51 protein-coding genes (2 of these 51 running past the window's edge) are annotated in these 57,671 nt (G+C 52.9%); 22 read left to right on the top strand and 29 right to left on the bottom strand.

Features of this window, described 5'->3' with window-relative positions:
- Positions 1-794, bottom strand: partial view of a helix-turn-helix transcriptional regulator gene (locus OB87_RS15295; protein WP_033570268.1) — the 5' portion only. The gene continues 43 nt to the left of window position 1, outside the view; only the first 794 of its 837 coding nucleotides appear in the window; its start codon is at positions 792-794; the stop codon falls past the left edge of the window.
- 183 nt (positions 795-977) lie between these two features.
- Between OB87_RS15295 and OB87_RS15290 the strand changes: the two genes are divergently transcribed.
- A complete protein-coding gene (locus OB87_RS15290) occupies positions 978-1,559 on the top strand; it encodes a YbhB/YbcL family Raf kinase inhibitor-like protein (RefSeq protein WP_033570267.1) in 582 nt (193 codons plus the stop codon).
- A gap of 139 nt (positions 1,560-1,698) precedes the next feature.
- Here OB87_RS15290 and OB87_RS19505 read toward each other — a convergent pair whose 3' ends face one another.
- From OB87_RS19505 to OB87_RS15230, 13 genes are all read right to left on the bottom strand, one after another.
- Positions 1,699-2,487: an aspartyl/asparaginyl beta-hydroxylase domain-containing protein gene (locus tag OB87_RS19505; protein ID WP_050515728.1), complete on the bottom strand. Its 789-nt coding sequence runs from the start codon at positions 2,485-2,487 to the stop codon at positions 1,699-1,701.
- Positions 2,488-2,501: 14 nt separating this feature from the next.
- On the bottom strand, positions 2,502-3,062 hold the full coding sequence (locus tag OB87_RS15280; RefSeq protein WP_033570266.1) for a GNAT family N-acetyltransferase: 561 nt from the start codon (positions 3,060-3,062) through the stop codon (positions 2,502-2,504).
- Between the two features lie 22 nt (positions 3,063-3,084).
- A complete protein-coding gene (locus OB87_RS15275; RefSeq protein ID WP_081977401.1) occupies positions 3,085-4,419 on the bottom strand; it encodes an MFS transporter in 1,335 nt (444 codons plus the stop codon).
- A gap of 6 nt (positions 4,420-4,425) precedes the next feature.
- Positions 4,426-5,091 (bottom strand): TfuA-like protein, encoded by a 666-nt coding sequence (locus OB87_RS19500; protein ID WP_050515727.1) that lies wholly within the window; start codon positions 5,089-5,091, stop codon positions 4,426-4,428.
- Positions 5,092-5,093: 2 nt separating this feature from the next.
- Positions 5,094-6,260, bottom strand: a complete 1,167-nt coding sequence (locus tag OB87_RS15265; RefSeq protein ID WP_033570264.1) for a YcaO-like family protein — start codon at positions 6,258-6,260, stop codon at positions 5,094-5,096.
- Complete coding sequence (locus OB87_RS19495) at positions 6,257-9,274, bottom strand: carbamoyltransferase C-terminal domain-containing protein (protein WP_050515726.1); 3,018 nt, start codon at positions 9,272-9,274, stop codon at positions 6,257-6,259. The genes OB87_RS15265 and OB87_RS19495 overlap by 4 nt, the downstream gene beginning before the upstream one ends.
- A gap of 41 nt (positions 9,275-9,315) precedes the next feature.
- On the bottom strand, positions 9,316-10,149 hold the full coding sequence (locus OB87_RS15255; protein WP_033570263.1) for a multinuclear nonheme iron-dependent oxidase: 834 nt from the start codon (positions 10,147-10,149) through the stop codon (positions 9,316-9,318).
- On the bottom strand, positions 10,146-10,730 hold the full coding sequence (locus OB87_RS15250; RefSeq protein WP_033570262.1) for a hypothetical protein: 585 nt from the start codon (positions 10,728-10,730) through the stop codon (positions 10,146-10,148). The genes OB87_RS15255 and OB87_RS15250 overlap by 4 nt, the downstream gene beginning before the upstream one ends.
- 2 nt (positions 10,731-10,732) lie before the next feature.
- Positions 10,733-10,993, bottom strand: a complete 261-nt coding sequence (locus OB87_RS15245; RefSeq protein ID WP_033570261.1) for a MoaD/ThiS family protein — start codon at positions 10,991-10,993, stop codon at positions 10,733-10,735.
- A 15-nt stretch (positions 10,994-11,008) separates the two neighbouring features.
- Positions 11,009-12,094, bottom strand: a complete 1,086-nt coding sequence (gene moeB, locus OB87_RS15240; RefSeq protein ID WP_161783619.1) for a molybdopterin-synthase adenylyltransferase MoeB — start codon at positions 12,092-12,094, stop codon at positions 11,009-11,011.
- Positions 12,095-12,190: 96 nt separating this feature from the next.
- A complete protein-coding gene (locus OB87_RS21100; protein WP_268745839.1) occupies positions 12,191-12,313 on the bottom strand; it encodes a hypothetical protein in 123 nt (40 codons plus the stop codon).
- Between the two features lie 590 nt (positions 12,314-12,903).
- Positions 12,904-13,830, bottom strand: a complete 927-nt coding sequence (locus tag OB87_RS15235; RefSeq protein WP_033570260.1) for an ornithine cyclodeaminase family protein — start codon at positions 13,828-13,830, stop codon at positions 12,904-12,906.
- Positions 13,831-13,840: 10 nt separating this feature from the next.
- Positions 13,841-14,986 carry a DSD1 family PLP-dependent enzyme gene (locus OB87_RS15230; RefSeq protein WP_033570259.1) on the bottom strand — a complete coding sequence of 382 codons (1,146 nt, stop codon included), beginning with the start codon at positions 14,984-14,986 and terminating at the stop codon, positions 13,841-13,843.
- Between the two features lie 100 nt (positions 14,987-15,086).
- On the opposite strand from OB87_RS15230, the gene OB87_RS15225 reads away from it, so the two are divergent.
- From OB87_RS15225 to OB87_RS15210, 4 genes are all read left to right on the top strand, one after another.
- A complete protein-coding gene (locus tag OB87_RS15225) occupies positions 15,087-15,998 on the top strand; it encodes a LysR family transcriptional regulator (RefSeq protein ID WP_033570258.1) in 912 nt (303 codons plus the stop codon).
- A 971-nt stretch (positions 15,999-16,969) separates the two neighbouring features.
- Positions 16,970-17,977 (top strand): L-tyrosine/L-tryptophan isonitrile synthase family protein, encoded by a 1,008-nt coding sequence (locus tag OB87_RS15220; protein WP_081977400.1) that lies wholly within the window; start codon positions 16,970-16,972, stop codon positions 17,975-17,977.
- 3 nt (positions 17,978-17,980) lie between these two features.
- On the top strand, positions 17,981-18,649 hold the full coding sequence (locus OB87_RS15215; protein ID WP_033570257.1) for an HAD family hydrolase: 669 nt from the start codon (positions 17,981-17,983) through the stop codon (positions 18,647-18,649).
- A 176-nt stretch (positions 18,650-18,825) separates the two neighbouring features.
- A complete protein-coding gene (locus OB87_RS15210) occupies positions 18,826-20,589 on the top strand; it encodes an L-tyrosine/L-tryptophan isonitrile synthase family protein (RefSeq protein WP_033570256.1) in 1,764 nt (587 codons plus the stop codon).
- Between the two features lie 62 nt (positions 20,590-20,651).
- On the opposite strand, the gene OB87_RS15205 is transcribed toward OB87_RS15210, so the two are convergent.
- A complete protein-coding gene (locus OB87_RS15205; RefSeq protein ID WP_033570255.1) occupies positions 20,652-21,872 on the bottom strand; it encodes an MFS transporter in 1,221 nt (406 codons plus the stop codon).
- 349 nt (positions 21,873-22,221) lie between these two features.
- On the opposite strand from OB87_RS15205, the gene OB87_RS15200 reads away from it, so the two are divergent.
- Entirely contained in the window at positions 22,222-22,563 is a 342-nt protein-coding gene (locus OB87_RS15200) for a zinc ribbon domain-containing protein YjdM (RefSeq protein WP_033570254.1), read from the top strand.
- Between the two features lie 63 nt (positions 22,564-22,626).
- Here the strand turns inward: OB87_RS15200 and OB87_RS15195 are convergent, their stop codons facing one another.
- The 4 genes from OB87_RS15195 to OB87_RS15180 are packed head-to-tail and all read right to left on the bottom strand — an operon-like array spanning position 22,627 to position 25,593.
- On the bottom strand, positions 22,627-23,352 hold the full coding sequence (locus OB87_RS15195) for a GGDEF domain-containing protein (protein ID WP_033570253.1): 726 nt from the start codon (positions 23,350-23,352) through the stop codon (positions 22,627-22,629).
- A gap of 4 nt (positions 23,353-23,356) precedes the next feature.
- Positions 23,357-23,776 carry a DUF1987 domain-containing protein gene (locus tag OB87_RS15190; protein WP_033570252.1) on the bottom strand — a complete coding sequence of 140 codons (420 nt, stop codon included), beginning with the start codon at positions 23,774-23,776 and terminating at the stop codon, positions 23,357-23,359.
- A gap of 2 nt (positions 23,777-23,778) precedes the next feature.
- Positions 23,779-24,330 carry a SiaB family protein kinase gene (locus tag OB87_RS15185; RefSeq protein WP_033570251.1) on the bottom strand — a complete coding sequence of 184 codons (552 nt, stop codon included), beginning with the start codon at positions 24,328-24,330 and terminating at the stop codon, positions 23,779-23,781.
- 27 nt (positions 24,331-24,357) lie between these two features.
- Positions 24,358-25,593, bottom strand: a complete 1,236-nt coding sequence (locus tag OB87_RS15180) for a SpoIIE family protein phosphatase (protein WP_033570250.1) — start codon at positions 25,591-25,593, stop codon at positions 24,358-24,360.
- 459 nt (positions 25,594-26,052) lie between these two features.
- Here OB87_RS15180 and OB87_RS15175 point away from each other — a divergent pair, with 459 nt between their 5' ends.
- Positions 26,053-26,649, top strand: coding sequence for a hypothetical protein (locus tag OB87_RS15175; RefSeq protein ID WP_033570249.1), 597 nt, complete (start codon positions 26,053-26,055; stop codon positions 26,647-26,649).
- 222 nt (positions 26,650-26,871) lie between these two features.
- Here OB87_RS15175 and OB87_RS21095 read toward each other — a convergent pair whose 3' ends face one another.
- Positions 26,872-26,997 (bottom strand): hypothetical protein, encoded by a 126-nt coding sequence (locus tag OB87_RS21095; protein WP_268745838.1) that lies wholly within the window; start codon positions 26,995-26,997, stop codon positions 26,872-26,874.
- 168 nt (positions 26,998-27,165) lie between these two features.
- Between OB87_RS21095 and OB87_RS15170 the strand changes: the two genes are divergently transcribed.
- Positions 27,166-27,696: a GNAT family N-acetyltransferase gene (locus tag OB87_RS15170; protein ID WP_033570248.1), complete on the top strand. Its 531-nt coding sequence runs from the start codon at positions 27,166-27,168 to the stop codon at positions 27,694-27,696.
- 238 nt (positions 27,697-27,934) lie between these two features.
- Here the strand turns inward: OB87_RS15170 and OB87_RS15165 are convergent, their stop codons facing one another.
- Positions 27,935-29,206 (bottom strand): MFS transporter, encoded by a 1,272-nt coding sequence (locus OB87_RS15165; protein WP_033570247.1) that lies wholly within the window; start codon positions 29,204-29,206, stop codon positions 27,935-27,937.
- Positions 29,207-29,214: 8 nt separating this feature from the next.
- Positions 29,215-30,642, bottom strand: a complete 1,428-nt coding sequence (locus OB87_RS15160) for a M20 family metallopeptidase (protein ID WP_033570246.1) — start codon at positions 30,640-30,642, stop codon at positions 29,215-29,217.
- A 173-nt stretch (positions 30,643-30,815) separates the two neighbouring features.
- On the opposite strand from OB87_RS15160, the gene OB87_RS15155 reads away from it, so the two are divergent.
- Positions 30,816-31,787, top strand: coding sequence for a LysR family transcriptional regulator (locus OB87_RS15155; protein WP_033570245.1), 972 nt, complete (start codon positions 30,816-30,818; stop codon positions 31,785-31,787).
- Here the strand turns inward: OB87_RS15155 and OB87_RS15150 are convergent.
- Together OB87_RS15150 and OB87_RS15145 are read right to left on the bottom strand one after the other, a co-directional pair.
- The gene (locus OB87_RS15150) at positions 31,765-32,421 is read right to left on the bottom strand and encodes an HAD family hydrolase (protein WP_033570244.1); all 657 of its coding nucleotides are present in this window, start codon (positions 32,419-32,421) and stop codon (positions 31,765-31,767) included. The genes OB87_RS15155 and OB87_RS15150 overlap by 23 nt on opposite strands.
- Before the next feature lie 108 nt (positions 32,422-32,529).
- Positions 32,530-33,729 carry an alpha/beta hydrolase gene (locus tag OB87_RS15145; protein WP_033570243.1) on the bottom strand — a complete coding sequence of 400 codons (1,200 nt, stop codon included), beginning with the start codon at positions 33,727-33,729 and terminating at the stop codon, positions 32,530-32,532.
- Between the two features lie 394 nt (positions 33,730-34,123).
- Between OB87_RS15145 and OB87_RS15140 the strand changes: the two genes are divergently transcribed.
- The 6 genes from OB87_RS15140 to OB87_RS15115 all read left to right on the top strand — a co-directional run bounded on the left by OB87_RS15140 (position 34,124) and on the right by OB87_RS15115 (position 41,785).
- A complete protein-coding gene (locus OB87_RS15140) occupies positions 34,124-35,224 on the top strand; it encodes a uroporphyrinogen decarboxylase/cobalamine-independent methonine synthase family protein (RefSeq protein WP_033570242.1) in 1,101 nt (366 codons plus the stop codon).
- A 100-nt stretch (positions 35,225-35,324) separates the two neighbouring features.
- On the top strand, positions 35,325-37,004 hold the full coding sequence (locus OB87_RS15135) for a multidrug ABC transporter permease/ATP-binding protein (protein WP_033570241.1): 1,680 nt from the start codon (positions 35,325-35,327) through the stop codon (positions 37,002-37,004).
- A gap of 180 nt (positions 37,005-37,184) precedes the next feature.
- Positions 37,185-38,231 (top strand): asparaginase, encoded by a 1,047-nt coding sequence (locus OB87_RS15130; protein ID WP_033570240.1) that lies wholly within the window; start codon positions 37,185-37,187, stop codon positions 38,229-38,231.
- A gap of 301 nt (positions 38,232-38,532) precedes the next feature.
- Positions 38,533-39,054: a shikimate kinase AroL gene (gene aroL / locus OB87_RS15125; protein WP_033570239.1), complete on the top strand. Its 522-nt coding sequence runs from the start codon at positions 38,533-38,535 to the stop codon at positions 39,052-39,054.
- 36 nt (positions 39,055-39,090) lie between these two features.
- Positions 39,091-39,375 carry a pyrimidine/purine nucleoside phosphorylase gene (ppnP, locus tag OB87_RS15120; RefSeq protein WP_033570238.1) on the top strand — a complete coding sequence of 95 codons (285 nt, stop codon included), beginning with the start codon at positions 39,091-39,093 and terminating at the stop codon, positions 39,373-39,375.
- Positions 39,376-39,994: 619 nt separating this feature from the next.
- Positions 39,995-41,785, top strand: coding sequence for a methyl-accepting chemotaxis protein (locus OB87_RS15115; protein ID WP_033570237.1), 1,791 nt, complete (start codon positions 39,995-39,997; stop codon positions 41,783-41,785).
- A 52-nt stretch (positions 41,786-41,837) separates the two neighbouring features.
- On the opposite strand, the gene rdgC is transcribed toward OB87_RS15115, so the two are convergent.
- Positions 41,838-42,749 carry a recombination-associated protein RdgC gene (gene rdgC, locus OB87_RS15110; protein ID WP_033570236.1) on the bottom strand — a complete coding sequence of 304 codons (912 nt, stop codon included), beginning with the start codon at positions 42,747-42,749 and terminating at the stop codon, positions 41,838-41,840.
- Positions 42,750-42,925: 176 nt separating this feature from the next.
- On the opposite strand from rdgC, the gene mak reads away from it, so the two are divergent.
- Positions 42,926-43,837, top strand: a complete 912-nt coding sequence (gene mak / locus OB87_RS15105; protein WP_033570235.1) for a fructokinase — start codon at positions 42,926-42,928, stop codon at positions 43,835-43,837.
- Positions 43,838-43,873: 36 nt separating this feature from the next.
- Here the strand turns inward: mak and OB87_RS15100 are convergent, their stop codons facing one another.
- Together OB87_RS15100 and sbcD are read right to left on the bottom strand one after the other, a co-directional pair.
- The gene (locus OB87_RS15100; protein WP_033570234.1) at positions 43,874-47,557 is read right to left on the bottom strand and encodes an AAA family ATPase; all 3,684 of its coding nucleotides are present in this window, start codon (positions 47,555-47,557) and stop codon (positions 43,874-43,876) included.
- Positions 47,554-48,786 carry an exonuclease subunit SbcD gene (sbcD, locus tag OB87_RS15095; protein ID WP_033570233.1) on the bottom strand — a complete coding sequence of 411 codons (1,233 nt, stop codon included), beginning with the start codon at positions 48,784-48,786 and terminating at the stop codon, positions 47,554-47,556. The genes OB87_RS15100 and sbcD overlap by 4 nt, the downstream gene beginning before the upstream one ends.
- Before the next feature lie 375 nt (positions 48,787-49,161).
- On the opposite strand from sbcD, the gene phoB reads away from it, so the two are divergent.
- From phoB to proY, 6 genes are all read left to right on the top strand, one after another.
- Positions 49,162-49,851: a phosphate response regulator transcription factor PhoB gene (gene phoB, locus OB87_RS15090; RefSeq protein ID WP_012770778.1), complete on the top strand. Its 690-nt coding sequence runs from the start codon at positions 49,162-49,164 to the stop codon at positions 49,849-49,851.
- 27 nt (positions 49,852-49,878) lie between these two features.
- Positions 49,879-51,201, top strand: a complete 1,323-nt coding sequence (gene phoR, locus OB87_RS15085; RefSeq protein ID WP_033570232.1) for a phosphate regulon sensor histidine kinase PhoR — start codon at positions 49,879-49,881, stop codon at positions 51,199-51,201.
- A 77-nt stretch (positions 51,202-51,278) separates the two neighbouring features.
- A complete protein-coding gene (locus tag OB87_RS15080) occupies positions 51,279-52,253 on the top strand; it encodes a PstS family phosphate ABC transporter substrate-binding protein (RefSeq protein WP_033570231.1) in 975 nt (324 codons plus the stop codon).
- Positions 52,254-52,484: 231 nt separating this feature from the next.
- Positions 52,485-53,591 carry a cobalamin-independent methionine synthase II family protein gene (locus tag OB87_RS15075; RefSeq protein ID WP_033570230.1) on the top strand — a complete coding sequence of 369 codons (1,107 nt, stop codon included), beginning with the start codon at positions 52,485-52,487 and terminating at the stop codon, positions 53,589-53,591.
- Between the two features lie 428 nt (positions 53,592-54,019).
- Positions 54,020-55,339, top strand: a complete 1,320-nt coding sequence (gene brnQ, locus OB87_RS15070) for a branched-chain amino acid transport system II carrier protein (RefSeq protein WP_033570229.1) — start codon at positions 54,020-54,022, stop codon at positions 55,337-55,339.
- A gap of 78 nt (positions 55,340-55,417) precedes the next feature.
- Positions 55,418-56,770 (top strand): proline-specific permease ProY, encoded by a 1,353-nt coding sequence (gene proY / locus OB87_RS15065; RefSeq protein WP_033570228.1) that lies wholly within the window; start codon positions 55,418-55,420, stop codon positions 56,768-56,770.
- Between the two features lie 93 nt (positions 56,771-56,863).
- On the opposite strand, the gene OB87_RS15060 is transcribed toward proY, so the two are convergent.
- Positions 56,864-57,466, bottom strand: coding sequence for a peroxiredoxin C (locus tag OB87_RS15060; RefSeq protein WP_033570227.1), 603 nt, complete (start codon positions 57,464-57,466; stop codon positions 56,864-56,866).
- 177 nt (positions 57,467-57,643) lie between these two features.
- Positions 57,644-57,671 carry the final stretch of an ACP phosphodiesterase gene (locus OB87_RS15055; protein WP_033570226.1) on the bottom strand. Its footprint extends 578 nt past the window's final position, so the window shows 28 of its 606 coding nt (coding positions 579-606); the start codon falls outside the window, past its right edge — the gene reads right to left on this strand; the stop codon is at positions 57,644-57,646.

The raw sequence follows: 57,671 nt of genomic DNA, 5'->3' as shown, positions 1-57,671 counted from the left end.
AAAGCTGCGGTGAATTTACTGTGAGATTCGTAGCCGACATCAAGAGCGATAGCGGCGACCGGTCGATCCGATGATTGCAGCAGCACCATTGCCGCTTCCAGCCGGGTTTCCCTTACGCAGGCAGTGATGGTGTTGCCTTCCTGCGCCAGCCGACGGTTCAACGTGCTGGCGGTGGTGGATAAGGCTTGCGCTACCCGGTCAGCCAACCAGTGATCATAGGGGCGCTGCGCCACCAGGCGTCGCACTCGCTCGCTCCAGTTCAATGATCCCGGTGGGGTCAGCACAATGCCGTATTGCTCGGCTAACAAAAGCAATACCTCCAGTACGCGGTGTTCGCTTAACGTCGCCGAACACTCGGTATCGCTCAGCGCGTCGGCGGCACGCATAAATGTGGTCTTTATCGTGCTGCTCTCTGTGACTCGGGCGAAGTTCCGCACCGGTGTTAGTGCCGCAAACTGACCGAAACATTGATGGAAACGTGTCACCGTTTCTGGTTGCAGGTTCAGAATCTGCGCAACATAGCGCCCTTGCGGGGCTGGGTCGTTGATCACGTCCCACTGGGTGCCTCGCGGCAATATAAATAACTCGCCGGGTGCAAAGGTGTTGCTGCCTTCCGGTGCCAGTAACTGTTTTGTGCCAGAGACGACCATCCCAATCAGGTCAGTACGTATAACCACTGTGCGCAATGCATACTGGCTACGGGCGATAATCTGATGGGAAAGCGGTAGCAGATGACGGGGCACCGGCTCGGCCGAATGCATCAGGGGCGGGTTGGAGTCGTCGGTCAGCGTCATGCGGTATCCGTGGTGAAAATGGAACAAAGGTTGCGCGAGCCGGAGCAATGGTAATGACATCGGCGCGCTACCATTAGCGGCACAGATCAGTCTGTGTCTGATATTCATCCCCAATACAGCCGTCGTGCACGGCATGGCGATGAATGGCAAACCCAGCCTACCATGAGTCACAGGAATACTAATATGAAAACACGTTCACCTCTGTTCCGCTCCTGCGCGCCGTTGCTCGCCGGTTTGTTGATGACCGCCGCAGCACAGGCGGATACCCTGACATTATCCAGTCCATCCATTACACCTGATGGCACGCTGCCTGCCAGCTTTGAGTTCAACGGCTTTGGCTGTAGCGGGCTGAACCAGTCTCCTGCATTAAACTGGCACGGTGCACCGGCAGGGACTCAGAGTTTTGCCGTCACGGTTTATGATCCGGATGCCCCGACCGGTTCTGGCTGGTGGCATTGGATGGTGATTAATATTCCGGCGAAGGTAAATGGTCTTGCCGCTAACGCTGGTGAAATCGGTGGCAAACATTTGCCAACTGGTGCGCATCAGGTGCGTATCGACTACGGCGTGGAGGCCTGGGGCGGCGTTTGTCCGCCAGTAGGTGACAAACCGCATCGTTATGTTTTCACCGTCTATGCGCTGAAGACCAAAACACTGGATGTTCCCAAAGACGCTAGCCCGGCACTCGGTGGCTACATGATCAACGGCAACATGCTGGCTAAAGCCAGTTTCACCGCCTATTACGGACGTTCGGCACAGCAGTAGAGAGTTGGCTTTCCCCGCTGAATGGCGGGGACGGTGACGCTGGGCAGGTTGGATCGTGTCGCGGCTAAGCCACATGTGTAGCCTGTTGAATACTGTTGCCCCCAGATTACGCATTTTGAGGGAATACTAATTACCTCATTCATTGGGGGGGATCGCTGATTTTTGCCAGAACCGGGCCTAATAGTCTTATTCCATGAATTTCTGCATCAGTGAGCTCAGGATGCAAAAAATTAATTAATAAGATGTCACGATCACTCGCAGAATGATTGTATACATGATGAAGGAAACTATGGTCGAAAAAAATAGACTTTCCTTCTTCCCAGCGTCGTTCTTCTCCCGCAACGATTAGGCCACAATCATCAGGGATATTAATACCAAAATGGCAGGTTATCTGTGCATTAGTCCAGTCATAATGTTCAGGCAGCCAGGCTCCGGCTTTTAACCGCATAAACGTAACCTCTCCTCGCCACGGAAAAAGAAGGTCTTCAAATTTACCGATTAATTTTTCTATAGTAGGGAAGTGAGCTATTTGTTCACTGAACTTCCCTCGGCTCCAAAGTGAAATGGATGACCAGTCTTTTTGTGACAGGTTTTTAAATAGATTACTGGATGAGTACGCTTTCAATTGACTGGTTGCTGCGGTGAATTCCTCTTTAATCGGATGAAAGTGTTCGGTCAGCAGGTTAGCGACCTGTGCAGTTGCTTCATTTGAACTTTCATCAATCCATGGACCGTTGTCAAGGCCAGGGAAAAACAGTAGACGTGGTTTTTGCAGCGGGTGTGATGGCTTGCTATGAGATTCACCCAACATCCCGGCCATAAAATCGGATAAACGTTCTGTCGAATCAACACCATAAATATCAGAAATCTGCGTAGTGATATCAGCAAATGATTTCTTGAGATACCGATTGATTTCGCTCTTGTCCATGTTATTTATCCTTTTTATTTTTCAGGCGCTATGTATGAATTCAGAACGTGATCTTGCCATTTTCCATTTATCTTTAAATAGGATCTAGCAAATCCTTCATTTACAAACCCAAGTCTTGCTAATATATTTTTACTACGTAAATTGTTGGGAAGGTGGTTAGCCATAATACGATGCAAACCGTAGTTTTCATGGACATAGGTGATTGCGCTTTCCAACGCTTCATGCATCAACCCTTGCCCTTGATATGATTTATCGATTGAAAAGCCTAAGTAACCGGCCTGAAATACACCGTAAACAAAATTTGTAAAATTAATGCTCCCGATGATCTTATCTTCTCCTTTGATAGTGAACACAAGCAATAGGCACTTCCTTGCTTTAAAATCAGTTTGAGCATCGGTAATACGCTGCCTGATGCTCTCAAGCGAAAAGTAATCTTCAGTGCGCAATGGTTCAAATGGTGCGAAATTATCCCGATTTTCGACTAAGAAAAGTTGAAACTGCTCGGAAAAGTCCGTTGTAAGGCAGTAAACATCCGTTCTGGCAGTGGAGAATAATTTTGTTTTTTCTGTGTTCATGCTTCTTTTCCCGGTTTGATTATTAATTTGATGCTTGCAGTTCAGAACCATCAGGTTCATTCAACGGCACTATTTTTAGTGACAGTGAGAAAACGCCGCCAATTAAAGCAATTACCAGAATTTCTATCAAAACATTCTGTGCGGGTTCTGCACCAATACCGATAAATGTTAAATAGACAGAGTATGCACCGTATAGAACAATCACGGAACTCATCACCAGGCTAAGGGTGAATGCCCGAATCTCTTCAGGAAGACGAGCCAGTAAATTACTGATGGCAACGTCCTGTCCCATGGTGACACAAGCACGGAAAAACAAAACATATAAAATAAGTGAAAGTATACCATCGCAGTAAATATAGAGGAAATAGCAACCGGCAGATAATAATACGAGGCTGCTGAAGGAAAAAATAATCAGTGACTTATCATCAAATTTTGCCGCAGCACGTGGCACGATTATACCCTTAACATAATGGGCGGCATCAAAGGAGGCAATAAACAAGAATAAAGGGATAAGGTAAATAATACTAATGTTCATGATGTTATATTCCCTAAATTCCGCTACCATCAAGTACGTATGGACGTGGACCATTGAGAAATTAAGTAAAACGATTATTATCGAGATTTTAATCAGCATGATCAACTGCTCTCGGCTCATTGCTCTGAGACAAGAAATGAAATTTCTAAGCGTATTTTTATTATTGGCTTTATGGTTATTTTCAGTGAAAATAAAGTGTGTGTTATTTTTTTTCGGGTAACGCCATAACCAGATTCCAAGAATTATAAACATAATTGCAGGGATAAACAGCATCACTTCTGCATACCCGATAGTTCGATACATCACGAGCAGAATGAGCAGAAAGATGATCGGAACAATCGACACAATTTCTTTACCGTATCGCTGTGAAAGTAGAAGTGCTTTTGTTCGTAGCCCACTTTCCCCACCATACTTAATGATTTGGTTGTCTATCATGTCTTGCAGCATTGCCTGATAGGCACCCGAAATCAGGCTCATGCCGATAGCGCTGAGAAATGAGCTAAGGATCAACAGCGCTATTTGTAAGCCAGCATCGTGGGTGCTTATCAGTGAGAAAAAAAGCGTCAGCAGGGCCGATGCGGTAAAATAGCTACCCAAAGCAACGCTTCTAAAATGCCCCAGCCTATCGGCGAGTAAACCCGATGGCACTTCGAGGATGATTGATGAATAAAACGCGATAGACACGCGTAGTGAAACTGCAGAGCTAAACATCCCGCCTAATGCACCGACTAACAGATGACTTAACTGATTTGATGTGGATTGCATCGCACGGAAAGAGCTATCCAGATAACCGATGCTTTTTAACCAATGACTGTTTTTCATTTTTTATTACTCACGTCTTGCCAGATAAAATTGAGTCAGATAATTAATCGCTAATTGAGCATCATTTTTTTTAGGATGCAAAGCGTCATCGCTAAATAGTGTTCTTAATTCACTATCCTTGATCTGCGGTGAGAAAGACTGGATGATTTCTACTACCTGGTCAATATAACGTTCATACCAGCTAATAGAGCGTATTTTTGCTAAAATAAGTCGGGCGGTGAGTGATGAAAACTGTTTTTTCATGACGAGGTGGCGGGTGATATGGTCTATATGCACCCATGATAGTGTTATTTCTTCATGACTAACTGAGTGATAACGCAATGCAACATCTGCGTCAGAGTGGTAATACCCCATAAGATAACCCTGAAAAATCTGCCCTACGCCAACCATCCCAACTGTATAACAATCGGCAGCGCGCAGTGCTCCCATACTAGAGCAGCCCAGCAATAGCCCTCCGGCTTGAATAAATTCCAGACACTCAACTACGGTTACGGACATTTTCGTGCCAAATAAACCATCAACGATTAATACTGGGTGACCGCTACCTGTTAATGCAGCCAGTTCGCCACCCTGAATCGGTGGGCGATATTCAATAACATCGTCATGCTGTTTAATCGATGAAACTGAAGGACCACCAAATACGATCGGTTTACGTTTAGGTGAAAAAAGCATAATTACCCCACACGACCAGGATTAACATGCCAATCATACAGGCCAGGAATAACGGCTTTAACCGTATGAAAAGGTACGTCACTCAGCGATAAGTCCACAATATAAACATCTTCTATTTCTTGCTTTTCGAGAATATTCACAAGAAATTGTGTCGCAGCTGTTAGCGTGTCGGGCGATTGCTCTGAGGAGGATCGTTCTAATGATGGCATCGTTACGTTGGCATAATGTTTGTGGAATAACGCCTTCAACTTGTTAAATTTCGATGTTTCAAAGAAAGACTGCGAGCGGTACTTCTTCTTCTGTCGGCTTAAATCTTCCCGGGAGGCTTGCAAACTTACTACCAGCCCCTGAATCGCTTCCATCATTGCGGCATCCAGCGCGTCAGATTCGGTAAAACCTGACGCAGAACCAGCAATCATAAACTTTGGTCCCATACTGACAGGATCATACAGCGCAACATAGTAAGTGGGTAAGGGACCGTGTATGCGCAACGCGAAACTCTCGTACCCTTTATCGTTAAGATGTTCCCACAGCGTCATGGTCGATGCTCTGGAAATCGTCGAGAGATCAACGAAGTCTGCGCAGATTTTGGATAGACAGTGCTTGTAGAACAACGATGTCGTATTACGCTCTATCGACTCCATGATCGCAAAACAGATCGCTTCTTCCAGACTGCCACCGCAAGCCAGTCCGGAAGTATGCGCTTGTATATTCGCGTTATGCTTGTCGGAACCATGATAGGGAAATTGTACTTCAATAGCTGGGAGGCGTAGCTCGCGACCTGAATGCCATTCATATCCTTTTATCCATTGCTGAATATCACATTCCGGAGCGAAACCTAATCGTTGCAGTGTCTTGTTATCGTCCCTGGTTGCCTGATGAGGGAAAATGGCATGATCACACCAGCAAGCACAGTGCCGTTCATACGCTTCCATCAGTGCGCTGCAGGTCGCAGCGATTAGACTACGACCTTTCCCCTGTGTGGATGAAATTTGGCCTTTTTTTATCTCTGTTCTCACGGCATTAACGATAGATATACCCGGAAGATTAATAAACTCACCGACAGACGTGAGTCTTGAAATACCTAAACGCTTACGCAGTGGTAGAGCAAGTGCCAGAACTTCTTTCTCGGTATAACGCCTTAAGCCGGGATGAGCTACTGCTTTCAATGTTCATTCCTCCCGGCTGAAAAATCATGGGCCAGAGTCAGACATTTCAGCTGAATATACTTATTTATCTGCTTTCTGAGTGTTAAAGGAAGTGCAGCATAGGCGTTCTGCACATCAGCTAGATAATGGAGCCTGAGCAGTTCCGTTAATGATTGATAAAGTTGCGCACTGATTAATTTTGACATTCCTTGATAGTCGTGAGTAACCCAGTACTTTGCTTCATTTTTTTCCAGTGTGCTGTGCAGCTTGCAACCAGGGCTGAGACGTAATAGTCCTGGCAGGTTTTCTTCATCTAATTCCCACTTACGCAATTCAACAATATAGTCGCCAAATATCACGGCATCGATATGGGTTGAAAGCAACATTTCGATTGCCTGCTGTGGTTCTTCAACGATTGGTTGTCCACGGACATTAAATGACGTGTTCAGCAAGACTGGAAATCCAGAGCGTTCACCAAAGGCATTCAATAACGCGTGGATCTCGGCATTGTCATGTTCCGAGACTGTTTGTACCCGTGCCGTACCATCAACATGGGTGATTGCGGCGAGTTTATCTCGATATTCTTTTTTAACCGGCAGAACTTCGAGCATATATTTGTGTTCACCATCCCCGTCAAAGTACTGATTAAGCTGCTCAGCCGCGACCATTGGGGCAAAGGGGCGAAAGTCTTCACGGAATTTCACCCACTTGTTGATGAATTTCCAGGTGTCCATGGAACATGGACTTGCCAGCAGCGAGCGAGCACCTAACGCGCGTGGACCAAATTCAGAACCTTTATTACAGGAAAAATACCCGATGACTTGTCCGGCGTTTAATCGCTCTGCCAGTGCGGCAGTATCAATCGGAGTGAGGGTTATTCTGTCAGCAAAACGGTTAGTCGCAAAAGCAATATCCCGGTAATGATAAATTTTGCCCAGATAGTCATGGCTAAAGGCATCATTCAGGGTTTTTCCATGCCGTTTATAATAGGCGGCACAGGCTGCACCGATGGAGATACCAGCATCATGTTGTGCGGGGAATAGATAAAAGTCTTTTAATTTAAGATGATTGCGGACTTTGAAGTTGACGACGGAATTTAATGACACGCCACCGGTCATGACCAGCGGCGTGTTATTCGTAATCTGGAAACGCTCCAGGCGGGAAAATATTCCTTTTTCTAACACGGCTTGCACCGAGGCTGCCAGATTAGCGTAATCCATAGGATTCGCTTTCTTTTCAGTAAATTTTTGCTTCCACTCGTAGCCATACGATAGGCCTGAAGGTGTTTCAACCGCGATTTCATTCGCATACTCAGGTGTGCCATACGGCGCTAATCCCATCAATTTACCTGATGCCTGCCAGGAATTAAATACGAACTGGCTCACGGAAGCATAGGCTTCGCCAAGGGAAAAACTGCCATTTCTAATATTAAATGATGGGCTGTATTCCCGGTTTACGAGTTGATAGCCCCGCTGATCAAAAGAATAATGCGATACGACATGCAACAGCGGTTTAATTCCATGTAGACCGGTATTCAAGTAGGTGGAAAATTCTTCGCCATTGCATAAAAGATCGTCCTGGCCCACGACGGTTCCGCCTGAACCATCAACGACCAGCACATTACCCTGGTTAAATTTCGAACCAGACCAGGCGGCAAAGGCATGACACAGATGGTGGCTGGCAAAGACGGCTTTGGCGGAGAACGGATCAAACAGGGTGAAATCTGCAGCATGGATCGGCTGATTAAGGCCGACATATTCCGGTGTGGCAGCCTGAATATTATAGGCAAAACAGTTCACGTCATTGTAAGTAAGGCCTGCTGCTGACAGGCAATAATCTACCGCCAGGGTAGTGTCGAGAATATTTCGTCCATCATGTTTAATTCGCGTAAGGCGCTCCAGTTGAATGCCATAACGAATTTTACCGTTGACCAGCAGGCAGGCCGACGCATCATGACTGGCAGAAATGCCAACAATGACATCATCATCAGCTTTAATCAGAGGAGTGGAAGACGTTATTTCTGTGACGAGGGTTTCCTGAGAGGCGAAGGTTATCCGATCGAACAGCCCTTCTACTTGTAATCTTATCGTATGCTCGCCTGGCTGGCTCAACTGCTCGGTAGAAATAAGTAGTGTTCCATTTTCCCCAATGATTTTTTGACCATCGATTATTGTTGTTAACCGGGTTGTGCGTGCGATACTCCCCTGAAAACTGGCGGCCAGACCTATCTTCACTCCCGCGCTTGTTGACGGCAATGTGAAGATGGCTTCTACCTGTGTTGACCTGCCGACATTGAGATCCCAACACTGTGGCAGTGGTTGCGGCAGTGCCTTGTTTTCAAACAAATACAATCCCTGATATGCCTCACTCAGGTAAATCATACCGGCGTGCAGCGCAAGGCGATCGTGAGGATTTCCCAACGTTATAAGAAAGTCGCGTAGATTAGCAGCCAGCCCCGCGAGGTAAACGACAGCGGCAGAGGTGCCTTTTATGGTGTCAGACGCTCCAGCATTATTACGTGTTGGATAGTCAAACTCCCTGACAATAAATTCTATATTGCCATTGCCTGCCGGTGTTTTGCCTGGAATGGTGTTGTTTTTTAATAACAGAGCCACACCGATTGTTTCCGTCGATGAGCCGGGAAAACGTTGACGACCGAAATCATGACCGACTGATGCCAATATGTAAGGTTTTTCAGTTTCGTCGGAAAAGTTGGTTAAAGCTGTATGCAGCGCATGAGAAAATTCATTTTCAGCAGAAGAATAGGCATGTGCCTCCACATGACAGGTTCTAAATTTTTTGGCTACTCTCTTTCTCACGTTATCGTAGCCTTGGGATAACGCGTCAAGATAGCTGGCGGAAACAACGCGGGAAAGGTCTTTTCCTGAGCAAGAAAAAAGTTCACTGGCCAGCAAGCTGGAGATTTTAACTGTATGTGGATGCAATATCTCTACATTGGATATTTCCGTCAGCTTTACGATTTCGTTTTTTCTTGCACTATCAAATAACAGGATAGTCGTGTTGTTAGTATCCATACATTGCCTTATTAACCAGTGCTATTATATTTATTTTTAAGTCAGAATGAAGGGGAGAAATTCATCCTTTGACAGGCATTATCTATATTCCCCAGGTCCGTTACGATCACTTCAGTTGAAATTCCGATCCCTAACTCATAGGTGATAGCTTTAAGGTTAGTACATTGCGTAATGGCTTGTTCTAGTAAAGGGAAAACCTCAGCAACAATTTTTTCTGAGTGCGTATCACGATAACGCCAATGATGTTTAGGATGAACGCTACCACCTGCAATATGAATCTCATTAACGGCAGAAAGTGGCAGGCTAGTTAAGACATCTTCCGGTTTTAGGCCATAATAGATCGCATAAGAAAAGACATGGCTGATATCTAACACGACACCACATTGAGTCGCATCAACCAGACGATGAAAAAACTCACCCAGCGTCATGTCGCCTGCGGCGATACTGAACGAGGGAATTTCAGCACAGAACGGAATACGAGAGACTTGCTGAATACGTTTTACCCCCTCGATGGTCATTGCCAGGACGGATTCACAAAGTACGGGGGCGGCGAAGTAGGGAAGATTGTAAGGACCAACATTCCAAATGCCAATATCTTCCAGGCACCATGCTGCTTGCAATTCATTACTGATTTCACTTTGGCGTTCCAATACATCAGGCCGTAATCCATCAATTCCCGCAGGTTCCATACCGGAAAAATGGTGTATGATTGGGTAATCAATAAAAGTCTGACGAAATGTTTTAGCTACGGCGAGATCTGGAATAGCAACAACAGATAAGTGGCTAATTCCATGCCGAGATAATTGTAATAGCTCACTTAATTTATGGCCATAGCTGTGAGTATAATCAATCCCTAATCCGACGAATGAACTCATGCTGTCTCCTTAAGTGAAATCGCGACTTTCCCGTTTTCATTGTGTAAGCGTAAACATGCTTTTTTATTCTCAAATTTGACATCAGAGAGATGTGTTGCTTTGCTTAATAATGATAATGAAAAATACCTTTCGAGGATAACCTCTTCAGTTATCGATTTATCGGCGATATGACTTACTCTCGACTTCCAGGGAGAGTTTTCTGAATTTGTTGAGATGCCAGAATAAATTCCATCAACCAGGAATATAGTTTTCTCTTCTTCAGTCAGGACGGATTTTTTGACAACAAATGCGCAAAAGCTTTCAATAAGCGTCCTGCTGTTCCAGTTCCAGAAACTGTCTGACTCACAATATGCTATTACCAGGGAGAGAAGCTGTTCTTTGCTAAAAAAACGCGGAGTAAAATGCATATCTGAATAAAGTACAGTACGCAAATTACGCTGTCTGGCTGCGCGTTCAACGAGCAGCCTTTCGCTGTCCATTGTCTGGGCGAGGAACTGATACTCTGTATCAGCATCGCTTATCCGATAGTTATTGCTATATAGCATCGACACATATGCTTTTTGTAACTTTTTTGCGTCCATGATTAACCTCCCGAAATAGCCACTTCAAATGTTAAGTGATCGCCATCGGTTAGAACTGGGTTACTATCAACCGACATCGCATTGTTAATGAAAAGAGTAATGAAAGGTTTTAATTTACAGCTTTCATTTTTTTCAATGGCTATTAATTTAAATGCATCAGGATTTACACTACTAATTTCAAGTAAGATATCATTAAGGTTTTTAGAGTCTGTTGTTATCTTAATTATGCCTTTTATTGATTCTGGTAGAGATATATCAATCATCGTAACACTGCTCCATTAATTATTATGGCATTGACATCCAGGGCGTTTTTTCGTGGTTAACAACAGGTGTTGATTGTTGAGCATATCTATTTTTAATAATTTTCCATTTAAACACTCGCCAATCCCAAGAATGATCTTCAGTACTTCGTTTGCCTGATATATCCCGAGCATTCCAGGGATAACGCCAATAACGCCATTCTCTGTACAGGAGGGGGCTAATTCCGCAGGCGGGGCTTCTGGATAGACACAGCGATAACACGGTGCTTGGTTATTCGAGCGTGTCATTACTTGTCCGGAAAAGCGAAATACGGCTGCAGAAACGACAGGCTTTCCAGCGGCGACAGCTGCGTCGTTAATAATGTATCGCGCTTTAAAGTTGTCGGTACAATCTACGATGACGTCATAACTGTCAACTAATGCATCAATGTTTTCTGGCGTAACCCGATCATCAATAGTATTTATTGTGATCTCAGAGTTTAGTGCTCGAAGAGTATGCAATGCAGAGTCAACTTTTTTCCTTTTCAGCATGTTCTCGTTATGAATAACCTGCCGTTGTAAATTGCTCAGGTCAACAATATCATGATCGACAATAGCAATTTCACCAACACCGGCGGCTGCGAGATACAGAAGACATGATGAGCCGAGCCCTCCGGCACCCACAACCAGTACTTTCGCTTGCATAATTTTAAACTGGCCATCAGAACCGATGTCTTGCAGCGACAGATGTCTTGCGTAACGTTTTTTATCCTTATCACTAAGACTCAGTGGATATTCAATTTTATTCCCCTGAGCTTTCCAGGCTTCAAATCCACCCTGTAGTGAGTAGATATTCGAATAATTAAGAAGCGTTAAACTTAATGCAGCATACCTGGAGCGTAAGCCACTTGCGCAAAAGAGGACGATGGGTTTATCTAGTTCTATTTTTCTTTTCTTCAATTCTATTTCTAAAAATCCACGTCCAATAGTAAGTGCCTTGGGAATAGTACCATCAAGATATTCATGACTTTCTCTTACATCAACCAGAAGAAAGCCATTATTGTCTTTCAATTCATCTATAGATATTGAACGGATACTGTCAATTCCATCGACTATATTGCTCATAAATGAATACCTTTCTATTACTGAAAAGTAAAGTATGGTTTTGATTTCTGTTTGAAATGACCTAATGAAAGGTGGCCGCATTGCGGCCACTTTTTCTTATTCTTGCCACTCTTTATTAGAAACCATGCAGGTTACATCCAGCAGAATTTCATTTTCAGCTTCAGCATTTTCTGCATTCAATTCAGCAACTGCCAACTCTAATTCTTGAGCCTTATCCATATTACTTTCCTTATAGTTTCACATTGAGTTTTTTGAATTAAGCGGGATGTGTTTGTTCCGCGTGACAAATATTATTGGCTACAGTTAATTGTGTCAATAATGTTAAAAGATGTCTTATGATTTGAGATAAAACTCTGTTCACTTAGTTTCTGTATGGTTAATTAGGTGTTTATATCTTTTTTTTAATATAAATGCAGGGAATAATCTCTTGGCTTTACATAATCATTACTAATGATTTTGTAGATAATTAAAATGAAAATTCTTCATCCGTGTTATCTGTGATTGAAAAATAATCTTGATGGTTTTTAAATTATACAATGGTGATTAAATTTTATTGGTGTATTAGTCTGCTACTAATTATATTTATATTTATTTGCCATGTGTTACTTACTTTGTATGTGTTAACAGGTGCTAATGCTCTTTTTCTTAGTGCTCCTTCCTTAATGCCCGTTACTTATTATTAAATAATATTCTGATATGTTCGCTATCCTTCCGTACTCGGCTTTCAGGCCCGAGGTCGTTGGCTGAACGTCAAACCGGATGCCTGATGGGGCGGCATCCGGTGTGCAGTGAGGTTGGTGTATAGCAGTTTAAGCGTGTTGGCGTCGCCAGGTGTCAATCACGGCTTTGGCTACATACAGGTCCTGGATTGCCAGGCCGGAACTGTCGAACACGGTGATGTCCGACGCCGCTTCGCGGCCGGTGACGTTGCCGGAAAGTACATCGCCAATGGCGAAAACGGCCTTATCGTCGCTGGCGTGCTGGAATTCGCCAATACGGTGAGACTGCGCGGGAAGGTCGCAGAATAACCGGCCAGCCATCAGTAGTTCGACCGGCAGTTCCTGTTTGCCGACGGCATCCGAGCCCATTGACGAGACGTGCGTGCCGGGGCGAACCCAGGCAGCATCAAAGAGCGGCGCTCTGGCGGTAGTGGCGGTGATGATGATGTCCGCTGCCCGACAGGCTGCTTCCGCCTGGCAAGACTGGGCAGGCAATGCCTTGGCACGCAGGGCATCCACCATGTTTTGAGTGGCTGCTTCAGAACGCCCGACCACCAGAATCTGCTTGATTGGGCGAATACGTGCTACCGCTTCGGCCTCGTAACGCGCCTGATGACCCGTGCCGAAAACCGTCAGTACCGAGGCGTCGGCGCGCGCCAGCGCATCAGTAGCCACCGCATCGGCAGCGGCGGTGCGATAGGCATTCAGGGTTCCTGCTTCTACCGCTGAGTCGATAACGCCTCTCGACTGGTCGAAAAGGAAGATGATTGAGTTATGGCACGGTAACCCGTTGGCAAGGTTTCCTGGCCAGTAAGAACCGACTTTCAGCCCCGCCAGCTCCGGTGTCGCACCAGACTTTACGGTAAACCGGTTGCCAGGGTCGGAACCGTGGCCGTGGACAACGGGGAAGTTGGCGGTGGCAGGGTGTACCGCATCGATCAGCGCACTGTGCACCGCATCATAGGCCATCGCGTGGCTGGCCAATGCGGCACTGTCTTTCTCATTTATTAAAAACATGATACTTACCTCACCATCCACCGAAACGTGACCATTGCGACAGCGGCGCGTCCGCTTGCGCAGGAATAACCTGATAGGCGTCAAACTGGCCTGCTGTCGCGCAGGCGTGATTCGGCAGAATGCGCAACCGCGTACCGACCGGCAGGTCAGGCAGTGGTTTGTCGCTGCCGGGACGTAGCGCCACAATGCCGTGCTCCTGATTGGCCGCCGTGACGATAAGATCGGGGATGATCTTGCCGTGGTCATCGCAGACGAGGCCGTACCCCTGATCGACCGCCTGATTGGCGGTGCCGCGATCGCGCGAGAGCGCCATCCAACCGGCGTCGACCATGATCCAGCCGCGTGCGGACTGGTGACCAATGACGGTGGTCAGCACCGACAGGGCGATATTGTCGGTCTGGCACACGCCGATCCCGGCCATCACCAGATCGAAAAAGACGTAGACGCCAGCCCGTACTTCAGTCACACCCGTCAGATTGCGGGCGGCGTGCGCGGTGGGGGTTGAACCGATGCTGACGATGGGGCAAGGCAAGCCAGCCTGACGCAGCTTGTCTGCTGCGGTCACCGCCGCATGGCGCTCCTGTTCGGCAAACACCGCGTGGGCATCGGCACCGACTGCACCATAGCTTTCTCCCGCATGTGTTAGTACGCCTTGCAACAATCCGCCACCGTTATGCAGCAGGCGACCGATCTCAATGAGCAGCGATGATTCCGGCGGCAAACCACTGCGATGGCCGTCGCTGTCAACCTCAAGCAGCACCGGGATTCGGATGCCGGATGTTTGAGACGCATCAACGACCGCCTGTGCCTGCTCCATCGAGTCCAGCAGGATGGTCAGGTTACAACCGGCTTTGAGCAACTGTACGACACGGGGCAATTTCTGCGGTGCAATACCCACGGCGTACAGGATGTCTTTGATACCTGCTTCGAAAAACACGTCTGCTTCACGCAGCGTTGAAACGGTTGCTGGTCCGGTGCCATCGGTGAGTACCCGGCGCGCGACCTCCACCGATTTTGCCGTTTTCAGGTGGGGACGTAAGGTGATACCGGCAAATTCAGGGCGATCGCGCAGGCGCGCGATATTGGACAGCATGATTTTTTCGTCGAGTACGAGCGAGGGGGTAGGTAAAGCCGATAGTCGATCGGTCAATGTCATCGTGTTGTTCTCATTTTGCTCTGTCGGTATGAGATTTTTACCCTGTCGCCATTTAGAATGGAATTTACTAAAACTGCATCTGTTGTTAAGACTGACATTAATGATCACTTCACGGGACCTTCATTTCTTTTCCGTTCTTGCCAGTGCCCCTTCACTGGCTGCGGCGGCACGTGCGCTGGATGTAACGGCACCGGCGGTGACGCAACGCTTGCAGGCCCTCGAACAGCGCCTGGGGGTTCAGCTTGTCGACCGTTCCAGTCACCGCTACCACCTGACGGCGGAGGGGGCCTTGCTGGCGGAAAAAGGGGCGGAGGTGTTGGACCATATCGAGGGGATCGCCGCCCTGCTTGCTGAACGGCGAAACGAGGTGATTGGTCCACTAAGAGTGCTGGCCCCGCTGGGGTTTGGGCGAGCCTATGTGGCGGAAGCGGTAACACGCATGTGTCGGCAATTTCCGACCATCGAACCCTCGCTGATGCTGTCGGATGCACCGATTGGTACGCTGGATATCGATGACTGGGATGTGTTGATCCATGTCGGTCCCTTGACCGACTCCAGCCTGGCGTTGCGGCCGCTGGCACCCAATCGCCGAATTCTGTGCGCCGCGCCTGACTATCTGGCGCAACACGGGATGCCTGAGCATCCGATGGATCTTCCCCGCCACGTATGCGGCGTGTTGCGGGAAGACCGGGCGGATGCGTCGTTGTGGGGATTTGCCCGACGTGCCGAGGGTGAGACGAAGACCGTGCGTATCAGGCCCGTTTTTACCAGTAATGACGGCGAGGTGGTCAGAAATTGGGCCGTCGCCGGGCTTTGCCTGATTCAGCGTTCCGAGTGGGCTGTCGCTGACGATCTGAAAGCTGGAAGGCTGGTCGAGGTGATGCCTGACTGGCAACTGCCTAACGCGGATGTGGTCGCCCTGCTGGGGCCTCGGGCAGGACGTGCAGCACGTATGGAACGGTTCGTTGAAATACTGAAAGCATTACTGGTGCCAATTCCCTGGCGCGTGTAGTAGTGGCACGTGCGGAGGATTCAAACACATCATGCTATCTCACATGGTAAATATATTGTTACAAATATGTAGCCATGAACAATTGGGTTTAATAAAAATAATTAGCATGAGATGAAATGAAATATTTTCACTGTGAATCATATCCGAACATTGTTCTGTACACGGAAAGGAAATTGCACCGGATAAATCAGGTAGTGCATAACCCGTGACTATCAGGGAATTGACGGGAAAAAAAGGAGACAATAAATGCACTAAATGTACCTATGCTGATAGTGTGATGACATGTTGCTCTTTTTCTCGTGGTTACTTGTCGGTTATTTTCATGGAGGTGCAATTCGGGAGGGGGTTCTCTTCGGTAATGAATCGAATTATTTTGGGTATGGAATCATAGGGTGGAAATTTTTTTCTTATTATTTCCTTATTGTTTGTGTGTGAATATTGTCGTTCGTTCCCCTCTTTTTGGGAATTAATTAATATATTCTAATTGCATTTATTATTTTATTATAAATTTCACATGTAAATAGTTTTCTGTGGAGAATTTCAGATTGTTCAAAAAAGATGAATTTCATATTCAATAAGTTCTATTGACGATCAGAGAGTATCAACTTAAGCTCACAACGATTTTTTCACAGATAAATCTTCTTTCATGCTCTCATTTAAAAGATTGATTATTAATTGCCTTGATTAATGATGGTCGGTATTTAAATGAGTTGACGAAATATGAAAGGGGAAGTCCTATGCGCTACGGTAATTAGTGAATAGGGAATTAATATCGCTGACATACCTATTATACCCAAAATAATTCGAGTTTCAGGGCAAAACGGTTTGTGTTTTGAATGCTATTAGCAGCGGCCCCGAAGGGGCGAGGCTCATGAAATGGGCCGAGTAATGCAGCCAACACGCCTGTAACTTGATGTATGACGGGTATATTCGAATGAATGATGGTGAGGTCATATATAAAGGTTATGAATATGCCTATTCAGAAAAAAGAACATCGGCTAAATAGCGTCGATGATTTTTTGGTGAAAGCTGACGCGAAAGACATCGCGTTAGCAATTATTGAAACGATATTCGCCCGCCGCTGCCTGGTAGAGGAGGGAAACCCGAATAATTGCCGGTATGAGGATGAAATCGCACCTCATCTTGATACCATCATACAGGCGGTCAACCAGCAACAGCCAATAGTCATGATTCTTCCTGCCTTTCCGGGAAAGTCGCCGAATCGCAAAAAAACCCTCAGCCATCTTCCTGATTATGCAGAGCTGTATGCATTGGATAATTTACATGAATTGTGTCAGGACATTCGCCGTGTTTACCAGCCTGGTGCTGTTATCGGAATTTGTTCTGACGGCTATGTTTTTTCCGATGTGGTCCGAATCCCCGACCGTCAGGTGAAAGCGTACACGGATGTGATCAGCGACTATTGCACGAAAAAATATCCGGGTATGTTTTTTATGTATGACCTGATTGATACCTATCCGGGCATCAAGGATCTCGATTCTCTGCGGGAAGAATTGATGATTCAGTACGGCACATCGTTACTGGCGCTGAAGAGCCGGGTTAAAGAGGAGCCTGAAGCGGCTTCCATGTATCGCGGCGTGACGCGTTTTCTGTGTGAGGATTACGGTGGCATGGAGGAGTTTACCGGCGTCAGTAATGCTCAAATCCAGAAAGTGGCTCGTGTAGCTGCCTACCGGGTCATCCAGCGCAGTGAAGCCTGGAGCAAACATCTGGAAGAGAAGTTCCCGCAGGCGGTGCGTCTGTCGATTCATCCGCAATTCCGCATTTCCAAAAAAATCGGCATAAAACTGGCACCGGTAAAAGATCGCTGGCGGACGCCGTGGCATTCAGTGGCGGTGAAACGCGGGGCCGACATTTATCTGGAAAAGCGCAGCAATGTGGATGAGCGCCAATATCACCTCATCTTCAAGTCGGGCCGCCCGTTTCATTACGTCAGCACTCAAGTCAGCGCGGAGTAAGCTATGTCGGTAAATAAAGCCGTGATCTTCGATCTGGACGGTACGCTGGTCGATACCTTGCCCGGCATTGCATTTGCCTTGCGTCAGGCGCTGGGGGGATTAGGCGTCACGCCGGACCCGGCATTCATTGTCAGGGCGCATATTGGCGGCGGGTCGGGAAACATGTTGGCTGCGGCCGCCAGACATCATGGCATCAGCGATACGATGGCGTTGTCGCAACGCTACCACGCGCTGTATCAGGCGCATTGTCTGCACGATACCGTTTGCTATGTTGGTGTGAAGGAACTGGCTGCGGCGCTAAAAGCACAAGGCGTCAGGCTGGCGGTATTAACCAACAAAGATGAGGTGTTGTCTCACCGAATTGTGCAGGCGCTATTCCCGCCGGATACCTTTGCGTTGCTCTATGGTGCCCGGTCTGATCGTCCGCTTAAGCCGGATAGCCGCGGCTTGCAACAGGTGATGGCCGCATTGGAAACGACGAGCGAACAGTGTCTGTATGTGGGCGATACATCGATTGACGTACAAACAGCAAACCGTGCTGACGTTGCCGTCACTTACGTCACATGGGGTTATGGCGATGTTGATAACATGGCCGATTGGCAGCCAAATTATGTTTGTCATGACGTGGCGGAGTTGAATGCCTGTCTGCGCCAATTACGCCTGGTGGGATAGGCTCTAAGAATACGTTGGCTTTATATTTTATCTGGTCTTGTTATTTTTCTGGCGACGCAATTTCAGAATGAAATGGCGTGCCTGTTTATTATCTGTAAGTGCAAGAAATATCCGACGCATTGTTTTCTTGTTGAATGAAAACGATGGGAAACACCCAATATTAATGGAGTGGAATTATGCACGATAGTTTGAATGAAACGGTCGGTAAGATAGCCGACATTGTAAAATCTTATCTGGTTCAGGCACCACATGATCGTTTTGAACCGGAGGGGCGTGCAGTGCTGGAAAAACAAATTAGCGCCTTCCTGCACACGTCTAAACCTGTCAGCTTTGTCCTGCCGGGTTTCCCCTGTAAATCTCCCAATGTTGTCGATAAGTCTTTTGGTATTTTGCCGGATTATGGCGATGTGATTTCCATCAATCGCCTGGAGTCGTTGGCGAAAGCGATTCAGGGATTATATAAACCTGGCTGTCAGGTAACTATTTTAAGTGATGGTACAACCTTTAATGATATTGTCGAGGTTCCTGATCAAACCCGTGAAGAATATAACCATCAGTTACGCACGTTGATTCAGTCACCTTATATTGAATGGAAAGCTCTTGGCGATTTCTTCCCTGATGCCCGCTCGGATGAGGAAACGCGTAAAGCGTTGATTAAGTCGGCCGGGTTACCGTACAAGGGAATAACTGATTTTATCAAACGCGTCAGGAGTCATGATGAGCTGGCAGCGACGCACGATAAAATCTGCAGTTATTTGTATAACGATGTGCGGCTGAACCGGCAGCCTCAGCAGTCGAATGAAGATTACCTGAATAGCGTGGCGGAAAAAGCCTATCAAATGATGTATCGCGGCCAGGCGTTAAGTGCGCTGGTGGAACGGGCTTTTCCTGACGCTATTCGTCTGTCGGTTCATCAGTATGACAACGATGGCCCGAAATTTACCTTCGGTTTTGCCGATGGCCTTTCCACCGTGCGTCAACCGTGGCACAGCGTGCCGGTGCTGTCGGCGGCGGGGAATGTGTCGCTGCTGGGGCACGCCAGCGTCGATAAAGACCGCCATGTGTTGGTAACCTATCAGGGACATCCCTGGGTATATGTAGAAAGTGGGGACGCCAGTGCCGGAAAATTTACCTACGAACTGCTCAAGCAGCCGTTGTTCGGCCTGAAAATCGACGACCCACAAGGGCTGGGGGTTGAGGCATTGTCACCGACATTCCTGGCTTTCCTGTCTGCTCAGTTCGGTTTTGTGTGTATCAAGGGCGTGCAGTTTGAGCGTAGTGAGCAACTGGAAACGTTTTGCCAGCCGTTCGGCGAGGTTTTCCAGTGGCAGTTCGGTGCGGTGCATGTGGTGAAACCGGAAGAAAAGCCGAATGGATTCGTGCATTCGCTGGAGAAAACGCCGATACACTGGGACCTGAGCATGATCCGGCTGGATCACGAACAGGTCGGCGGCAACCCCTGGTTTACCGCAGAGCGTTTCATGTTGTATTGCAAAACCCCGCCGAAGAAAGGCGAAGGCAGCACCACGGTGGTGGATGGCCGTATCGTGATGGAAATGGTTGGCCCGGATGTTGTGAAAAAATGGGAAGACATTCACATCACCTATAACACCCCCATGACCTATTTCGGCGGTAAACCTCGCACTTATCCGCTGGTGTATGCGCACCCGAAAACCGGCCAAAAGGCGTTCCGTTATCAGGAAGGCAGCGATTCTGAATTACAGAAATTTACCGTCGAGGTGGAAGGCGTTTCCGGGCAGGAAAGCCGTGCCCTCATCGAAGAGCTTGACCGGCTGGTGTACGATGAGCGCTGCATGATTGCCCATGACTGGGATCAGGGCGACCTGCTGATCATCGATAACTGGCAGACGCTACACGGCCGACTGCCGATGACCGAAGCATCGCGCAGTCGCGAGTTATGGCGGGTGCAGGTGTTTTGACTGTCACAGTACGATACGTGGTTCAACGGGGCGAGTTCGCCCCGTTATTGAACCGGCAGGATCTACGTGTTTTCTCCCGCCTCCAGCGTCTGGCGTTGGGTCAGCGTCGGGAAATATTTCATCCATATCGCCACTACCAACAGGGTGCCGACACCACCCAGCACGATAGCGGGCACCACCCCCAGCCAGGCGGCGGTCACGCCGGACTCAAATTCCCCCAGTTGATTGGAGGTGCCGATGAAGATGGAGTTGGCGGCACTGACCCGGCCACGCATGTCATCCGGTGTTTCCAGTTGCACCAGCGTTGAGCGGATCACCACGCTGACCATATCGGACGCGCCGAGAAACAGCAGCGCGAACAGCGACAGAAACAGATTGGTGGACAGGCCAAACGCGATGGTGGCCGCGCCGAACATCGCCACCGCCGAGAACATGATTTTTCCGACGTTGCGGGTGAGTGGGCGACGACTCAGGTAGACAGACATCAGTACCGCACCGAGCGCAGGCGCGCAACGCAACAGCCCCAGTCCCCACGGGCCAGTGTGCAGGATATCTTTGGCGACGATGGGCAGCAGTGCGGTGGCGCCGCCGAGCAGCACGGCGAACATATCCAGCGAGATAGACCCCAGAATCACCGGATTACGGCGGATAAAGTTCATGCCGCCAAACAGGCTTTCCAGACTCACCGGTGTACGGGCCAGTGCCTTGTACTCGTAGCGCAGGTTGAGCAGCACCAGAAACGAAATCAGAAAGCAGGCTACGCTGGAAGCGTAAAGGGTGGTGGCACCGATCAGGTAAATCAGGCCACCGAGCGCCGGGCCGGCGATAACGGTGGCTTCACGTGCGGAGGCCATCAGCGCCACGGCGCGGGACAGCAGGCCGGGCGCAATCAGGTTTGGTAGCAGCGCCTGTGTTGCGGGCATTTCAAAGGCCCGCGTAGCACCCAGCAGCGCGGAACAGGCATAAATCATGGTGGCGCTGATGGTATGGGTGACGTTGCCCAGTACCAGCACCAGTACGGTGGCGGCCATCAGCAGGCGGCAGCACAGGATAATCACACGGCGGTTGTACTGATCCACCGCGTGCCCGGCAACCAGGGTTAGCGCCAGCTGCGGCAGAAATTGAGCCAGACCGACCAGGCCCAGATTCAGCGCGCTGTTGGTCAGGTCATACATCTGCCAGCCAATCCCGACCACCAGCATCTGAAATGCAAAGGAAGAGGCGATTTGTCCGATCCAGAAGCACAGAAAGGTGGGGTTTTTAAGCGGGGAAACGGTTTCCACAGGTTGTTATCCATGACGGCAATTGTAATGAGAGGTGTTCAGTGTACCTAAGCTATTGTTTTATTAAACTGACGTTTTCTCCACAGATGTAAGCAAAATATAACGGACTACGCGGACTGGCGTGTATTGAAAAACCCGGTTCCGATGTGACCATGTGGTCCACGCGGTGACGAAAAGAAAAGTGAATGAATTGAGTGGCTTTGATGGCAAAGGATGAGAAATATTGATTTATCAGGCTCTTTTTGCTGTCGGCAAGCGAGGAAAGGCGATAAAATAATAAACATGGGATTTTTTATCCATTGATATATTTAAATATTATTTAACTTATTTGGTTTTAACGAGGATTTGTATGCAACAGTTGCCCGCTTGCCCAAAATGTCAGTCAGAATATACCTGGCAGGATGATGCCATGCTTAATTGCCCTGAATGCGGGCACGTGTGGTCGATGCAGGGCGATGACGGTGTACAGGAAGAAGGGCTGGTGGTGCGCGACGCCAACGGCAACCTGCTGGCGGATGGCGATACCGTTACCGTCGTCAAGGATCTGAAAGTCAAAGGCAGTTCATCGACGCTGAAAATCGGCACCCGCGTGAAAGGGATTCGTCTGGTGGAAGGTGATCACAATATCGATTGCAAAATCGACGGTTTCGGCGCAATGAAGCTGAAATCTGAGTTTGTGAAGAAAAACTGATCTGAGAAACCGCGATCGATGAATGCCTCGTACTGCCCGGATTGCTCTGGGCAGCCAGGTCGTTTAGCTTACCGCGTCGATCGGCATGTATTCCACCCGATTGCGGCCTTGATGTTTAGCCTGGTACAGCGCGGTATCGGCGGTGCTGTACAACGTGTCGAATCCGGTGTGCGTTGGTGCCCAACTGACGCCGAAACTGGCGGTTACCTTCTGCTGGGGCAGCGCGTCTAGCGCTGTGTCATTCAGGCTGGCATGGATGTGTTCCGCGACATCTACCGCCGCCATCAACGTATAGCCATCCAGCAGGATGGTGAACTCCTCGCCGCCGACGCGGCCAATGCTGCCTTTCCCCTGCAATACGTCACGGATTCGGGCGATCAGCGAGCAGATCACCGCATCACCAGTCGGATGGCCGTAAGCGTCGTTGACCTGCTTGAAATGGTCGATATCCAGCACAATCAGCGCGGCCTGATCCTGTTCCAGCGCATGGTCGACCAGATCGATGATCGCGCTGCGGTTGAATACATCGGTCAGCGGGTCATGGGTGGCTTTGTATTCCAGCTCCACCGCCAATTGGTGCAGTTGGGTATTGAGGCGGGTCAGTTCCCGCTCAGCACGGTCGCTGCGGGTAATCAGTCGGTGGGTTTCACGCACCAACCGTTGATAGTGTTCCGCCAGCATAATCAGGCTTTCCCGGTACACCTCCGCCGGCATATCGGCCTGCGCGGCGATGTTGCGGGCTGACAACAGGATGTCATATTCGGGGGTGAACAGTTCATAGCTACTCATGCCGTTACTCCAGAATGTGAGGGTGGTATTCGAGTGCCGAAAAATCGATATGCAGCTCCTGCCCGAACTCCTCGGCGATGTCGTCTTCCTGGTCGTAATACCAGTGCAGCGCGATGGGAAGCTGCTGCTGTGCGGCTTGATCGAGCATATTGAACAGGCTGAACAGCATTTTGGTGCTGGAACTGTTGAAGTAGGGTAGCGACACATGCACGTCAACGCGCGTTGATTGCGCTGTCGCGCTGGCAAGACGAGTCTGCAGGTAGCGCTGAATGCGTTCAATCAGCGGGCCGTAAAATGCCGCTGCATTTTCCGGGTAAGACTCGCCGGATAACGAAAGCTGGTGTGTGTCAAAACGAAAGTCCACTGTCGGCGTACTGGCTGTGCCGACGATGTGAAGATTGTCCGTTGTTATTATGTCTGTCATGGTTAGATCAGCGCCTTCAGATAAAACGTGGAGAGCCCGGTGGTGGCATCGCTACGAAAGGTGAATTGCAGTGGCTCGCTGGCGTCGCGGGCCACGGTCAACAGGCCAATATCTGCGCCTTTGCTGGCAGTCGGAATGTCTTCACGCAGTGAGGCCTTATAGGCAAGCCGGATTTCATCAAGCGTCATCGCGCATAGCGGCTCCAGCCGCTGGCGCAGTTTCTCCGCATCCGCCGGATACACCCGGTTGGCGCTCAACAAAAAGTATTTTCCTGCCTCAACGCCGATACACACGGAACCGTGACGGATTTCGTTTTCCTGTTCTTCCGACGTAAGCGCCGAGGCGGAGTAATGAATGATGTTCTGCACCATTTCCACAAAGCTGGAAAACAGCTTGCGGCGTACATTGGGCGGCACCCGGCTTTTTTCCAGTTGCAGCCGCACCGTTTCCGCCAATGAGCAGATGATGTTTTGTGAAAAGTACCCCACATAATACAGCGCGATATTTTGCTGTTGGGTGAGGTCAAAAAATTCTGTGTACTTCGTTTCGGACATGTTCCGGTTTTACCTGGTTGATAATGTTCACGGGTGCCTGAAGCCCCAAAATGTAAGATCGTCCCGTCTTTCCTGTGCGCCCTGCCAGGTATGATGGTGTTGTAATAGTTGGTTTGCCAGCGCGTTCATGGGTAATGCTTTGACGCGTTGCAGCAGGTTTTGCAGGCGGCGCTTCCCAAATTTGATCTGGCGCTCGCCGCCAATTTGATCGAGCAGGCCATCGGTGGTGGCAAAGAACAGGTCTTGTGATGACAGCGGGCGTTGAAAGGCGGGCCAGCTGTAATCGTATGGCGTGTTGGTATAACCCACGCCCATGCGGTCGCTGTCGAGCGTCAGCAGCTCGCCGCTTTGCGACTCGATCAGAAACGCCGTCATCCGGGCGCTGGCCCAATTGAGCGTCTGCTCAGCGGTATTCACGTACACCACCAGCGCATCGCAGCCGTCGTCAGAAGCCGTGGTTTGCCCCGGATAGCCGCTCTTTTGCCCCAGCGTGTCCTTGATATAGCGATTGATGCCGCCAAGCAGCAGCCCCGGTTGGTCCGGGCGATGCTGGGCCAGCGCCTGTTCCAGCGCCGAGTTGAAAATCAATGTCATGAAGGCACCGGGCACGCCATGACCGGTACAGTCGGCGAGCACCGCCAGCCAGCCGTGGTCATAGCGTCTGAAGGCATAACTGTCGCCGCCAACACAATCGCGCGGTTCCCAAACCAGACAGCCGTCTTTCAGCGTATCGGTCATCGTCTGTCGGAATGGCGTAAGCATCGCCCCCTGGATCACGCTGGCGTATTCTATACTTTGTACGATGTGCTGATGCTGGCGGACATGAGTTTCCGACACGATGCGGAATAGATCGATACCCAGGCCGATACCGAGATAGCGGCCGTTTTCGGTAATAATAAAGCCGTCAGCCAGAAAGCGGTCGCCGCTGATTACCGCCTTATCTGCCACGTCGCTCAGCGAGGCGGCGGCTTCGACGATCAGCGGGGTTTTATCCATGAAGGCGATACAGCTTTTTCGGTCATACAGTTCGCGGTAGTAAGGGCGGGCCATCTGTGACAGAAAGCTGTGGCGGTTGATCAGGCCGAACGGACGTCCTTCTTCCACCACCGGCAGGCTAACCAGATCCTTATGGCGGCCAAACAGGTGCAATACGGTGGCGTTATCCGTGGTGGGAGATACATCCGGCGTGGTGATACACAAGTCGCGTGCACTTGGGAAGGAAACGAAACGTAATCGATGTTCCTGTGGCGGTAAGGCACTCATTGTCTTGTCTTTCTGGGGGAGTCAGCTGGCGTCAAGATAACAGCGGCAGATGACGAAAACATGACAAGCCGCTGAAATGCTAAGGAACTGTCAGGTTTGTCTTTACACTCATGACTAAATATTGCTGAGGTGGTCGTTTCATGAGCGTTTTTATGCTTTTTTTGTATTAATGAAAAAATAGATTGGCCGATATATTTTATATGTAGGTCTGTCTTTTCTATTCCGCCAGTGTGATGCAAAAAAGGCGAAGTGAAAAATGAGACTGGCCTTGTTGTGGTTCGTCAACCACGCTTCTATTTCCTGATAGTTTTGGACGGCATGAATCGGTTGAACCGTCCTGCTTGATACTCGCTTCGGCGGGTATGCTGCTTTTCTTTCGGTGTGCTGGTGTTGGTGCGTCGTAATAAATCAGTGCCCTTAGAGGCATGTTATCGTTAAAAATAAAAAAGGAGTGACATCGTGGCCATATCAGGTATTCAGAACCAAAGTATTACATCTTCTTATACACAGCCGACCTATGTCGCCAATAGCAACCTTGGCGTGTTGGGGGACAACACCAGCACTGATGTTATTGGAATAAATAAATCTGGTTCCTTTAAAACCAGCAAAACGAATGATTCGCAAAATAATCAATTGGCGGATAACAATTCTGGTGATACCAGTGATGTGAACGATCGTACTAAATCGCTGGATGAGCGGCTGACTAAAGAAAAACTTCAGAAACAGCAACACGAATCTTCCGTTGAACGTTCGCTGCGCATGACAGGTATTCCGCTGTATGGCGGCGTATTGGTTTCCGTGGTGAAATATCCGGATGGTCAAAGTGAAAGTTATGACGTGTTTACCGGTAAACGTGTTACGTCTACTGATGCAAGTCTGATCGGTTCCCGTTCGCAAGTTAATAATGCCGAGTTTGGTTATTATAGCCAGGGCTTATATAGCGGCATGTCGGCAGCTGAGGTTTACGAGAAAATACAGCAGCTGATAGGGTCGAAATCGGGTGATGTTTCCTGGACGCTGCCGGGCAGCAGAAGTGAATTACCGCAACCGGGATGATAAGCAAAAAAATAATCGACGTGATTTTTGTGGTTTCGAAAATAGAGTAGCGGCCTGATAAATTATCGGGTGATTAACTGTTTTTATGTCTTTCCTTTTTTTAGCCTTTCCAGTACCAGACGTGACGCCTTATTCAACGGCTTATCCTGTCGCATGACGATAGCCCGTGTTCGGTGTAGCGCCGCATTCAGTGGCCACACATGAAACGCCGACGCCAGTGCGTCAGAACCCACCGACAGCTTCGGCACGATACCGCATCCTAGCCAACACCATTTCCCTGATTGCTTCGATACTGTTGCGTATCACCGTGGTAAAGGTTTCCTGCCGTTCCAGATTCAACCTGGCCATATCAAACTTTCTTTTATAGCGGACATATGACAGACATAAGTGTTTGCGTCTGTTGCCGATATCGGGCATTGGTTAAGCTAGCTGAAGTTCTGTTTCCGCACACGTTGGTTGATGCGGTAACAGGGTTCAGCTTAATAGCTAACTCGCTGTTCTGACAAGGATACACCAATGAGTTCCATTGTAATTGAGGATGCACGGGCGGAACATATCGCCGCCATCAGGGATATTTATGCCCAACATGTCCAGCATAGTCTCGCCACCTTTGAAACCGAACCGCCCGATGAGGCGGAAATGCGCCAGCGCTGGCTGAAAATCCGTGATGCCGGGTTGCCCTGGCTGGTGGCGACGCAAAACCAACAGGTGCTGGGATATTGTTATCTGGGGATGCACCGCACCCGCGTTGCCTACCGTTTCACGCTGGAAGATTCGATCTATCTGCACCCGGACCATATGGGGAAAGGCATCGGTAAGCGCTTGCTGTCCGCCGCGTTATCGCAGGCGGAGCAGCAAGGATACCGCCAGGTGATATCGGTGGTGGGCAACAGCGAAAATCAGGCCTCGCTGCAACTGCATCTGTCGCTAGGATTTGAGCAAATCGGGACGCTGCGTTCGGTAGGCATGAAGCATGGCCGCTGGGTAGATACCGTGTTGCTGCAACGTGCGTTGGGGGAGGGGGATGCCTCTTTGCCGGATGCCTGAGTCCGTCGAACGCCGCGATCGCGGCTGTAGCGTTGCTGAACGGGCTGGGCTGGCGCTGGGGCGTGGGGCAAGTGTGCGATCGGGGCGTTCTGATGTTTTCTTTCTGTGTAGCCTGTCTGATTACCCTGACCGCATTGCTACTTTATCTGACACGGCAACGTGCAGTGCAGTCGGTTGTGTCATCCGATGAGCGGCCCGTCAGGGGGAAGTGTTACACCCTGACGGGAGCGGTACTGTGTCAGCGCTGGCGCAACTGCGCCTGCCACAGCGCCAGTACGCTCAGCAGCGCGGTGATCATCAGGTAGTAACTTGGTGCCAGGCTGCTGCCGGTGGCGCTAATCAGCAAGGTACAGATAAACGGGGCGAAACCGCCGAATACGGTTACCGCCACGTTGTAGCTGATCGCCATGCCACTGGCGCGGGTGGAGATCGGAAACAGGTCGGCCATCATCGACGGTACGGTGGAGAAATATACCGACTTCAGCAACGCCATCCAGGCAACGACCACAATCAGCGACGCGGCCGACAAGTACTGGGTCATCAGCCAGAACGCCGGGTAGATGGTGACCGCCAGCAGCAACAGCGCCCCCCACATCAGCGGCAATCGACCGACTTTCTCCGCCCACAGCCCCACCAACGGCGTAACGACCGTCAGAATAATACCGGCGATCAGCGTGGCGCTGAAGGCCGTGCCGGACGGCAGGTGCAGCGTCTTGGTAGCGTAAGTGGGGACATAGTTCAGCATGTAGTTGATGGCGGTGGAAATCACCATCAGACCGACTGCAATCAGAAACAACGCTTTTTGCCGGGTAAACAGGATCTTGATCGGCGCATGGCTTTTCTCGGCTTGTTCGAAACCTGCCGGTTCGTGCACATGGCGACGGATATATAATCCCACCGGCCCAATCAGCAAACCAAAGGCAAACGGGATACGCCAGCCCCACTCCTGAATTTGGGCCTCGGTTAATGATTGCGATAACCCAAGACCGAACGCCGAGGCCAGCAGGGTACTGGCACCCTGGGTGGCGAACTGCCAACTGGCGATAAATGCACGGCGTTCAGGGAAGTGTTCTACCAGAAAGGCGGTGGAACTGCCGAACTCACCGCCAGCAGAGAAGCCCTGAATCAAGCGCGCCAGCATAATCAGCACCGGAGCGGCCAGGCCGATACTGGCGTAGGTGGGCATAAAGGTAATCATCGCGCCGCCCAGCAACATCAGGCTGATGGACAGCATCAGCGATGCCTTGCGTCCGGCGCGGTCGGCGTAAGCACCCAGCACGATGGCACCCAGTGGCCGGATCAGGAAAGAGACGCCGAAACTGCCGAAAGCCAGCAACAGCGAGACGGCCGGATCTTGTGTTGGGAAAAACGCATGGGCGATGTAATTGGCGAAGAAGCCGTATACCGCGATATCAAACCATTCCAGCGCGTTGCCGATGCAGGTGGCAAACAGCGTTTTGTACAGGCTGGGGCGCGTAGTGTTGTAGTGTGAAACGGATGCTGTCGTCATGATTCACCTCAGCTCTGCTCGTGGGCGGCACGGTGTGCGCGGTGTTGCGCCAGAACGGCGTGGCCTTGTTCCCCCAGTTCCCAGAACAGGCGGGTCATGATCTGCAAACCTTCGCGGGCAACGCTGACCAGCATGTGCTCATCCACCGCGTGCTGGCCGCAGGCCGGGTAAGAGTGCGGGATCCACAGGGTCGGCAGGCCGAGAATGTCGGCGAATACCTCGTTGGGCAGCGAGCCGCCGAGGTTAGGCAGCAACGCCGGTTTTTTATCGCAGGTCTGGCGCATCAGGTCGAGCGTCCAGTTCACCAGCGGGTCGGTCGGGTCGAGACGGGTCGCCGGTGTACCGCGCACGTCGCTGATCTCCACCATCGTGAAACCGTGTTCGTCGAGGTGAGCGCGCAGATGCTGCGCCAGTTGCTGCCAGTCGGTGCCGACGACAAAACGCAACTGACAGACCGCAGTAGCGTGGCCGGGAATGGCGTTCATCGGCCGCTGCGGGTTGCCGGTCAGGAATGACAGCACCTCCAGCGTATTCCAGCCGAACAGCCGTTCGGACGGGCTCAAACCTGCTTCACCCCATTGTGGGTCGATAGCCGGGTCCGTCGCTTGCCCGCCGGGCGCGATGTCCGCCAGAATGGTGCGCAATGCTGGCGTCAGGTGCGGCGGTTTCAGTGCCGCCACCTGCATCTGACCGTGTTGGTTAACCAGACTGGCGATGGCGTTAGCCAACTGCGTGCCGGGGTTACTTAGCAGACCGCCCCAGTTGCCGGAGTGGTAGTCCCGCTCGCGGGCGCGGATGGTCAGACGAAAGTTGACGCAACCACGCGAGCCGAGGAACAGCGTCGGGCGCTCAGCGTTGAGGCGCGGGCCGTCCGAGGCGATGAACAGGTCGGCTTGCAGCGCCTGCGTATGTTGGCGGCACAGCTCGGCTAATCCCGGCGAGCTGATCTCTTCACCCATTTCGAACAGCCATTTGCAGTTAAAGCCCAGCCGCCCCTGACGGGCCTGAAATACCTGCTCCAGCGCGGCAATATTGATCGAGTGCTGGCCTTTGTTATCGGCGCTGCCGCGGCCGTACCAGCGGCCCTCGCGTTCCACCAGTTGCCACGGGGAAAGCCCTTCGCTCCAGTGCTCGTCGTCACCGAATACCACGTCGCCATGACCGTAGCACAGTACGGTGGGCAACGCGGCGTCTTCGATGCGCGAGGCGATCAAAAACGGGCGGTTAGCCGCGACCGGATTATCGATTTGCTGTAATTCGAAACCCAGTGCCTGCAAGGCCGGAATGATCTCCTCGGATAAATACTGTTGCAACGCGGCGTCCCGGTCGCTGCGCTGACTTTCGCTGGCGATAGCGACGCGACGCGCCAGCACGTCACGGAAGCGACCGCTGTCGAAATACGTCAGTGCCTGTTGAATAACCTGTGGTGTTGTCATGTTGAGCCTGTCTGTCTGTGGTGATGTTTTTTTAGTGGTGTTTTTTTAGTGATGGTATTAACCACGTTCTAAATCATCGCCAGCATTGCCACAATAATAATAATTGCAAGCAAGCTTTGCTTTTAATATAAACCTTGCTTGCACAAAAACGAGGCAGGTGGAGAGGCGATACGATGCACAGTAATGAAATCAGGTATTTTCTGGCGGTCGCCAATACCGGCTCCCTGAGCGCCGCCAGCCAGCAACTGTTTGTGGCGGTATCGGCCATCAGCCGACAGATCCACAAACTGGAAGAGCGCATCGGCGCGCCGTTGTTTGAACGTCATGCACGGGGCATGGTGTTGACCGACGCCGGGCAAATTCTGGAAAACCATGTGCGTAAAAGCATGATGGACATGGAGTATGCCATTGCTGAGATTCAGGGGCTGAAAGCGGTGCGGCGAACGTTTGTGCGGGTCGCCTGTACCGATGGCATGGCGTTTGATCTGCTGCCGGGGTTGTTTGCTCGCTTTCGGCAGGACAACCCGGCCGTGACGTTCTTCCTACAGGTTGGCACCGCGATACAGGTGTCGGAAATGGTGCGCAATGGCGAATGCGACGTGGCGTTTCAGTTCAGCCTGTCACCGGAGCGCGGTGTTGAAGTAATGGCGTCTTACCCAGCACCGGTGTTGCTGCTGATGCGGCCGGATCATCCGTTAGCGGATAAACCAGTCCAACTGGCGGATCTGCACGGGTTTCCGCTGGTGTTGCCGCAGCAGGGCACGACCATTCGCCAATTGTTCGATCTCTCCTGCCGGATGAGTGGCACCTTTCTGGAACCGGCGCTCAGTTGCAACAACTTTTCTGCGCTTTACTACTTCATGCAACAGACACCGGATGCCATCACCGCCTGTAGCCATTTTTCGGTGCTGTATCGAGCGCGGGAGGACGGGTTGCTGCTCAAACCGGTGCGCAGCGAACCACTGACTCAACGCAGCCTGCAGGTGCAGACGCTGGCGGGCAAGCATCGTTCCGCCGCGTTAAGCCATTTCATCACCTTTATTATCGACGAGCTGGATCGCGAGCATCAGCGGCTGGCGGCGGATATCGGGCTGGAGCCGCTCCGTTCCGTTAGCCGCTCGACTAACGTTCCCAGCGGCAGATGAGCCAGCCTTTCTCCTGCGCCAGCGTCGCCAGTTCAGGTGCCGGGTTGATAGCGTAAGCCTGATCAACGAATTCCAACATTGCCCGGTCGTTGAGTGAATCGCTGTAGCCGTGCAACTGGTTGAATGGCTCGCCATCGCGGTGCGCCAGCCATTCGCGTATGCGAATCACTTTGCCGTGCTGATATGTCGGCACGCCGTGGATGTCGCCGGTGAAACGGCCGTCTTCCAGCGTAACGCCGATCGCCATCGCATGATGGGCTCCCAGATGATGGGCGATCGGTTGTACCAGATGTTCGCCGCTGGCGGAAATAATGATCAGCGTGTCGCCGCGCTGGCGGTGCCAGTCCATGCGTTCGCGCGCTTCCGGGTAAAGCCGGGGCAGGATATCGCGCCGGATAAAGCGCTCCACCCAGCCAGAAACCGTTTCGGCGCTCAGGCCAATCAGCGGTGACAGCGAGAGATACATGTAATCTTCGATCGCCAATGTGCCCTGATAGTAACTCTGCATCAGATGCTGCTCTTGCTGTAGCAGTTCTTCGCCAGCGAACCCTTGTGATTCCAGCCAGCGCAGCCACAGGCCCGTGCTATCCGCACAGATCAGGGTTTCGTCCAGATCAAACAGGGCTAAATCCATCGAGGCCTCCGGAAGAGAAAAACAGGGAACTGGTGAGTGAGGGGATGGTGCATCGGACATCACCTCCGCCGATGCACCAGTATATCGGTCAATAATGACAACCGCGCGTCAATGTGGTGATACCTGGTCAGACGCGGCCAAAACGTCCCGCATGATGCCGTTCTGCCAGTCAAAATAGGGGTTGAAGGTCAACCGCACGTGGGTTTTCCCCTCCTCCTGATAACCCCAGTCGGAATACCAGAACTGGCTGCGATCGCGGCATTGATCAGCACCCGGCGACGTAGGGCCATTATTGCAGAGGATCACTGAGCCGTTGCTGCCATACAACGGGTTATCCGGTGAGAATAAGACCGACATGTGAGAAAACTGGCTGATGCGCCACTCCGGCAGACGATCGCCGCGTACCTGTTCCCGGCTGGTTATGGCGTTGTCCGGCTGCCCGTACCAGATAAGACGGCTGGCGGGATGGGTGAAGTGGGTACGAAAAGTCTGTCGCAGGTAGGCGGTATCCAGCACAGAGTCATGTTCGGCGACCACCATTAGCACCGGGCGGTCGTAATCACGGTGCCACAACAGACGGCGTACCCCCAGGCTGGAGAGATAGTACTGAGCCAAACCGTTGGTGGGCACCCGTAGGTAGCGCGTTGTCAGTTGCGCGGGCGCGCCTGGTCGCGGTGTGCGTAGCCACTCCCGAAACGGAGCAATCAGCGGCGTCAGGAAGTCAAAGGTTTCATTGGAGCGAATGGCGGGGGAGAACAGCACCAACCCGCGGATCTCAGGATGTTTTAGCGCGTATTCCAGTGCCAGGTTGGCACCGGTAGAAAAGCCGCCCAGATACACCTCATCCACATCACGCTGCAATTGTCTGGCTTGCTCGGCCACCACTTGCCGCCAGTCATCAACCGACACCGGAATCATATCCTCTGGGCGGGTGCCATGTCCGGCCAGTAATACCGTGCGGACAAGGTATCCTTGTCGCGCCAGTTCAGGGGCAACATCGCTGAAGGTGCCGGGCGCATCGCCCAGCCCGTGCACAAGCAGGATACCTTTACGAGGTTGCCCGGCGGGGCGGGTTTCCTGCGGCGTGTTCCAGCGCAGTTCCTGCTGACGATTGTCGGACTGGAACGTCCGATGTTGCTCTACCCACTGTTCGGTTTGCTGTTGGTAAACATCGAAAGAAGGCTGCCCCAGCGGGGGAAGCGCGGTACGGCCACAAGCGGCAAGCAGCGGCAACGTGATGGCCAACATCAGCGCCAGCGTTTTTGCCGTTAATAACCGCGTCCAGACAGAGGGGATCGTGTATTCCATAAAGCCATCCTTGCGAGCAGGCGTGCACAATAATAAGACGGTATGACCGGTGGATTGACAGAAAACCAGCTTTGAATCATAACGATAGCGGCCGGTGGGGACAATTCCTGTTGCATAAAAAAGCCGCGTAGGAAAAACGGTGATAGCCGGTCAATACGCTATCGTGGAATAACCTAAATTAGTAGCAATGAAATAATTAAATTTTGTTATTTGTCGAGTGCAAGTGATCGGTGCGAGAATCATCGCCCGTCAATTGACATCGGCGAACGGATCGGTAACAGTCCGCCGCCTGAACGATAACCCAAGTCAACCGATGCGCATTGAAGCGCCGACAGTGTTGTGTAAACCAGCTGTGTAAACCAACCGTGTCGTATAAACCAAAAGGACGCGTGAGATGCGCTCAGTGAAAAAACCTTATCCCCCGTTTCATGCTGAGCATGTAGGCAGCTTTTTATTGCCGCATCGCCTGAGAGTGGCCCGACAACACTGGCGTCAAGGGCTGATGAGCCATGATCAGCTAACGGAAATCGAAAACGAAGAAGTGCTGAACGTGGTCAAGCGCCAGAAAGCGTGTGGTCTAAGTGCAATTACCGATGGCGAGCTGCGTGTTCGTGACGGCATTAACGATTTTTTCTCCTGTCTGACCGGGATTGAGATTGATGCTGCCTCTCTGCCGGATAGCGATATGCCGTGCCGGTTGCGGGTGGTGGGTAAACTCGATTTTGACGACGGCCATCCCTTTCTGACCCATTATCGCTTTTTGCATCAGGCGGTGGGCGACGATGGGGAAATCATGGCGAAGCAGACGCTTCCCAGCCCGAACATGCTGATGTATCCGGCGATTCGCAACAATAATGTTTACCCGTCGCTGGACGCGTTTTGCGATGATTTGGTCATGGTATACCGCAAAGTGATTCAGGCGTTTTACCGTCAGGGATGCCGCTATCTTCAGCTGGATGACCTGTTCTGGGCACATTTGTGCGACGTGCAGGTGATGGAAAAGGAAAACGCGGCGGGGTTTGCCTTACGCGATCTGCTGGAGCGATGCGCCCGTACGTTGAATCAGGCGTTGGCGCAACGCCCGCCAGATATGTTTATCAGCCTGCACATGTGCTGTCGGCGTTTTTCTCCCAACTGGGTTGATGGCGGTGGGCGGGAAGTGATGGGGTATGCGATGGCAAACCTGGCGGTGGACAGCCTGTTCATTGAATACGATGACCGGCGTCCGGTCGGGTTGGAGCCGCTGCGTCAGGTAAGCTGTCAGAAAGTGGTGCTGGGGGTGATGGATTCCCACAGTGCGGCGTTGGAAGCGCCGAACTCGGTCAAGATGGCGATCAATACCGCTTCGCTGTACGTACCGCTGCAACAGTTGGCTATTAGCCCAAAGTGCGGCTTTGGACATCGCTGTCATGAAGGTACGACGGAAGAGCAGCAGTGGGCCAAACTGCGGCATATGGTGAATATTGCCCGTGAAATTTGGACGCTGCCGGAATAAGCGGCTGAAAGGCGGCGTAATCCGTAGTGAGAATAATTCTTGATATCGCGTTAAGGCTGACTAAACTGGCTGCGCTCGTTGTGACAGAAAAGCGGATATTATGGAGTTACTTCACCTTGTCTACCGGCAGTATCGCTGGCCGTTTCTGGCCGTCATCTTTCTTAGCCTTGCCAGCGCAGCGCTGGGGATTGGCCTTATCGCCTTCATTAACCAGCAACTGATTAAGGCTGTTAGCCCGACATTAGAGGTATTGCCGGGGTTTATCGGCTTGCTGGTCTTGTTGATGGCGGTGACGCTGGCTTCGCAACTGGCGCTGACCGTGCTGGGCCACCATTTCGTCTGCCGCCTGCGCGGGCAACTGATCAAACGTATTCTCGACACCGGGCTGGAACGGTTGCAGCAGATTGGCCCCGCGCAGTTGCAGGCCAGCCTTGCCAGCGATATCCGCACCATCACGCTGGCGTTTGTGCGCCTGCCGGAACTGGTGCAGGGCATCATTCTGACTTTTGGTTGCGCTGCCTATCTGGCCTGGCTGTCACCGCGCATGATGCTGGTGACGGCGCTGTGGGTAGCGCTCACCATCTGGGGCGGCTACTGGCTGGTTTCCCGCGTGTATCGCCATTTCAGCCGGGTACGCGAAGAGGAAAACCGGCTGCATGACGATTACCAGCGGGTGATCGACGGCAGCAAAGAGCTGTCGCTGAACCGTGACCGGGCGCGCCAGCTGTATGAACAGGGCTATCAGCGCCATGCCGACGACTACCGCCACCATATTATCCGGGCGGATACCTACCACCTGAGCGCCATCAACTGGTCGAACATCATGATGCTGGGGGCAATCGGTGCGGTGTTCTTTATGGCGAACAGCCTGGGCTGGGCTGATAACGCGGTTGCCGCTACCTATTCCCTTATTCTGCTGTTTTTGCGCACGCCATTACTACAGGCGGTCGGCGCGTTTCCTACGCTGGTCAGCGCCCAGGTCGCGTTTGATAAGCTGCGCCAGTTGAAGCTGGTCGATTATCAGCCTGGATTTTCGTCGGCATCCGCCCCTCGCCAGTGGCAAACCCTGACGCTGCGCGATGTCTGCTTTCGCTATGACGACGATGGCGGGTTTGAGGTTGGGCCGATCACCCTCACGCTGCGACGCGGCGAGCTGGTGTTCCTGATCGGCGGTAACGGCAGCGGCAAGTCAACGTTGGCGATGCTACTGACCGGGCTATACACGCCGGTGTCAGGTGAGCTGATGCTGGATAACCAGCCGGTGCCGCTGGCGCAATATCAGGCGCTGTTTTCGGCGGTGTTTACCGATTTTTACCTGTTTGATCACCTGCTGGGGCCGCAAGGTGGCGCTCCGGATACATCGCTGGTATCCGACTGGCTCGACCGGCTCACTATGCGCCAGAAACTGCATATCTCGGCGCAGCGCATCCAGAACCTGTCGCTCTCGCAGGGGCAGCGCAAGCGAGTGGCGCTGCTGCTGGCGGTAGCGGAGCAACGCGATATTTTGCTGCTGGATGAGTGGGCTGCTGATCAGGATCCGCAATTCCGCCGGGTGTTTTATCAGGTGTTATTGCCACAACTGCGCGCGGAAGGAAAAACCGTTATCGCCATCAGCCATGACGACCACTATTTCGAACAGGCGGACCGATTGTTGGAAATGCGATCGGGCACGTTGGTGGAACTGGTTGGCGACGCCCGCCGTGAGGCAAGCCGCGATGCCATTGCCCGCATTAGCCTTGTTGAAGGGGATGCCGATGAAAATCGGTCGCTTATTCAGTGATCTGGCTCTCCTGTTGGGCATCAGGTGCTATACAGCCTTTGGGGAGCGCTGCAACATAAGCGCCGATGCCAGCCTACCCGCTGGCAGATAAGGAGTTTTTCGATAAAAAACGATCGGCTGATGCCGGCTTCCGGGCAGGAATAGCCCGATCGTCCTCTGACCCATTAAAGAGAATCTGTTATGGAACGATGGTTTAAATCTCTGTTTATTGTTGTTTTCTTCTTTGCTTTCACGGCCAACGCGGCAGATAAACTGCCAAATATCGTCATCCTGGCAACCGGCGGGACTATTGCTGGTTCGGCAGCGACGGGCACTCAGACCACCGGTTACAAGGCGGGCGCGCTTGGTGTAGATACGCTGATCAACGCCGTACCCGATGTGAAAAAACTGGCTAATGTGACAGGCGAGCAATTCGCCAACATGGCCAGCGAAAACATGACCGGCGACGTGGTGCTGAAACTGAGCCAGCGGGTGAACGCGCTGCTGGCGCGTGACGATGTGGATGGCGTGGTGATTACCCACGGTACGGACACGCTGGAGGCGTCGGCTTATTTTCTCCATCTGACGGTGAAAAGTGACAAACCGGTGGTGTTTGTGGCGGCGATGCGTCCGGCTACGGCCATTAGCGCCGATGGCCCGATGAACCTGCTGGAAGCCGTCCGTGTGGCGAGCGATAAGCAATCTCGCGGCCGTGGCGTGCTGGTGGTGCTCAATGACCGTATCGGTTCTGCTCGTTATATCACCAAGAGCAACGCGTCAACGCTGGACAGTTTTCGGGCAAATGAAGAAGGTTATCTGGGGGTTGTGATCGGCAACCGTATTTATTATCAGAACCGTATCGATAAGCTGCATACCACTCGCTCTGTGTTTGATGTGCGCGGTCTGACTTCACTGCCGAAAGTCGATATTCTGTATGGCTATCAGGATGACCCGGAATACCTGTACGACGCGGCTATTCAGCACGGCGTAAAAGGCATTGTTTATGCCGGAATGGGGGCCGGGTCGGTGTCGGTGCGTGGCATTGCCGGTATGCGTAAGGCGCTGGACAAAGGCGTGGTAGTGGTGCGCTCCTCCCGTACTGGTAATGGCATCGTGCCGCCAGATGAAGCCCTGCCTGGCCTGGTTGCGGATTCTCTTAACCCGGCTCATGCCCGTATTCTGCTGATGCTGGCACTGACCCGTACCAGCGATCCGGCGGTGATCCAAGAGTATTTCCATACCTATTGATCCACGCGTTTATCGCATGAACAGGCCGCCGATTGGCGGCCTGACTGTTTTTTATGGTCGTCGCGCTATAACGGCGGTTTTTACGGCGTAACTTGCCATGTTTGGTAAGCATTATGGCGTGTTGTGCTGAATTTAAACGGAAAGCTGGCGTGAAGTGGCTTTCCCTATACCGGGGCCGTGCGGAGGCTTTCTTAATAAGGATTATTGCCTGTATGATTCTGCTCTTGGTATGACAGGCGCTGGTTGGCAGCAGTTTCCGTTGCGGATGATAAGCCTGAGAAAAATAAGGACTGGTCGTGACATGACACAACCCATTTTTATGGTCGGTGCCAGAGGGTGCGGAAAAACCACGGTTGGCGGTGAGCTGGCGCGGTCGCTTGGCTATGAGTTTGTCGATACAGACATTTTTATGCAGTATACCAGCGGCTTGACCGTGGCGGATGTCGTCGCTGCTGAAGGGTGGCCGGGGTTTCGCCGCCGGGAGAGCGAGGCACTACACGCGGTAACCGCACCGAACCGGATTGTGGCAACCGGCGGTGGTATGGTGCTGCTGGAGCAGAATCGTCAGTTTATGCGTGCGCAGGGGATTGTGATTTACCTGCACGCACCAGCACAGGCGCTGGCGCAGCGGTTAGAGGCCAGCCCTCAGGCGCATCAGCGACCGACGCTGACCGGGCGACCGATCGCTGAAGAGATGGAAGCGGTGCTCAGTGAGCGTGAGGCGTTGTATCAGGATGTGGCGCACTATGTGGTGGACGCCACCCGAGCGCCCGCTGTGATTGTTGCGGAACTGGTGCAGACGTTACGTCTGCCAGCGGCCTGACGGTCAATCGATTTTTTAACAGAAAGGTTGGGCATTATGCTGAATGTAAATGAGTATTTTGAAGGGAAAGTAAAATCTATCGGTTTTGACGGCAGCCGCATCGGCCGCGCCAGCGTCGGGGTGATGGAAGCAGGTGACTATACCTTTGGCACCGGGCAGGCGGAAGAAATGACGGTAGTCAGCGGTGCGTTGAACGTGCTGTTGCCGGGCGCGCAGGAATGGCAGCTGTTTGAAGCCGGTGCGGTCTTCAACGTGCCGGAAAAAAGTGAATTCAAACTGAAGGTGTCTGAACCCTCGTCCTATCTGTGCCGTTATCTCTGATTCTGGTCATCGTTTCCTTTCTTCATCAGCGGCTGTCAGTGATATCGACAGCCGTTTTCTGATATTACGTTACGCTCTGTGCTTATCGATGTCGCGGTGCCATCTGTTTGTCATTCTGCCGCTATATGATTGTCGAAACGTTTTGCTATTCCATTTTATATACCCGTCATACTTCAAGTTGCAGGTGTGTTGGCTGCGTTACAAGGCTCACATGAGCCTTGCCCTGAAGGGCCAACGCTTCGCGTTGTTCAACACGCAATACGTTTTGTCCTGCAACTCGAATTATTTGGGGTATAGTGATAATGACGTTTGGTAATTGCCAGGCGGAAATATAGATATTTGAAAATATATAAATTCCTATATTGTTGATTTGTTATTAATTATAAAAACCATATTATTTTCTTATATGAAAAATTTCAGATAAATCTGTAAATCTGATAGCAGCCATTGTATTTTCCTGTGAGAAGGCCTTTCTGTTGGTGGCGGTGTCGTCTATCTGCGTGATAGAGAGGAGATACTTCTGGCAAACCGCTTTACTTTTTCGAATGGAATGCCTCGTGATTCATGAGGCGATCGTTGTGGTTATTTAAAAAAGCATTTCAATAATGATGTGGTCACTATGCTTAAAACTACTCGCGCTCGTATTCTGGCCGTATGCACGGCTATCATTGTGGTTGCCCTGGTAATTAATACTTCTTTGAATTACCGGGTAACTGATAAATATAACGATGAATCCATCAATAACCTGCTCACCGCAGTAACTGCAGGCCATAGCCTGGCTATTAGCGATTGGGTGGCGGCTAAAAAACAAATCATTACGTCGCTCAATGGTGTGGGGTTGACCAGCGACGACCCGATTCCGGTATTTAAACAGATGGCGGCGGCAGGCAGCTTCATCAACGTGTATATGGGGTACGCTACCCATACTGCCAAATTCTCCGACCCCGGTGGTATTCCTGCCAATTATGACCCCACTGTCCGCCCCTGGTATCAGCAGGCAGTGAGAGAAGGTAAAGCTATCGCGACCGCGCCGTATCTGGACATGGCAACCAATACCATTGTGGTGTCGTTTGTCGCGCCGGTGCTGGACGGCAGTAACGTCAAGGGCGTGTTGGGCAGTGATGTAACCATGGACAGCGTTATCGCCAACGTTAAAGCTATCCATCCAACGCCTGCCAGCTATGGCATTCTGATCCAGGCGGACGGCACCATCATCGCTCATCCAGACGCCAAGCTGACGCTGAAAAAATTAACCGAGATTGCCCCACAGGTGAATCTGGGACAGGTGCTGAAATCTGACCACCCGGTGCAGTTGAGCATCAGTGGGCGCGATATGCTGGTAAAAGCTCAACCGGTTGCAGGCACCGATTGGTATGTGCTGGTCGCGCTGGACAAGGCGGAAGCCACCGCCGGTATGGGTTCACTGCTGTGGACGTCGGTGGTCGCGCTGGTGATCATCAGTGTTCTTGGCTCAGTGGTGTTAGGTGTGCTGATCAACGCCTCGCTCAAACGTCTGTTACAGATTCGCGATGCGATGGACGATATCAGTCACGGCACCAACGACCTGACCCTGCGTTTGCCAGACGATGGTCATGATGAAGTGGCGCAGATCGCCCGCTCGTTCAACACCTTTGTCGACAAACTCAGCATGATCATGCTGCAAATTCGTGATATCAGCGCATCGCTGCAAACCGCGACCGACGAAGTGGCGACCGGCAATAACGATCTGGCGTCCCGCACTGAAGCGGCCGCGGCCAGCTTGCAGCAAACCGCCGCCGCACTGGAGCAGATTTCTGCCACCGTTACCCAGTCGGCCGGTTCCGCCCAGCAGGTGAACGATCGTACCCGCTCGTTGGCGAACGATGCCAGCGCAGGGGGGAAAGTGGTGTCCGAGGTTGTTGACACCATGCAGGAGATCGAAGTGGCTTCTGGCAAGATTGGCGATATTATCGGTGTGATCGACGGTATTGCTTTCCAGACCAATATCCTGGCACTGAACGCGGCGGTGGAAGCGGCCCGTGCGGGTGAGCAAGGTCGTGGCTTTGCGGTCGTGGCTGGCGAGGTCCGTTCGCTGGCACAGCGGAGCGCGCAGGCGGCGAAAGAGATCAAAGCGCTGATCGAATCCACCGTCGAGAGTGTGAATACCGGTTCGCGGCAGGTGCGTCAGGCTGGTAACACCATGACCGAAATTGTCGGCGGCGTGTCTTCCGTGAGTACGGTGATGTCGGAAATCACCCATGCATCAGGAGAACAGATGCGCGGGATTCAGGAGATCAACAAAGCGGTGGCGCAGTTGGACTCAATGGTGCAGCAGAACGCGGCGATGGTGCAGGAAGCGGCATCCGCCTTCGCCTCATTGCAGTCGCAGTCTGAAGAACTGCACTCCTCGATCAGCCACTTTAAGCTGTAAATCAACAGGGCGCCGGGTTACCCGGCGTCCAGAGGCCGACGTTGATTACCGGTCAACGTTGTGCCTCGCCACCTAACGCTTCTGTCAGGTTGGCGATCAATGCCGCCACTTCGCCGGTCATCAGCGTAAAGTCGGCGTCAAACCGCTGAGCCACGTCTTCCCGGTCGATATCGTCGTTCTGTTCGCGCAGGGTATCGGCGAATTTCAGACGCTTGAGCGAACCATCGTCCGCCAGCACCAACTGGATGCGTTCCTGCCAGTCCAGCGCCAGTTTGGTCACCACTTTGCCCGCTTCGATATGGGTGGCGATTTCGTCGCTGACCAGTTCCTGTTTCTTGCAGCGAATGACGCCGCCGTCTTCCAGCACCGCTTTCAGTTCGGCTTCATCTTGCAGCGTGAAACCGGCGGGCGTCTGGCCGGAACGTACCCACTCGGTCAGCGTCAGCTCGATCGGGTTTTCCATGGTCAACGGCACCACCGGCAGCGACCCCAGCGTTTTACGCAGAAGCGCCAGCGTATCCTCGGCTTTCTTGGCGCTGGCAGCGTCCACCATGATCAGGTGATTAACGGTGTCTATCCACAGTGAAATCTGGCTAAACCGGCTGAACGCACGGGGCAGCAGGCTGTGCAGCACGTCGTCTTTCAGCGCGTCTTTTTCGGTTTTCTTCAGTTTGCGGTGCTGTTCGCCTTCCAGCTTGTCGATTCGCGCCTGTAGCGCTTGCTTGATAACCGGCGCAGGCAAAATCTTCTCTTCTTTGCGGGCGCAGATCAGGATCTGACCGTTGACCACGTGGGTCAGCGCGTCGCCGTGCGGTCCCATCGGCGAAACCCAACCGGTTTTGGTCAGATCCTGACTGCCGCAGGGGGTAAAGGCGAAGGAGGCCAGCTGTGTCTCCATGGCGTCCGCAGAGAGGCTGATATCGCGGCTCAGGCGATAAATCATCAAATTTTTAAACCACAGCATTTTTCTTCCCAGACTGGCGCGTCGCTGGCGCGCTTTCTCGTGATCACACGAAGCGAGCTTCAGGACGCAAGGGTTAATCGCAGCGGGCATAATAACGAATTGTGGTGAGAGGCGGTACGATTACGATAATGTCATCGTCAGGCATACGCGAGTTCGGTGAATAAACAGGAGGCAATGTGCGAATAGGTATTGATTTGGGCGGCACCAAAACCGAGGTCATTGCGCTGACGGACGAAGGGCGCGAGGCATTCCGCCACCGGGTGGCGACGCCACGGCATGACTATCGGCAAACCCTGCAATCTATCGCCGATCTGGTTGGCATGGCGGAGCAGGCCACCGGACAGCGCGGCAGCGTGGGCGTCGGTATTCCTGGTACGTTGTCGCCGGTAACCGGCCGGGTCAAAAACGCCAATTCGGTGTGGCTGAATCAGCAACCGCTGGATCAGGACCTGGCGCAGCTGTTAGGGCGGCCAGTGCGGGTGGCGAACGACGCCAACTGCTTTGCGGTATCCGAAGCGGTGGATGGCGCGGCGGCGGGTGCAGACAAGGTGTTTGCAGTGATTATTGGCACCGGTTGTGGTGCCGGTATCGCCTTAAATGGGCAGGCGCACATCGGGCGCAACGGCGTGGCGGGCGAGTGGGGGCATAATCCGCTGCCGTGGATGGATGCCGACGAATGGCGCGATCAGCAATCGATGCCTTGTTATTGCGGCCGCACGGGGTGCATCGAGACGTTTATTTCCGGCACCGGTTTTGGCATGGACTATCAGCGTCTGAGCGGGCAGACGCGCCAGGGTCATGAAATTATTGAGCTGGCCGGGCGGGGCGATGTGCTGGCGGAGCAGGCACTGCAACGCTATGAGCAGCGGCTGGCTAAATCGCTGGCGCATATCGTCAATTTACTAGACCCAGATGTGATTGTGCTGGGCGGCGGCATGAGCAACGTTAAACGGCTGTATGACACCGTGCCCGGTTTACTGAAACAATGGGTGTTTGGCGGCGAGTGCGATACGCCGGTTCGACAGGCGATTCACGGTGACTCCAGTGGCGTGCGCGGTGCGGCCTGGCTGTGGCCGCACGCGCGCTAAATATGCAGCGGGGACGCCAGGTACGCCCCGCTGAATTTATTTCACTGCATACGCGCTGTCGAGCTGGCTAAGGCCCAAACCGTTGCGCTTTCTGACCCGGATTTGCACCTGGATGCGATCTTTCATCGCTTCCACGTGACTGATGACGCCGATGCTCTTGCCGGAAGCGTTCAGGTTATCCAGTACGTCCAGCGCGGTATCCAGGGTTTCACCGTCCAGCGTGCCAAAACCTTCATCGAGGAACAGCGAGTCAATGCGGGTTTTGGTGCTGACCAGATCGGATAGTGCCAGCGCCAGCGCCAGGCTGACCAGAAAACTCTCGCCACCAGACAGCGTGCGGGTATCGCGCACGGCATCGGCCTGCCAGGTATCGGCCACCTGCAACTCCAGCGTGTCGGATGCTTTGCGTTGCAGCAGGTAGCGCCCATGTAGACGCGACAGCTGGCGGTTAGCCAGAAACACCAGATGATCCAGCGTCAGCCCTTGCGCAAAGCGGCGGAATTTGTCGCCTTTCTGCGAGCCAATCAACTGATTAAGGTAGCCCCAGTCGTCGCACTGTTGCTGACCGCGGGCGATGGCCTCCAGCAACAGGCGCTGTTTGTCGCGGCGTTGCTGATCGCTGGCAAGCTGCTGGCGCAGTTCCCCCTGATGTGCGGCTTCGGCTTTCACCATGTCACCAAGGCCGGAGAGCAACTGGCGAATGTCATGGTCGCTGATGCCTTCCGGCATCGATTCTGGCCGGGTTGTCATGTGTTGCGCCAGCGCGCTGTCCGCCTGTTGCAACAACGCATCCACCTGCTGTTGACGCTGGCTGAGCCGCTCTTTTAGCGTGAGGAGATGATGGCGCTCGGCCTCGGCCAGCAAGGCATGGCGGAAGGCGGCTTCATCGTCGAATCCGGCGGCGGTCAGTGCGTCTTCAAACCCGGCTTGAAGCTGCTGCCATGCGGTTTCAGCATGGTGGCTTTGCTGCTCCAGGCTGCCGATTTCCCCGTTCAGACGGCTGTGCAACGACTGACCCTGCTGCCACTGTTGCTGCGCCTGCTGGCTTTCCAGCTCCAGTGACTGGCTGACCTGCCGCAATTGCTTCAGCACCTCGTTCACCGCCTGATTGCCCATCAATTGCCAGCGCTGTTGCTGCGCCTGTTCCAGCGTGCGTTGGGTGTCGGCCAGTTGCTGCTGATAGGTTTTGATGGCGGTTTCGGTTTCCTCCTGCCGCTGCTGGCTGGCGATGATTTCCGCTTCCAGCGCGGCGAGTTGCGGCTGGCACTGATGCTGTTCGTGCTCGTTTTCCTGCCAGCGCAACCATTCCGTCTGGCGCTGACGCAGCCACTCTTCCTGCTGTGCGAGTGTCGGTGCGGTGAGTTCAAACGTTTCCAGCGTTTGGCTGAGGCTGTCGTGCAGGCGTTGCAACTCGCGTTCGGTTTTTTCCAGTAACAGCCGCAGCTCTTCCCGCGAGGCGTTCAGAGCGGTCTGTTGCTGGGTATTCAGTTCCAGTTGCTGCACGGTTTGTGCCAGCAGCTGCTGCGCGGAAGTGAGTAAATCCTTACTTTCCTGAATATGGCGTTGATTACGCTCACGACTGGCGATCTGCGCTTGCAACGACTGTTCCCGCGTGTTGGATTCTTCAATCCACTGATGCAGGGCCGACAGTTGCAGCGGATCGAACTCAACAAGTAAGCGTTCACTGACTGACTGGCACTGCAACTGTAACGACTCGTTATCGCGTCGAACGCCATCCAGCGCGTTTTGCTGCTGCAGGCGATGCTGTTTTTGTAACTGAAGCTGGGTTTCGGTCTGCACCACGCTGGCTTTCAGCGCCTCCACCTCCTGACGTAACGCATGTAGCCGGAGCTGGGTTTCCGAAGGGCGCAGCGCCTGATAACGTTCCACCGCTGGATGATGCGGGGAGCCGCACAGCGGGCACTCTTTGCCCGGTTGCAGTTGCTGGCGCTCGCGTTCCAGACTGACGATGCGCAGTTCCAGTTCGTGGCGTTTGTCGAGGTCGGCCAGATGGTCGGCCTGGCGCTGATAGTCCTGACGCTGCTGGGTCTGTTGATCTTCCAGCGCCTGAATGCGGCGCTGGGTGTCCAACTGTTGCGCTTCCAGCAGGGTGCGCTGGCTCATCAACTGTTGCAGCACGGCGGCACTGGTGGCCAATTGCTGGCGATCCGGGCGTTCGGCCATGAGCCGGGTCAGTTGCTGGCGCAGGTCTGCCAGCGGTTGCTCCGCTTCCAGCTGTTCATCCTGCTGCAAGTGCTCGGTCAGCAGTTGGCTGGCTCGCTCGCAGGCACCTTGCTGTGCCTGCTGTTTTTCAACCAGTGAGGCGCGCTGCTGGTCAAGGTACTCCGCCTGAATCTGCTGCTGCGCCGCTTTTTCTTGCAGCACCTGCAAGTCCTGCTGCCATTTCTGCTGCTGGGGAAATTGCGCCTGCCACAGTGGAATATGGCTGCCCAAATGCTGGTGGCGGCTATGTTGCTGGCGATAGTTTTCGATGTCTTCCAGCCGTTGCCGTGTCTGTTCCTGCTGGCGTTGTAGTCTGCTCAGGCTGGCGATCAGCGTTTTCTGCTGTTCCAGCAGGTTATCTAACGCTTGCTGTTGCTGGGCGCGCTGGGCTTGCTGGGTGGCGATGTGGTGGTCGAGCGGCAGGATCCGTTCATTGATCAAGGTTTCCTGTTGCTGGCGATGCTCGGCGTGCTGCTGTCGGGTGGCCTGCACTTTTTCCAACTGGATTTTCAACAGATTGAGCGCATCCTGCTGGCGGCTGATCTGCTGGCGGACGCTATTCAACTGCTGGGTCAGGCGTTGTTTTTCCCGTAGCGCGCGTTCGCGTTCATCAAAGCGCGGACGCAGTTTTTCCGCTGGTTCGCTGCGTTGCAGTTTATCCAGTTGTGATTGCGACTGTTGCTGCAATTGTTCCTGCGCGGCCCGCTGCTGCTGGGCTTGATGTTGCGCCTGCTGGAGTTGCAGTAACGTGTCGTACCAGCGCTGATGCTCCAGCACCTCTTCCCGGTGCAATGACAGTGATTGTTCCTGCTGGCGGATGGCTTCCAACTGCTGCTCCAGCGCCTGGCGCTGCTCGTCGCTCAGCAATTCCAGCGTAGCGACCTGCGCCCGCAGGGTTTCCAGCTTGCTTTGGGCGTCTTTGTGCTTCTCGAACACCCGCTCCGAGATCTGGCCGTAAATGTCGGTGCCGGTCAGCTCTTCAAGTAACTCGGCTCGCTGATTGGCATCGGCGTTCAGGAAGGCGGCGAACTGCCCCTGGGACAGCATCATCGATTTGGTGAAGCGATCGAAATCCAGCCCGGTGATATCGGCGATCAGCGCCAGTTTGTCGTTCACCTTATCGGTGAGGATTTTGCCGTCGGCGCACAGTGCCAGTTCTACCTTGGGCGGTTGCAGATTGCCTTCCGGACTGCTGTGGGCGCGATGCTGACTCCAGAAGGCACGGTAGGCGACATTCTTCACCTCGAACTCCACTTCTGCCAGACATTCGGCGGTGTGGCGCGTCATCAGCTCGTTCTGGCTGGGGCTGACTTTCAGGCGCGGCGTCTGGTGGTACAGCGCGAGGCAGATGGCGTCCAGCAGCGTGGTTTTACCTGCGCCGGTAGGACCGGTGATGGCGAACAGGCTGTTGCTGGAGAACGGCTCGCGGGTGAAATCGATTTTCCACTCGCCCTGCAACGAGTTGAGATTTTTCAGGCGTAGGCTAAGAATTTTCATGCGGACGCCTCCCGTCGCTGCTCGTCAATTTCCTGAATGACCCGCTCGAACAACCCTTTCAGCCGCTGCTGGCGCGCCTCGTCCAGCTCGCTCTCCAGCGCCAGCCGTCGGGCAAACACCTCGGCAGGTTGCAGCTCCTCCAGCGTTTCCTTTTCCAACTGCACCAGCATTTGTTGCTGCTGTTCCCGCGCCCGGCGCAGCAACAGCACTTCCACATTCATCGGTTCGGTTAGCGCCTGAATGCGTTGCTGAATGTCGCTCAGATAATCCTGAGTGGCGATCTCGATATCCAGCCACACCGGTTTGTCGCCGTGATAGTCGCGAAATCCGGCCAAACGGCGCTCGATCTCCGGCAGATTGCCTTTCACTAATTGCATCGGTTGTTCGGTCGGCACGGTCAGCGCGATGACGTCCTGCAATTTTCCCTGCTCGAAATGCACCAGATACACCGATTTCTCATGATTCAGTTCGTCAAAACTCAGCGGAATCGGCGAGCCGCTGTATCGGATGTGTTCGCATTGCGCCACCCGCTGCGGGCGATGAATATGGCCGAGCGCGATGTAGTCCGCCGGGGGGAAGGCCTGAGCCGGAAACGCGTCCAGTGTGCCGATATAGATATCGCGCACCGAATCGGAGGTGGCGACGCCCACCGTGGTGAGGTGGCCGGTTAGCACAATCGGCAGTTCGCGGCCCAGCGCTTCACGTTGCTCACAGGCGAGTTGGTAACAGCGCTGATAATGATGGGCGATGGCATCCTGCAACGCCTGCTGTTTTTGTGCGCCGGACTGGCCGGCCTGGCTGGTGAGTACATCGCGTGGACGCAAAAAAGGAACCGCGCACAGCAGCGCGCCGGGTTCGCCAGCGCGGTTGTTCAGCACCAACACCTGTTCGTGAATGTCGCCGTCAAAACCGGCGACCACCTGGGTATTCAGGCAGGCCAGCAGTGCGCGTGACTCATTCAGGGTAGCAACCGAATCATGGTTGCCGCCCATCACCACCAACTGGCAGCCGGTACGCTGCAATGCCACCACAAAATGGTTATACATTTCACGGGCATAACTGGGTGGTGCGCCGTTGTCGAACACATCACCTGCTACTATTACTGCATCGGCCTGATGCTGCTCAACCTGCTGAACCAACCAGTGCAAAAACGCCTGATGCTCAGGCGCACGGCTCCGGGTATAAAAGTACTGACCGAGATGCCAGTCAGACGTGTGAATAATTCGCATGAGACTCCCTGCAGGTGAGTGCAAACGATGTGTTGTTTTGGCGGTGCTTGCGGACAATGGCGGTCAGTGAGGCAAGGCGCTTGTTCGTCATGGCGAAACACCGCGTCTTTATCATCGGCGATTATAGGCGTGCAGTTTAGGGCATGTCCCAAATATCTGTGTCGGCTCCCGTCGACAGGCGAGATTTAGCTATGTTGTTGCAGGCAGATAATGTGAGAAATTAAACGGGGCGGCAGTTTTCGGCAGCGGCTGAATACGGCGGCTGTCGGGGCGAAAACGTACCGTGGTGGGGGTGCCGTTTTTCATAAATCTGTCATAAAACTGACGCATAATGCACACCGCACGCTAACCGTGACGATTAACGGCAGGATTGATATGGCAAGACGTATTTTGGTGGTGGAAGATGAAGCGCCGATTCGCGAGATGGTGTGCTTCGTGCTGGAACAGAATGGTTATCAGCCGGTTGAGGCTGAGGATTACGATAGCGCCGTTACCCGGTTGGCCGAACCTTATCCTGAATTGGTGCTGCTGGACTGGATGCTGCCTGGCGGGTCCGGTTTGCAGTTTATCAAGCACATGAAACGCGAAGCGCTGACCCGCGATATTCCGGTCATGATGCTGACGGCGCGTGGTGAAGAAGAAGATCGCGTGCGCGGGCTTGAAGTGGGTGCCGACGATTACATTACCAAACCGTTTTCGCCCAAAGAGCTGGTGGCGCGCATCAAGGCGGTAATGCGCCGGATTTCACCGATGGCGGTTGAGGAAGTGATTGAAATGCGTGGGTTGAGCCTGGACCCTTCTTCACATCGGGTAACCACGGAAGAACACGCGCTGGATATGGGGCCGACGGAGTTCAAACTGCTGCATTTCTTTATGACGCACCCGGAACGGGTATATAGTCGTGAGCAGTTGCTGAATCACGTATGGGGCACTAACGTTTATGTTGAGGATCGTACTGTGGATGTCCATATCCGCCGCCTGCGCAAGGCGCTGGAAACCAGTGGACACGACAAGATGGTTCAGACCGTTCGGGGAACTGGATACCGTTTCTCAACACGTTATTGATAGCGTGAGTCCCGGAGAAAATCTGACGTGCTAGAACGTTTGTCCTGGAAAAAGCTGGCGCTGGAGCTGGCTTTTTTTTGTTTGCCCGGTCTGCTGCTGGGGCTGATTATCGGCTATCTGCCCTGGTTTCTGCTGGCCTCGGTACTGGCGGCGCTGTGCTGGAACTTCTATAACCAGTTGCGCTTATCCTACTGGCTGTGGGTTGACCGCAGCATGACCCCGCCGCCTGGCCGCTGGAGCTGGGAGCCGCTGTTTTACGGCCTCTATCAGATGCAACTGCGCAACCGCCGCCGTCGGCGTGAGCTGGCGCTGTTGATCAAACGCTTTCGCAGTGGAGCGGAATCGTTGCCGGATGCGGTGGTCATCACCACCGAAGAGGGCGGCATCATCTGGTGTAACCGCCTGGCTCAGCACCTGCTCAGCTTTCGCTGGCCGGAAGACAACGGCCAGAACATTCTCAACCTGCTGCGTTACCCAGAGTTCACCCAGTACATGCAACAGCAGGATTTCAGCCGCCCGCTGACGCTGACGCTGAAAAATTCCCACCACGTGGAATTCCGGGTGATGCCTTATTCGGAAGGGCAACTGTTGATGGTGGCCCGCGATGTAACCCAAATGCATCAACTGGAAGGCGCGCGCCGCAACTTCTTTGCTAACGTCAGCCACGAACTGCGCACGCCGTTGACGGTGTTGCAGGGCTATCTGGAGATGATGAACGACGAATCGCTGGATGGTGCGTTGCAGTCTAAGGCGTTGCACACCATGCAGGAGCAAACCCGCCGCATGGATGGGTTGGTGCGGCAATTGCTGACGCTATCGCGCATCGAAGCCGCCGCCGCCATCGATCTCAACGAGAAGGTGGATATCCCGCTGATGCTGCGGCTGCTCAAGCGTGAAGCCGATACCCTGAGTCAGGGGCGGCACGAGATTGTATTTCGCGTCAACGAGCAACTGCAGGTGTTCGGCAACGAAGAGCAGTTGCGCAGTGCGGTATCGAATCTGGTGTATAACGCCGTCAACCATACGCCGCAGGGCACCCGCATCGAGGTGTGCTGGCAGCAGACCCCGCAGGGCGCGCAGTTCCAGGTCAGCGATAATGGTCCGGGTATCGCCGCCGAACATCTTCCCCGCCTGACCGAGCGTTTTTATCGTGTCGATAAGGCCCGTTCGCGCCAGACTGGCGGTAGCGGGTTGGGGCTGGCGATCGTCAAACATGCGCTTAGCCATCATGACTCCCGGCTGGAGATTATCAGCGAAGAGGGCGCAGGCTCCCGCTTTATGTTCACGTTACCGAACCGGCTGATTGTCCATTCGGTGCTGAGTCAGAACGCCACGAATCCGCAGCTGTAATGGCGGCGGGGCTTGATTGTCCCCGCCGCAGTGCCGAAAATAGCCGGTTCTTGCCTCTCACCCGACGGAAACTGCCCATGATATCCACCCGCTGCCTGCTTGCCTTGCTGTTGTGCCTGTTCGGTCAGGCCACCGCCGCGCCACAGGCCATGCTGGCGGGTAATTTGTCCAGTGCGGGTTCCGACACGCTGGCGAATCTGATGACCTTCTGGGCGGCGGATTTCAGCCAGCATTACCCCGGCGTTAACCTGCAGATTCAGGCGGCGGGTTCGTCGTCGGCACCGACGGCGCTGGCAGCCGGGGCGGCGCAGCTGGGGCCGATGAGTCGGCCGATGAAGAGCAGCGAAATCGAAGCATTCGCACAGCATTATGGCTATGCGCCGACCGCGGTGCCGGTGGCGCTGGACGCGCTGGTGGTGCTGGTCAATCAGGACAACCCGGTTAGCGGGCTGACGGTGCGCCAGCTTGACGCCATCTTTTCTGTGACTCGCCGCTGTGGTGCTGGAAAACCGGTACAACGCTGGCAGGAGTTGGGGTTACGTGGCGTGTGGCAACAGCGAGCGTTGTTGCGTTATGGGCGTAATTCAGCCTCTGGCACCTATGGTTTCTTCAAGCAACAGGCGTTGTGCGGCGGTGATTTTCTGCCACAGGTCAATGAGTTGCCCGGTTCCGCCTCGGTGGTGCAGGCGGTGGCGGCATCGGTCAACGCCATCGGTTACGCCAGCATCGGTTTTCGCGCCAGCGGGGTACGGGTGTTGCCGCTGGCGGCCAGCGACAAAGACGATTACGTGTTACCGACCGCCGACACCATCCGCAGTGGGCGTTATCCCTACACGCGCTATCTCTATATCTACGTCAATAAAGCGCCCGGAAAACCGCTGGAGCCGCTAACCGCCGCGTTTCTGGAACGCGTGCTATCCGCGCCGGGGCAGGCGTTGGTCAGCCAGGATGGTTACCTACCCTTGCCGGAACGGGTGCGTGAACAAACCAGACAATCACTCGGTCTTGATGACATGACGCCTGCCTCAACGAGTACTTCTGCAATAAATTGATGATGAAGATGAATTTATTTCATGTGTCGTGAAAATTCCTCCATTGTCGTTGAGAAAAATGCGTGACAGGATAGTTTTACTTCTAGCCGTCTGGATGGCTATAAAATTCATTGGCGAAATTATTTCTATTAAAAACTATTTCTACTGAAAACTCATTCATCTAAAAATTGACTTGTCTGAATCCAAGCGCCTGAAATCGGCTATTTGGGGTCAGAAGTGCAGGAGCTAAACATGACACAAGCCCTTCCTCCGTTCCGTGCCGATGTGGTCGGCAGTTTATTGCGTCCGGCTGCCATCAAGCAGGCGCGTTTGCAGTTTCAGGCCGGTGAGATTGATGCTGCCGCATTGCGCCACGTTGAAGATCAGGAAATTCAGCGTGCGGTGGAGTTACAGCGCGCCGCGGGTCTGCAACTGGTGACCGACGGCGAGTTTCGTCGCGCCTGGTGGCACTTTGACTTCTTTGACAACCTGAATGGCGTAGAACGTTATGAAGCGGAGCAGGGCATTCAGTTTAACGGCGTGCAGACCAAAGCCCGCGGTGTAAAAGTGACCGGTAAGGTCAGCTTTAATCCGCAACACCCGATGCTGGACGATTTCCGTTTCCTCAAAAGCGTGGCCGGTGACGCCGTTGCTAAAATGACCATTCCCAGCCCGAGCGTGCTGCATTTCCGTGGTGGCCGTAGTGTCATTGACAGTACCGTTTATCCGGATCTGGCCGACTACTTCGACGATCTGGCGCAGACCTGGCATGATGCTATCCATGCGTTTTATGGCGCGGGCTGCCGTTATCTGCAACTGGACGATACGGTGTGGGCGTATCTGTGCTCTGAAGACCAGAAGCGTCAGATCCGCGAGCGTGGTGATGATCCTGATTATCTGCGTCGTACTTATGCGCAGGTGCTGAACAAGGCACTGGAAGGCAAGCCGGCCGATTTGGTCGTGGGTCTGCATGTTTGCCGCGGTAACTTCCGCTCTACCTGGATTTCCGAAGGCGGCTATGAGCCGGTGGCGGAAACCCTGTTTGGCGACGTGAAGGTGGATGCATTTTTCCTCGAATATGATACGGAACGGGCGGGCGGGTTCGAACCGTTGCGTTTCATCAAGCCGGGCCACCAGAAAGTGGTACTGGGCCTGATTACCACCAAGACCGGGGCGCTGGAAAATGCGGACGATGTGCAGAAGCGCATTGCCGAAGCGACGCAATATATTGCGTTGGACCAGTTGTGCTTAAGCCCGCAGTGTGGCTTTGCTTCTACCGAAGAGGGCAACACGCTGTCGGAAGCGCAGCAGTGGGACAAACTGAAGCTGGTGGTGGATATCGCCAAACGCGTCTGGTAAGCACATCTACCGCAAGCCAATATACTTTTTTATAACGCCGATGCTTAATATCGGCGTTTTTTATTTCTATAAGTTTTCAATATGGATAATCATTGCTCACTGTTGCAATTATGAGCTTATGTTTCGCGCTGAAAACTGTTTTGATGCACAAATCATGTATAGTTTGTTCGGTAAAATACAATTTGAGATGCTGGGTTTGTGTTTAATATTAGATTAATGTTCTGGTTTACCGATCGCGTATTGCCTTTTATCGCTATAAACGTTTTACTTAGCCCCCATTAACGCTGTGCAATAATTCCTCACATCCATAATCCTGCACATCGCACGGACGTCTCGCTTTTGGCGTGCGTCGCTTTAGCGCTCGGTTTCTGCCGGCAACACCATTTTTTACAGGCAACAACACTTTTACAGGCAACAACAACATACATATGAGTCATCGTTTAACTTCCAAAGATATCGTGGCATTAGGCTTTATGACTTTTGCCCTGTTTGTCGGCGCCGGAAACATCATTTTCCCGCCGATGGTCGGTCAGCAGGCGGGTGAACACGTGTGGATCGCCGCGCTCGGTTTCCTGATAACGGCCGTGGGCCTGCCGGTGCTGACGGTCATTGCGCTGGCCCGCGTGGGTGGTGGCATTGATTCGCTGAGCCACCCGATTGGCAAAAAAGCTGGCGTGCTGTTGGCAACGGTTTGCTATCTGGCGGTCGGGCCGCTGTTCGCCACGCCGCGTACCGCTACGGTATCGTTCGAAGTCGGCATCGCACCATTGGTGGGTGAAGGCGCATCGCCGCTGTTGATTTACAGCCTGATTTACTTCGCCATTGTGATTGCGATTTCGCTCTATCCCGGCCGTTTGCTGGATACCGTTGGACATATTCTGGCTCCGGTAAAAATCATCGCGCTGACTGTGTTGGGTATCGCCGCGTTGTTGTGGCCTGCCGGTTCACCAGCACCGACCGCTGAAGCTTACCAACAGGTGCCGTTCTCCAGTGGTTTCGTGAATGGCTACCTGACCATGGACACGCTGGGTGCGTTGGTGTTTGGCATTGTGATTGTCAATGCTGCCCATTCACGCGGCATCAATGATGCAGCGCTGTTGACTCGCTACACCATTCTGGCTGGGTTGATCGCAGGTTTGGGGCTGACGCTGGTTTACCTGAGCCTGTTCCACCTCGGTTCTTTCAGCGGTTCGCTGGTGCCGAACGCGCAGAATGGTGCTGAGATCCTGCACGCTTATGTGCAGTACACCTTCGGTAATATGGGTAGTAGCTTCCTGGCCTTGCTGATTTTTATCGCCTGTATGGTGACCGCAGTAGGTCTGACCTGCGCCTGCGCCGAATTCTTTGCTCAGTATCTGCCGTTGTCCTACCGCACGCTGGTATTTGTGCTGGGGCTGTTTTCGATGGTGGTGTCCAACCTGGGGCTGAGTCACCTGATTCAGTTGTCAGTGCCGGTGCTGACCGCCATCTATCCGCCGTGCATTGTGCTGGTGCTGTTGAGCTTCACGCTCCGCTGGTGGAATAACAGCACTCATGTCATCGCGCCGGTGATGCTGGTCAGTCTGCTGTTCGGCCTGGTTGACGGCATTAAATCGTCCGCTTTTCAGCCGTTGCTGCCGGGGTGGGTGCAGAGCCTGCCGATGAGCGAGCAAGGGCTGGCCTGGCTACCGCCGTCATTGATCATTCTGCTGGTGGTAGCGATTTATGACCGCATCACCGGTCGTCAGGAAGTCACCGCACATTCCTGAGTACGGTTTGACGGATGTTTTTTCACCACAGGCATTTGCCTGTGGTTTTTTCGTTTGTAAAGACAGGGTTGCTTATTTATGGAACAACAATCCAGACTCAAGCGCGGCTTAAGTACGCGGCATATTCGTTTTATCGCGCTGGGCTCTGCCATCGGCACCGGGCTGTTTTATGGTTCGGCCAGTGCTATTCAGATGGCAGGCCCTAGTGTGTTGCTGGCGTATCTGATTGGCGGTGTGTTTGCCTATATCATTATGCGCGCGCTGGGCGAGATGTCCGTCAGCAACCCGCAAGCCAGTTCTTTTTCCCGCTATGCTCGCGATTACCTCGGCCCGTTGGCTGGTTACATTACTGGCTGGACCTACTGTTTTGAAATGCTGATTGTGGCGATTGCCGACGTTACCGCCTTCGGTATCTACATGGGCGTTTGGTTTCCGGCGGTGCCGCATTGGATCTGGGTGTTGAGCGTGGTGCTGATCATCGGTGCCATCAACCTGATGAACGTTAAAGTGTTTGGTGAACTGGAGTTCTGGCTGTCGTTCTTCAAGGTCGCCACCATTGTGGTGATGATCGTGGCCGGGATCGGTATCATCATCTGGGGGATCGGCAACGGCGGCGAGCCAACCGGTATTCACAATTTATGGACCAATGGCGGTTTCTTCAGCAACGGCATAATGGGGATGATTCTGTCATTGCAGATGGTGATGTTTGCCTATGGTGGTGTAGAGATTATCGGGATCACCGCTGGTGAAGCCAAAGAGCCGCATAAGTCCATTCCGCGTGCCATCAACTCAGTGCCCTGGCGTATTCTGGTGTTTTATGTCGGCACCCTGTTCGTGATCATGTCGATTTATCCGTGGAATCAGGTAGGGACCAGCGGTAGCCCGTTTGTACTGACCTTCCAGCACATGGGTATCACGGCGGCGGCCGGTATCCTTAATTTCGTGGTGATTACCGCTTCGCTCTCCGCTATCAACAGTGACGTGTTCGGCGTCGGCCGTATGTTGCACGGCATGGCGGAGCAGGGACATGCGCCGCAGGTGTTCAGCCGTCTATCACGGCGCGGCACGCCCTGGGTTACGGTGGTGGTGATGGTGCTGGCGCTATTAGTCGCGGTGTACCTCAACTACATCATGCCGGAGAAGGTATTTCTGGTGATCGCTTCGCTGGCGACCTTCGCTACGGTCTGGGTGTGGATCATGATTCTGTGCTCACAAATTGCCTTTCGTCGCAAACTGAGCCGTGAGCAGGCCAAAGCACTGGCATTTCCGTTGCCGGGCGGTGCGGCGACCGCGATGGTGGGCATTGTGTTCCTGGTGTTTATCATTGGCCTGATTGGCTACTTTCCGGATACCCGCATTGCGCTGTATGCCGGTATGGTGTGGATTGCACTGCTGCTGGTGAGTTACGCGCTTCGTCGACGCCGTAGCTGAGCGTATTGACCTGCATGGCCCACCGCCGGATGGTGGGCATAAAAAAGCCAGCGGACGAAGCCGCTGGCTGATGACTGATACCGGATGTGCCGATTACAGATTGTTGGCGTTTTCTTTCAGGTATTTTGCAACGCCGTCCGGAGACGCGCCCATACCCGCTTTGCCTTTTTCCCACTGAGCCGGGCACACTTCGCCGTGCTCTTCGTGGAACTGCAGCGCGTCAACCATACGCACCATTTCATCGATGTTACGACCCAGCGGCAGATCGTTCACCACCTGGTGACGCACGATGCCGTTTTTGTCGATCAGGAAAGAACCGCGCAGTGCTACACCGGCTTCCGGATGTTCGATACCGTAAGCTTTCTGGATTTCACGCTTGATATCAGCAACCATCGCGTATTTCACTGCGCCGATACCGCCGTTTTCGACTGGGGTGTTACGCCAGGCGTTGTGCACGAATTCAGAGTCAAAAGACACACCAACCACTTCAACACCACGCTTCTTGAACTCTTCGTAGCGGTGATCGAACGCGATCAGCTCGGAAGGGCATACAAAGGTGAAGTCCATCGGCCAGAAGAAGATCACAGCCGGTTTACCGTTGATGTGCTTTTTCAGATTGAAATTCTCAACGATTTCCCCACTTCCCAGTACGGCAGCGGCAGTGAAGTCGGGGGCAGGACGAGTTACCAGGACCATAATTACTCCTGTAAATAGCTGTTAATGATAGGTGAATGTAATAAACGCCGTAAGTATAGGTACAGCCTGCCGGTGAATAAAGCGAAAGCGACCAATCAATAAGATAGCTTTTGTCTATCGAATCAATTGATAATTCTTTTCACTGACAAATGAACAGCCTGCGTGCTGTTCCTCGCGTTACTGTGCGGCGTCAGCCGGGCCATCA

Source organism: Dickeya undicola (assembly GCF_000784735.1).
Lineage (GTDB): Bacteria > Pseudomonadota > Gammaproteobacteria > Enterobacterales > Enterobacteriaceae > Dickeya > Dickeya undicola.
The sequence above is the reverse complement of the archived record's forward strand: the minus strand, read 5'-3'. Positions and strand labels throughout refer to the sequence as shown.

Bases quoted from the DNA above. Each gene is read 5' to 3' on its own strand.
- OB87_RS15290 (WP_033570267.1), top strand. From the start codon at position 978: ATGAAAACACGTTCACCTCTGTTCCGCTCCTGCGCGCCGTTGCTCGCC.
- OB87_RS19505 (WP_050515728.1), bottom strand. From the start codon at position 2,487: ATGGACAAGAGCGAAATCAATCGGTATCTCAAGAAATCATTTGCTGAT.
- OB87_RS15280 (WP_033570266.1), bottom strand. From the start codon at position 3,062: ATGAACACAGAAAAAACAAAATTATTCTCCACTGCCAGAACGGATGTT.
- OB87_RS15275 (WP_081977401.1), bottom strand. From the start codon at position 4,419: ATGAAAAACAGTCATTGGTTAAAAAGCATCGGTTATCTGGATAGCTCT.
- OB87_RS19500 (WP_050515727.1), bottom strand. From the start codon at position 5,091: ATGCTTTTTTCACCTAAACGTAAACCGATCGTATTTGGTGGTCCTTCA.
- OB87_RS19495 (WP_050515726.1), bottom strand. From the start codon at position 9,274: ATGGATACTAACAACACGACTATCCTGTTATTTGATAGTGCAAGAAAA.
- OB87_RS15255 (WP_033570263.1), bottom strand. From the start codon at position 10,149: ATGAGTTCATTCGTCGGATTAGGGATTGATTATACTCACAGCTATGGC.
- OB87_RS15250 (WP_033570262.1), bottom strand. From the start codon at position 10,730: ATGGACGCAAAAAAGTTACAAAAAGCATATGTGTCGATGCTATATAGC.
- OB87_RS15245 (WP_033570261.1), bottom strand. From the start codon at position 10,993: ATGATTGATATATCTCTACCAGAATCAATAAAAGGCATAATTAAGATA.
- moeB (WP_161783619.1), bottom strand. From the start codon at position 12,094: ATGAGCAATATAGTCGATGGAATTGACAGTATCCGTTCAATATCTATA.
- OB87_RS21100 (WP_268745839.1), bottom strand. From the start codon at position 12,313: ATGGATAAGGCTCAAGAATTAGAGTTGGCAGTTGCTGAATTGAATGCA.
- OB87_RS15235 (WP_033570260.1), bottom strand. From the start codon at position 13,830: ATGTTTTTAATAAATGAGAAAGACAGTGCCGCATTGGCCAGCCACGCG.
- OB87_RS15230 (WP_033570259.1), bottom strand. From the start codon at position 14,986: ATGACATTGACCGATCGACTATCGGCTTTACCTACCCCCTCGCTCGTA.
- OB87_RS15225 (WP_033570258.1), top strand. From the start codon at position 15,087: ATGATCACTTCACGGGACCTTCATTTCTTTTCCGTTCTTGCCAGTGCC.
- OB87_RS15220 (WP_081977400.1), top strand. From the start codon at position 16,970: ATGCCTATTCAGAAAAAAGAACATCGGCTAAATAGCGTCGATGATTTT.
- OB87_RS15215 (WP_033570257.1), top strand. From the start codon at position 17,981: ATGTCGGTAAATAAAGCCGTGATCTTCGATCTGGACGGTACGCTGGTC.
- OB87_RS15210 (WP_033570256.1), top strand. From the start codon at position 18,826: ATGCACGATAGTTTGAATGAAACGGTCGGTAAGATAGCCGACATTGTA.
- OB87_RS15200 (WP_033570254.1), top strand. From the start codon at position 22,222: ATGCAACAGTTGCCCGCTTGCCCAAAATGTCAGTCAGAATATACCTGG.
- OB87_RS15195 (WP_033570253.1), bottom strand. From the start codon at position 23,352: ATGAGTAGCTATGAACTGTTCACCCCCGAATATGACATCCTGTTGTCA.
- OB87_RS15190 (WP_033570252.1), bottom strand. From the start codon at position 23,776: ATGACAGACATAATAACAACGGACAATCTTCACATCGTCGGCACAGCC.
- OB87_RS15185 (WP_033570251.1), bottom strand. From the start codon at position 24,330: ATGTCCGAAACGAAGTACACAGAATTTTTTGACCTCACCCAACAGCAA.
- OB87_RS15180 (WP_033570250.1), bottom strand. From the start codon at position 25,593: ATGAGTGCCTTACCGCCACAGGAACATCGATTACGTTTCGTTTCCTTC.
- OB87_RS21095 (WP_268745838.1), bottom strand. From the start codon at position 26,997: ATGGCCAGGTTGAATCTGGAACGGCAGGAAACCTTTACCACGGTGATA.
- OB87_RS15170 (WP_033570248.1), top strand. From the start codon at position 27,166: ATGAGTTCCATTGTAATTGAGGATGCACGGGCGGAACATATCGCCGCC.
- OB87_RS15165 (WP_033570247.1), bottom strand. From the start codon at position 29,206: ATGACGACAGCATCCGTTTCACACTACAACACTACGCGCCCCAGCCTG.
- OB87_RS15160 (WP_033570246.1), bottom strand. From the start codon at position 30,642: ATGACAACACCACAGGTTATTCAACAGGCACTGACGTATTTCGACAGC.
- OB87_RS15155 (WP_033570245.1), top strand. From the start codon at position 30,816: ATGCACAGTAATGAAATCAGGTATTTTCTGGCGGTCGCCAATACCGGC.
- OB87_RS15150 (WP_033570244.1), bottom strand. From the start codon at position 32,421: ATGGATTTAGCCCTGTTTGATCTGGACGAAACCCTGATCTGTGCGGAT.
- OB87_RS15145 (WP_033570243.1), bottom strand. From the start codon at position 33,729: ATGGAATACACGATCCCCTCTGTCTGGACGCGGTTATTAACGGCAAAA.
- OB87_RS15140 (WP_033570242.1), top strand. From the start codon at position 34,124: ATGCGCTCAGTGAAAAAACCTTATCCCCCGTTTCATGCTGAGCATGTA.
- OB87_RS15135 (WP_033570241.1), top strand. From the start codon at position 35,325: ATGGAGTTACTTCACCTTGTCTACCGGCAGTATCGCTGGCCGTTTCTG.
- OB87_RS15130 (WP_033570240.1), top strand. From the start codon at position 37,185: ATGGAACGATGGTTTAAATCTCTGTTTATTGTTGTTTTCTTCTTTGCT.
- aroL (WP_033570239.1), top strand. From the start codon at position 38,533: ATGACACAACCCATTTTTATGGTCGGTGCCAGAGGGTGCGGAAAAACC.
- ppnP (WP_033570238.1), top strand. From the start codon at position 39,091: ATGCTGAATGTAAATGAGTATTTTGAAGGGAAAGTAAAATCTATCGGT.
- OB87_RS15115 (WP_033570237.1), top strand. From the start codon at position 39,995: ATGCTTAAAACTACTCGCGCTCGTATTCTGGCCGTATGCACGGCTATC.
- rdgC (WP_033570236.1), bottom strand. From the start codon at position 42,749: ATGCTGTGGTTTAAAAATTTGATGATTTATCGCCTGAGCCGCGATATC.
- OB87_RS15100 (WP_033570234.1), bottom strand. From the start codon at position 47,557: ATGAAAATTCTTAGCCTACGCCTGAAAAATCTCAACTCGTTGCAGGGC.
- sbcD (WP_033570233.1), bottom strand. From the start codon at position 48,786: ATGCGAATTATTCACACGTCTGACTGGCATCTCGGTCAGTACTTTTAT.
- phoB (WP_012770778.1), top strand. From the start codon at position 49,162: ATGGCAAGACGTATTTTGGTGGTGGAAGATGAAGCGCCGATTCGCGAG.
- OB87_RS15080 (WP_033570231.1), top strand. From the start codon at position 51,279: ATGATATCCACCCGCTGCCTGCTTGCCTTGCTGTTGTGCCTGTTCGGT.
- OB87_RS15075 (WP_033570230.1), top strand. From the start codon at position 52,485: ATGACACAAGCCCTTCCTCCGTTCCGTGCCGATGTGGTCGGCAGTTTA.
- brnQ (WP_033570229.1), top strand. From the start codon at position 54,020: ATGAGTCATCGTTTAACTTCCAAAGATATCGTGGCATTAGGCTTTATG.
- proY (WP_033570228.1), top strand. From the start codon at position 55,418: ATGGAACAACAATCCAGACTCAAGCGCGGCTTAAGTACGCGGCATATT.
- OB87_RS15060 (WP_033570227.1), bottom strand. From the start codon at position 57,466: ATGGTCCTGGTAACTCGTCCTGCCCCCGACTTCACTGCCGCTGCCGTA.